The sequence below is a fragment of the Halalkalibacter kiskunsagensis genome, assembly GCF_037027555.1.
GTDB classification, from domain to species: domain Bacteria; phylum Bacillota; class Bacilli; order Bacillales; family Bacillaceae_D; genus Halalkalibacter; species Halalkalibacter kiskunsagensis.
The window spans coordinates 1-57,671 of record NZ_JAXBLX010000012.1 but is presented as its reverse complement, the minus strand read 5'-3'; the positions used below and the strand labels follow the sequence as shown (position 1 = coordinate 57,671).

General features: G+C 37.2%; 48 protein-coding genes, 1 other RNA gene and 1 pseudogene (1 of these 50 running past the window's edge). 17 read left to right on the top strand and 33 right to left on the bottom strand.

Features of this window, described 5'->3' with window-relative positions:
• A protein-coding gene (locus SLH51_RS08855; protein WP_335960772.1) for a DUF6449 domain-containing protein crosses the window boundary here: on the top strand, positions 1–698 show its final stretch. Its footprint begins 1,306 nt before the window's first position; 698 of the gene's 2,004 nt are visible here — the last part of the coding sequence; the start codon falls outside the window, past its left edge; the stop codon is at positions 696–698.
• 135 nt (positions 699–833) lie between these two features.
• On the opposite strand, the gene SLH51_RS08850 is transcribed toward SLH51_RS08855, so the two are convergent.
• Positions 834–1,358, bottom strand: coding sequence for a hypothetical protein (locus SLH51_RS08850; protein WP_335960770.1), 525 nt, complete (start codon positions 1,356–1,358; stop codon positions 834–836).
• Positions 1,359–1,596: 238 nt separating this feature from the next.
• Between SLH51_RS08850 and SLH51_RS08845 the strand changes: the two genes are divergently transcribed.
• Positions 1,597–1,809, top strand: coding sequence for a hypothetical protein (locus SLH51_RS08845; RefSeq protein WP_335960768.1), 213 nt, complete (start codon positions 1,597–1,599; stop codon positions 1,807–1,809).
• A 149-nt stretch (positions 1,810–1,958) separates the two neighbouring features.
• Positions 1,959–2,150, top strand: coding sequence for a hypothetical protein (locus SLH51_RS08840; RefSeq protein ID WP_335960766.1), 192 nt, complete (start codon positions 1,959–1,961; stop codon positions 2,148–2,150).
• A 178-nt stretch (positions 2,151–2,328) separates the two neighbouring features.
• Here the strand turns inward: SLH51_RS08840 and SLH51_RS08835 are convergent.
• From SLH51_RS08835 to SLH51_RS08815, 5 genes and pseudogenes are all read right to left on the bottom strand, one after another.
• A pseudogene (locus SLH51_RS08835) lies at positions 2,329–2,904 on the bottom strand (permease prefix domain 1-containing protein); the annotation flags it as partial.
• Positions 2,905–3,004: 100 nt separating this feature from the next.
• Positions 3,005–4,123 (bottom strand): sporulation integral membrane protein YtvI, encoded by a 1,119-nt coding sequence (ytvI, locus tag SLH51_RS08830; protein ID WP_335960764.1) that lies wholly within the window; start codon positions 4,121–4,123, stop codon positions 3,005–3,007.
• 119 nt (positions 4,124–4,242) lie between these two features.
• A complete protein-coding gene (locus SLH51_RS08825) occupies positions 4,243–4,374 on the bottom strand; it encodes a hypothetical protein (RefSeq protein ID WP_335960762.1) in 132 nt (43 codons plus the stop codon).
• Between the two features lie 19 nt (positions 4,375–4,393).
• Entirely contained in the window at positions 4,394–4,732 is a 339-nt protein-coding gene (locus tag SLH51_RS08820; RefSeq protein WP_335960760.1) for a hypothetical protein, read from the bottom strand.
• A gap of 70 nt (positions 4,733–4,802) precedes the next feature.
• Positions 4,803–6,086, bottom strand: coding sequence for a hemolysin family protein (locus SLH51_RS08815; RefSeq protein ID WP_335960759.1), 1,284 nt, complete (start codon positions 6,084–6,086; stop codon positions 4,803–4,805).
• A gap of 1,161 nt (positions 6,087–7,247) precedes the next feature.
• Here SLH51_RS08815 and SLH51_RS08810 point away from each other — a divergent pair.
• Together SLH51_RS08810 and SLH51_RS08805 are read left to right on the top strand one after the other, a co-directional pair.
• Complete coding sequence (locus SLH51_RS08810; protein ID WP_335960757.1) at positions 7,248–8,789, top strand: extracellular solute-binding protein; 1,542 nt, start codon at positions 7,248–7,250, stop codon at positions 8,787–8,789.
• 335 nt (positions 8,790–9,124) lie between these two features.
• The gene (locus tag SLH51_RS08805) at positions 9,125–10,789 is read left to right on the top strand and encodes a GMC family oxidoreductase (RefSeq protein ID WP_335960755.1); all 1,665 of its coding nucleotides are present in this window, start codon (positions 9,125–9,127) and stop codon (positions 10,787–10,789) included.
• Between the two features lie 176 nt (positions 10,790–10,965).
• Here SLH51_RS08805 and SLH51_RS08800 read toward each other — a convergent pair whose 3' ends face one another.
• From SLH51_RS08800 to SLH51_RS08780, 5 genes are all read right to left on the bottom strand, one after another.
• Entirely contained in the window at positions 10,966–11,916 is a 951-nt protein-coding gene (locus SLH51_RS08800) for a sugar ABC transporter substrate-binding protein (protein WP_335960753.1), read from the bottom strand.
• A 251-nt stretch (positions 11,917–12,167) separates the two neighbouring features.
• Entirely contained in the window at positions 12,168–13,613 is a 1,446-nt protein-coding gene (locus tag SLH51_RS08795) for a PTS transporter subunit EIIC (RefSeq protein WP_335960751.1), read from the bottom strand.
• Positions 13,606–15,309 carry a glycoside hydrolase family 13 protein gene (locus tag SLH51_RS08790; RefSeq protein ID WP_335960749.1) on the bottom strand — a complete coding sequence of 568 codons (1,704 nt, stop codon included), beginning with the start codon at positions 15,307–15,309 and terminating at the stop codon, positions 13,606–13,608. Before SLH51_RS08790 ends, SLH51_RS08795 begins: the two co-directional genes overlap by 8 nt.
• Positions 15,310–15,770: 461 nt before the next feature.
• Positions 15,771–16,763, bottom strand: a complete 993-nt coding sequence (locus SLH51_RS08785; RefSeq protein WP_335960747.1) for a LacI family DNA-binding transcriptional regulator — start codon at positions 16,761–16,763, stop codon at positions 15,771–15,773.
• A 194-nt stretch (positions 16,764–16,957) separates the two neighbouring features.
• Complete coding sequence (locus tag SLH51_RS08780; protein ID WP_335960745.1) at positions 16,958–18,664, bottom strand: DUF2207 domain-containing protein; 1,707 nt, start codon at positions 18,662–18,664, stop codon at positions 16,958–16,960.
• A 354-nt stretch (positions 18,665–19,018) separates the two neighbouring features.
• On the opposite strand from SLH51_RS08780, the gene SLH51_RS08775 reads away from it, so the two are divergent.
• From SLH51_RS08775 to SLH51_RS08750, 6 genes are all read left to right on the top strand, one after another.
• Positions 19,019–19,585 carry a biotin transporter BioY gene (locus tag SLH51_RS08775; RefSeq protein ID WP_335960743.1) on the top strand — a complete coding sequence of 189 codons (567 nt, stop codon included), beginning with the start codon at positions 19,019–19,021 and terminating at the stop codon, positions 19,583–19,585.
• 110 nt (positions 19,586–19,695) lie between these two features.
• Positions 19,696–21,165 carry an AMP-binding protein gene (locus SLH51_RS08770; RefSeq protein WP_335960742.1) on the top strand — a complete coding sequence of 490 codons (1,470 nt, stop codon included), beginning with the start codon at positions 19,696–19,698 and terminating at the stop codon, positions 21,163–21,165.
• A gap of 7 nt (positions 21,166–21,172) precedes the next feature.
• Positions 21,173–22,318, top strand: a complete 1,146-nt coding sequence (locus SLH51_RS08765; protein WP_335960741.1) for a thiolase family protein — start codon at positions 21,173–21,175, stop codon at positions 22,316–22,318.
• A gap of 11 nt (positions 22,319–22,329) precedes the next feature.
• Positions 22,330–22,758, top strand: a complete 429-nt coding sequence (locus SLH51_RS08760; RefSeq protein ID WP_335960740.1) for an FAS1-like dehydratase domain-containing protein — start codon at positions 22,330–22,332, stop codon at positions 22,756–22,758.
• Positions 22,759–22,764: 6 nt separating this feature from the next.
• Complete coding sequence (locus SLH51_RS08755; protein WP_335960738.1) at positions 22,765–23,160, top strand: MaoC family dehydratase; 396 nt, start codon at positions 22,765–22,767, stop codon at positions 23,158–23,160.
• Positions 23,161–23,732: 572 nt separating this feature from the next.
• Positions 23,733–24,227: a CBO0543 family protein gene (locus tag SLH51_RS08750; protein ID WP_335960736.1), complete on the top strand. Its 495-nt coding sequence runs from the start codon at positions 23,733–23,735 to the stop codon at positions 24,225–24,227.
• A 23-nt stretch (positions 24,228–24,250) separates the two neighbouring features.
• Here the strand turns inward: SLH51_RS08750 and SLH51_RS08745 are convergent, their stop codons facing one another.
• The 3 genes from SLH51_RS08745 to SLH51_RS08735 all read right to left on the bottom strand — a co-directional run bounded on the left by SLH51_RS08745 (position 24,251) and on the right by SLH51_RS08735 (position 28,241).
• Entirely contained in the window at positions 24,251–25,111 is an 861-nt protein-coding gene (locus tag SLH51_RS08745) for an HAD family hydrolase (protein ID WP_335960734.1), read from the bottom strand.
• 409 nt (positions 25,112–25,520) lie between these two features.
• Positions 25,521–26,777 carry a nickel pincer cofactor-dependent isomerase, group 22 gene (locus tag SLH51_RS08740; RefSeq protein WP_335960732.1) on the bottom strand — a complete coding sequence of 419 codons (1,257 nt, stop codon included), beginning with the start codon at positions 26,775–26,777 and terminating at the stop codon, positions 25,521–25,523.
• Positions 26,778–27,281: 504 nt separating this feature from the next.
• Positions 27,282–28,241 carry an aldolase catalytic domain-containing protein gene (locus tag SLH51_RS08735; protein ID WP_335960730.1) on the bottom strand — a complete coding sequence of 320 codons (960 nt, stop codon included), beginning with the start codon at positions 28,239–28,241 and terminating at the stop codon, positions 27,282–27,284.
• A gap of 458 nt (positions 28,242–28,699) precedes the next feature.
• On the opposite strand from SLH51_RS08735, the gene SLH51_RS08730 reads away from it, so the two are divergent.
• Genes SLH51_RS08730 through SLH51_RS08720 form a run of 3 tightly spaced genes read left to right on the top strand, consistent with a single transcriptional unit; the run spans position 28,700 to position 31,273 of the window.
• Positions 28,700–29,698 carry an ABC transporter ATP-binding protein gene (locus tag SLH51_RS08730; RefSeq protein WP_390183847.1) on the top strand — a complete coding sequence of 333 codons (999 nt, stop codon included), beginning with the start codon at positions 28,700–28,702 and terminating at the stop codon, positions 29,696–29,698.
• Positions 29,695–30,486: an ABC transporter permease gene (locus SLH51_RS08725; protein WP_335960727.1), complete on the top strand. Its 792-nt coding sequence runs from the start codon at positions 29,695–29,697 to the stop codon at positions 30,484–30,486. Before SLH51_RS08730 ends, SLH51_RS08725 begins: the two co-directional genes overlap by 4 nt.
• Before the next feature lies 1 nt (position 30,487).
• Positions 30,488–31,273 (top strand): ABC transporter permease, encoded by a 786-nt coding sequence (locus SLH51_RS08720; RefSeq protein WP_335960726.1) that lies wholly within the window; start codon positions 30,488–30,490, stop codon positions 31,271–31,273.
• A 77-nt stretch (positions 31,274–31,350) separates the two neighbouring features.
• On the opposite strand, the gene SLH51_RS08715 is transcribed toward SLH51_RS08720, so the two are convergent.
• The gene (locus tag SLH51_RS08715; RefSeq protein WP_335960724.1) at positions 31,351–31,509 is read right to left on the bottom strand and encodes a hypothetical protein; all 159 of its coding nucleotides are present in this window, start codon (positions 31,507–31,509) and stop codon (positions 31,351–31,353) included.
• A 163-nt stretch (positions 31,510–31,672) separates the two neighbouring features.
• On the opposite strand from SLH51_RS08715, the gene SLH51_RS08710 reads away from it, so the two are divergent.
• Positions 31,673–31,822 (top strand): hypothetical protein, encoded by a 150-nt coding sequence (locus SLH51_RS08710; RefSeq protein ID WP_335960723.1) that lies wholly within the window; start codon positions 31,673–31,675, stop codon positions 31,820–31,822.
• Between the two features lie 204 nt (positions 31,823–32,026).
• Here SLH51_RS08710 and sdaAA read toward each other — a convergent pair whose 3' ends face one another.
• From sdaAA to SLH51_RS08695, 3 genes are all read right to left on the bottom strand, one after another.
• Complete coding sequence (gene sdaAA, locus SLH51_RS08705) at positions 32,027–32,932, bottom strand: L-serine ammonia-lyase, iron-sulfur-dependent, subunit alpha (RefSeq protein ID WP_335960722.1); 906 nt, start codon at positions 32,930–32,932, stop codon at positions 32,027–32,029.
• 96 nt (positions 32,933–33,028) lie between these two features.
• Complete coding sequence (gene sdaAB / locus SLH51_RS08700; protein ID WP_335960721.1) at positions 33,029–33,688, bottom strand: L-serine ammonia-lyase, iron-sulfur-dependent subunit beta; 660 nt, start codon at positions 33,686–33,688, stop codon at positions 33,029–33,031.
• Between the two features lie 63 nt (positions 33,689–33,751).
• On the bottom strand, positions 33,752–34,792 hold the full coding sequence (locus SLH51_RS08695) for a PTS sugar transporter subunit IIC (RefSeq protein WP_335960719.1): 1,041 nt from the start codon (positions 34,790–34,792) through the stop codon (positions 33,752–33,754).
• A gap of 688 nt (positions 34,793–35,480) precedes the next feature.
• On the opposite strand from SLH51_RS08695, the gene SLH51_RS08690 reads away from it, so the two are divergent.
• Positions 35,481–36,008, top strand: coding sequence for a DinB family protein (locus SLH51_RS08690; RefSeq protein ID WP_335960718.1), 528 nt, complete (start codon positions 35,481–35,483; stop codon positions 36,006–36,008).
• 431 nt (positions 36,009–36,439) lie between these two features.
• On the opposite strand, the gene SLH51_RS08685 is transcribed toward SLH51_RS08690, so the two are convergent.
• The 11 genes from SLH51_RS08685 to SLH51_RS08635 all read right to left on the bottom strand — a co-directional run bounded on the left by SLH51_RS08685 (position 36,440) and on the right by SLH51_RS08635 (position 53,191).
• Positions 36,440–37,132, bottom strand: a complete 693-nt coding sequence (locus SLH51_RS08685; RefSeq protein WP_335960717.1) for an OmpA family protein — start codon at positions 37,130–37,132, stop codon at positions 36,440–36,442.
• Positions 37,125–38,951: a MotA/TolQ/ExbB proton channel family protein gene (locus SLH51_RS08680; RefSeq protein WP_335960715.1), complete on the bottom strand. Its 1,827-nt coding sequence runs from the start codon at positions 38,949–38,951 to the stop codon at positions 37,125–37,127. The genes SLH51_RS08685 and SLH51_RS08680 overlap by 8 nt, the downstream gene beginning before the upstream one ends.
• 789 nt (positions 38,952–39,740) lie before the next feature.
• Positions 39,741–41,186 (bottom strand): DEAD/DEAH box helicase, encoded by a 1,446-nt coding sequence (locus tag SLH51_RS08675; RefSeq protein ID WP_335960713.1) that lies wholly within the window; start codon positions 41,184–41,186, stop codon positions 39,741–39,743.
• Positions 41,187–41,351: 165 nt separating this feature from the next.
• Entirely contained in the window at positions 41,352–41,552 is a 201-nt protein-coding gene (locus SLH51_RS08670) for a cold-shock protein (RefSeq protein WP_335960711.1), read from the bottom strand.
• A 320-nt stretch (positions 41,553–41,872) separates the two neighbouring features.
• The gene (locus SLH51_RS08665) at positions 41,873–42,556 is read right to left on the bottom strand and encodes a MerR family transcriptional regulator (protein WP_335960710.1); all 684 of its coding nucleotides are present in this window, start codon (positions 42,554–42,556) and stop codon (positions 41,873–41,875) included.
• Between the two features lie 354 nt (positions 42,557–42,910).
• Positions 42,911–43,117 (bottom strand): methionine aminopeptidase, encoded by a 207-nt coding sequence (locus SLH51_RS08660; protein ID WP_335960709.1) that lies wholly within the window; start codon positions 43,115–43,117, stop codon positions 42,911–42,913.
• Positions 43,118–43,203: 86 nt separating this feature from the next.
• Entirely contained in the window at positions 43,204–46,731 is a 3,528-nt protein-coding gene (locus SLH51_RS08655; protein WP_335960707.1) for an AAA family ATPase, read from the bottom strand.
• Positions 46,728–48,005: a metallophosphoesterase family protein gene (locus SLH51_RS08650; protein ID WP_335960706.1), complete on the bottom strand. Its 1,278-nt coding sequence runs from the start codon at positions 48,003–48,005 to the stop codon at positions 46,728–46,730. Before SLH51_RS08650 ends, SLH51_RS08655 begins: the two co-directional genes overlap by 4 nt.
• Positions 48,006–48,130: 125 nt before the next feature.
• Positions 48,131–50,269, bottom strand: a complete 2,139-nt coding sequence (locus tag SLH51_RS08645; protein ID WP_335960705.1) for a DEAD/DEAH box helicase — start codon at positions 50,267–50,269, stop codon at positions 48,131–48,133.
• Positions 50,270–50,284: 15 nt separating this feature from the next.
• Positions 50,285–51,586 carry an ATP-binding protein gene (locus tag SLH51_RS08640; protein WP_335960704.1) on the bottom strand — a complete coding sequence of 434 codons (1,302 nt, stop codon included), beginning with the start codon at positions 51,584–51,586 and terminating at the stop codon, positions 50,285–50,287.
• 3 nt (positions 51,587–51,589) lie between these two features.
• On the bottom strand, positions 51,590–53,191 hold the full coding sequence (locus tag SLH51_RS08635; protein ID WP_335960703.1) for a TerB N-terminal domain-containing protein: 1,602 nt from the start codon (positions 53,189–53,191) through the stop codon (positions 51,590–51,592).
• Between the two features lie 688 nt (positions 53,192–53,879).
• On the opposite strand from SLH51_RS08635, the gene ffs reads away from it, so the two are divergent.
• An RNA gene (ffs, locus tag SLH51_RS08630) (signal recognition particle sRNA large type) lies at positions 53,880–54,144 on the top strand.
• Between the two features lie 104 nt (positions 54,145–54,248).
• Here the strand turns inward: ffs and SLH51_RS08625 are convergent.
• The 4 genes from SLH51_RS08625 to SLH51_RS08610 all read right to left on the bottom strand — a co-directional run.
• The gene (locus SLH51_RS08625) at positions 54,249–54,848 is read right to left on the bottom strand and encodes a response regulator transcription factor (RefSeq protein ID WP_335960702.1); all 600 of its coding nucleotides are present in this window, start codon (positions 54,846–54,848) and stop codon (positions 54,249–54,251) included.
• On the bottom strand, positions 54,845–55,981 hold the full coding sequence (locus SLH51_RS08620) for a sensor histidine kinase (protein ID WP_335960701.1): 1,137 nt from the start codon (positions 55,979–55,981) through the stop codon (positions 54,845–54,847). Before SLH51_RS08620 ends, SLH51_RS08625 begins: the two co-directional genes overlap by 4 nt.
• Positions 55,982–56,147: 166 nt before the next feature.
• Entirely contained in the window at positions 56,148–57,206 is a 1,059-nt protein-coding gene (gene desA, locus SLH51_RS08615) for a Delta(5) desaturase DesA (RefSeq protein ID WP_335960699.1), read from the bottom strand.
• Positions 57,207–57,530: 324 nt separating this feature from the next.
• Positions 57,531–57,671: Rieske (2Fe-2S) protein (locus tag SLH51_RS08610; protein WP_472779952.1), on the bottom strand; the 141-nt coding region annotated here is incomplete at its 5' end.

Sequence of the window (57,671 nt, the reverse complement as noted above, 5' to 3'; positions counted from 1 at the left end):
CCTTTCGTTATGATTTAAATAATGGCGATCAAATCGTTAGATACTATCAAATTCCGATTCGAGCGTACCAAAAGCACTATAGAGACATTGTTGAATCAACTGAATACAAACAAAATCAAAACCCGATCGTTCAGATTGAAGACCACACGACTATTGACCATATTACAATCAATTCATATATGGCAGGAAATCGAGTAAGATTGACAGATCCACAGGACGTAGAAGAGTTTCATCAATTGCTACAAGCTGATGTACTTGACCAAACGTTAGAGAACATCTTTGATCAACGGGGTGATTGGTCGCATATTGAATATCAATTTGAAGGTAAGAAATACCTTCATCTCCCGTGGAAAAAATCTTACACCCGTATTGAAAATTGGTTAGAAGAAAAAGGCCTGCTCTCCCAAGCACGAGTAACCGCAAACGATCTATCACATGCTTACATTATGAAGAATGATGAATCCAGAGAGTTGTATGAGTTCGTACATGAGAACAGATTAGATGCAACATTTGCCGATAGGGACGATGCGATTAAAATAGAGGACTCAGAACAATTAGAAGAAGTCCTCAAACAAGCAAGTGGAAATTATCAGGGTGAATACATTATCGGTTTTTACTATAAGCAAAGTTCCTATCCTGAATTTCAAACGATTCACCTTGAACATGCACCAGAATTCCTTATTAAGAAACTCCCATGACTCGTTTGTAGTCAGGGAGTTTTCCCGTTTTCACTAAACTCCATCTAAATTTGGTCGACTAAAGAATAAAGAACATAGTGGCACTACTTTGACTGCCTATTCTCAAGTACGACCATACAACTCACTATATAAAAATTAATTAACGACACGTATCGTCTTATTATCAGCTAATGTTTGTGCCTGACGTTTGATTTCCACTGCTCTTCTTTTATCAATTCCTTCGTTTACTGTTATTTCAATAACATTCCCACTTACACGTGCTTGTTCAACCCCATCTATTTCTTCAATACGATCAAGTGTCCGTTGAGAGGTTTGAGCCGCTGCCCGCTGTCCTTGTCTATCCCCATCTAGTCCAAAGAAACCACCAGCTCGCCCTTGACCGAAGTCTGTCCCAAAGCCACGAGGTCGCTCATTTCCTATCTCTACCTCTCCTATCGCTTGTCTTTGATCTCTAAAAAATCCACCGTCATGATCAACACGTCCACCCAAATCATTACGAGCACCTATTCCAGGTCCTGTATCTACACCTAACGCTCCTTGACGAGTACCCGTTTCATAATGATTCGTTCCTATGTCTGTTGCTTGATTATCCACTCCACATCCTGCAAGACCGCCTAAAAGCATTGTTGCTGCAGCGAGGGACAACGTAATTTTTTTCATATATAATTCCTCCTCTCTTTATAAAATGGCTCAGAGAAGGATTCTTTACACTGTTAGTTCTTGGATAGATGTTTTTAGATCTTTAGAATACCGGTTAAATAAAAACCTTATCTCATCAGGTTTTAACTAATGTCTTAAAGAACTATAGTTTTGACGTATTTAATATAGTAAAAAAGTACATCTATGTACTTTTTTCTTTCCTGAAGCTAATCACCTACCTCAAAAGGAGGCGCAGCTTTTGAATCATTTAGTCATGAAAATAGCACTTCTTGCCACCGCTTTTTCCTTGCTTATTCCGTTTCAAACAGGAAATGCACTAGCAACATTTTCAGATGTGGCAGAAGACTTTAGGGCAAAGTCAGAAATTGAGTTTCTGAATAATCAGGGTGTGATATTTGGATTTCAAGCAGTGCTTTTAAGCCAAATAATTCAATCACAAGAACACAGGTAGCAACAATGCTTGTTCGTGTATTAGACCTTTCTACAGACAACCGTCCTCATCCTAACTTCCATGATATTAGCAATCCATTTCATGCGTATAATGTTGTCGCTACAGTCGCTGACGAAGGTTAGCCTCCTCATTATTATGATCAAATTACATTGCATAGCGGAAAGGAAGCGTACTTTTTTCAAAACGAAGAATATGGATTCATTGGCTATCATATGATGTTAATTGATGACAATATAACGTATCACTTTAGTGCTGAAATACCACCATATTTTTACGAAGACAATAAACACATTCTAGATGAGATCATGATGAATTTTGAAGTGATGAATGAGACATCGTAATGACTTTTCTGTATAATAAATAAGAGAAGTGCGCCAACACTTCTCTTTTGCAACCCTACCGCCAAATAGTGGTTGTTAAATATGTTTCATTTTTTTAAAAGAGCCACCTTTTGCTTGTGTGAATACTGGGTGGTTTCTTTTTGATGATTTAGCGAAAAACATACACGTTTCCCTCCTCTTATTTTTTTCGATCGGTCCCAGTAAAAAGAAGACCTAATAACAATCCAACGCTTACTAAGAAGAAAACCATAAACGAACTAATCGCAATAAACATCTCCCCAGTAGCAAACCCAGAAGCACAAGCCACGAAAAAGCTAAATAGAAGGACTGCTGTTGCAACGGCATAAAGACTAGCACGGACCTTGTTCATCGCGTACTTTTGACTTGTCTCTCTTGTCAATAAACTATAAGTAAGGATCGCCCCACCGATGACAACAAAGAAAGCAGGTCCCGTAACGGCTTCTAATGGCAAACCCATAAAATACAACATTGTAGTCACTAAAACTCCAAATAATATCGTCAATATCCCAATAATTAAGCCAGCCGTTGAGATACGCATAGTCATGTTTGTGTAGACAGCTTGCTTCGCTTTGTCTTGACCAATCTGACGCATATCGTCAACCAATCCACTCAGGTCACCCAAAGAACTAACTGCCTCCTTGAATGCTTCTTGCTCTGTTATTCCTGTTTTTTTATAATCAGCTATTTTCTCTTTTAAATTGGTCGTTAACTCCTCTTTCAGATCGAACAGTTGTTGACTGTCTCCAACACCAGAAAATGCTTACGCCCGTCCTACCATGCCGAGTTCTTTTAACCTGGGGCTATTAAAGATATTATACAGCTTACCCGTTACGTTATTTGTCATTTCCTTTGATAAAACGCCATACCCCTTCGAATACTTTCGCTTCGTGAAAGGATAACAACAAAACTAACATAACAGGACCTAAAAATAGACCTATGAAACCAAATAACTGTAAGCCAACAAACAAAGAGACGAGCGTCGCTAATGGATTAATCCCTAAACTTGACGATAGCACTTTTGGTTCTGCTAATTGCCTTAACGTAATTGTTAACGCATATAGAATTAATAACCCAATACCTAGAAAGAAGTTTCCTGTTACTAAACTATAAATAGCCCATGGAATTAAAATTATTCCTGTTCCAAGATAGGGCAGGACATCGACAATACCGAGTATGAGTGCGATCGTTAATGGCTGTTCAACGTTCAAAACAAGGAGCCCAATAAAATTCAACACAGCTGTCATGCTTATTAGTATAAATTGAGCCGTAAGGAATCCAATAAGCTTTGATTTTAAATCTTGATACACATGACCCATTTGCTCAAACATCCGGTTTGGTAGTTTACTCCTCATGAGTAGTTGAAGTCGATTCCAATCTTTGCTTATAAAATATAACGAAAGGATAATAAACACAAAAACGGTTAATGTAATTGGCAATGCCCCCACGAAATGAGAAAGACTGTTAGCAATCGATTGGCCTGCATTCCCAAGTATCGAGGCAAACTGTCCTCCCAGCTGCTGGATACTATTTTCAATTGCATTTCTTTGAGCATCATCTAGATCATCAATTAACCCAATCCCTCTCACCCATAGGGGTAAGACTTGTTCATTTACATACGACTGAATATGAGTTGCAATCATTTCAATTTGCTTAGGAACTAATCGTGATAAATAATGAAACCCATCAATCAACTTAATAATGATTAAGGTTAGCACACCACCAATTAGCCCAAATAAAATCAAAATCCCGGTAAGTACAGCCAAAGATCTTGGAAATTTAGCTGTCTTCTCTAACAGATTGACGATGGGATTTAATAAAAAAGCGATCACTAAAGCAATTAAGAAAGGGAAAGTGAGCCATACAACATAATAAAATACGACCCAACCAAGGACTAGCAATAGTGCTACAATTAAAATTCGAACAATTACTTGAAGTACCTTATTATCAGTCACTTTTTACCACCTCCAGTTATACCCAGTTACTCATTTTATAGACGATCTCCATTCAAAATGGTTCTTAATAAAGAAGGACAAAGCCCATACGAAAACTCGTATTAACTTTGTCCTATTTATTACGAAAAGAAGGCTAATCCAAATACAAAGTGAGCAATCAAACATGCGACAATCAACATAATAACGCCAACAGCTAGTCCTATGAGTGGTTCACTCAATTCACGATTCATTGATCTCTTCTTAAGCATCATGCAAACGTCCTCTCTCTTGTTATTTAAAACTGCTTAAAATAACAGAAAAAAAGGTGCTTTGAAACTTAATCGTGAGAAGATTTATGTACGTTTTTAATAAAGGAATATACGAGTAAAGCAACTCATTCATATATTGTGAATAGCAATTGGTACCTTTTAGATCATGTCCCCATGGTGCAGCTTGTCCGAATAAAAGGAAAGTCGTTTGGCCTAGTCCCGCAAAACCCTCTAATGCATTTGCTTCAGTTGACAAGTGAACGTCCATGCCATCCAATGCACGCTCGTTCAGGTCATAAGGATAGGAATTTAAAACAAATGCCAACAACAAAAGTATGACAGCTACTAATTTATTGATCATAGTTTCACCTTATTATTTTTTATTAGTAACAAGTTCCCCTGTGTATTATACATCACAGGGGAACTTGTTATTAAATGGCTGTTTGTTGTTCGACTACCTCATGATTTTCATTTATTTTCAAATGAACTTGACGAACCCGCTTTTCTTCAGCCTTCTCAATCTTCAATACTAAATTCTGATAGAAAAACTCTTCCCCTACTTTAGGGATCCGTTGGAATTCTTCAATCAACCATCCACCCAACGTATGATTAGACGTTAGAGGAACATCCATGTTTACAAATTCGGCAAAATCATCAATCGGATAATCTGCATTAACAACATAACTAGATGGTCCAACTTGTCTTACTTGATTGACACGCACATCATGTTCATCCCAAATTTCACCGACAATTTCTTCTAATAAATCTTCTAATGTAATTAATCCAGACGTCCCACCAAATTCATCAATCACAATCGCCATATGAACTTTTTGTTTTTGAAGTTCTGGCAGTAACGATGAAATTTTCATCGATTCAACTACGAATAAAGGACTTCGAATGAGCGATTTCACGTCCAAATTCATTCCATCTTTAATATAGGCTGTTAAAAAATCACGCTCAGACAAGATACCAATGACATTATCAATATTGCCTTCATACACCGGTATTCTTGAAAAGTGTTCTTTCAAAAAAACATCTTTAATTTCAGAAACCGCTTGATTGACTTCTACCGCAATCATATCTGGACGCGGTTTTAAAATTTCATGAACAATAATGTCATCAAACTCCAACGAACGTTGCACCATTTCTTTTTCGTTTTTACCAATGACACCTTCATCTTCACTAATTTGTATAAGCATTTTAATTTCTTCTTCCGTGACAGATGGTGTGTTTTCCTTATTTCTCACAAATAGCGAAACAGTCTTCTTAACTTGTAAAAACACCCAAGTAACTGGATTGAGCACTTGAATCAACAAAAATAGGATTCCTGACGTTTTTATCGCGTAAATTTCCGCATACTCTTTCGCTAGCGATTTCGGGATAATTTCGCCAAAAATTAAGACCAAAATTGTGACTACAAATGTACTTATGAACACTCCGAGACTCGGGCCAAACAGTTGTATTGCAATTTGTGAAGATAGTGTTGCAGCAGCAATGTTCACAAGGTTATTACCAACCAAAAGGGTCGAAAGCGTCTTATCAAAATTCTCAGCTATGTCTACAGCCTTCTTAGCCCCGCGCCTTCCTTCCTCCTCATAATTTCTAAGGCGGATTTTGTTAACACTTGAAAATGCCGTTTCGGCTGAGGAGAAAAAAGCAGACAAACCTAATAACACGATAAATAACGCAATCAAACTCGAGGGAACATCGTCCATCTAAACATCACACTCCATATTAATATTACTTACATTTTATTACTTATTGTTTCATTTCACTACTGCTTTTTTTTCAATGCAATATAGAATAATAAATAGTACTACTCTCTCCTATAAAAAAGAGCAAGTACACATTATACTTGTTATAATTCAGCCACTGATACAAGTCTTCCTGCTCTTGTATTGAACACTTACTTTTGTTTTGGCTTGTTGTAGTTGAAAAAGTTGGAATACACATCTTGTATTAGAACTCATTTGAACTCGAGGAGGATTTTTACCCTTGTTGAGATATTCGAATTCACCTCTGTTTCAAAAACAACGATTACTAATAACACTCAAAAAATGTTGTTCAGCGTTGCATACAACGAAGATCATTTCTCCTTTAAAATAAAATGTTGTAAGAAAAAAACCTTTACCAAGAAAGCAGAGGTTCTTATATAACACAAAAAGACCTCTACCAATGGTAAAGGTCTGGCTAACAACATGTTAATGTTGCCAATAAAGCCGGAGATGTGATCCCGAATGACGACTTTATTGTACAGCTACTCCTCTTTAAGTAGGTAGTATTCGTTATTGATATGATCATAATTGATTTTTAGAGATATGACAACTAGTTTTCTCTGTTTACTATATTTCTCATAATCTCTACCTAATTTTCAATCATCCTCTTTATTATCTACATTACTTCATACCCAAATACCCTCAATTTTGCTTTGCTTGCATCTACAGTTTCATCGCCATACTTATTGCGAATTTCTTTCCCATATTCAATGACATATTCCCAATCTGCTACACGACAAGATTTAATACTCTACAAATCGAGTCCGATTTTGGATAAACATTGTACTGAAAAATACATAGAGTTATTGAATTCCTCTTGTTAATATTAATAACTAACATAGTAGCATATTAGTATTGCAGTTATATAGAGCATGCATAAATCGGACGTTCATATTGTTTCAATTTACAAACAGACGATTGTAAGCGTTGTCAAACGCACCCCTTTGTGAATGTCTCAGCAAAGGACGGTCAGTTCAAGTAAATCAATTGTTCATCCATTCAAGGAATGCTATTAATTTCAGTAAAAAGATAATCTCTTATCTATCTTTAGAAAAAAGATTATCCTTTTATAAATATCTATATTTTTTAGGGGGAAAAAGGATGAGAAAAAGAAAGAGGTCAAAATTATCACTATTTGTTTTGTTAGCTCTAATAACGGCTTTTATTGTTGCATGTTCTAGCAACAAAGAATCTTCTACAGATTCAAGTAACGAAGAAGCACCAGATAGTGGAGTTACAGAGGAACCATTAGACATTTCAATGTCGCTAAATTTTGACGGAACAGAAGTCCCTGCAAAAGGAAATGACGTTCAGGTAGCAATTGAAGAGTATACGAATACAACTTTAGATATTACACATATGGTAAGTGCTAACTTCTGTGAAAGATTACCTGTTCTAATCGCATCTGGTGATTTACCTGATGTTATCGCAAGTTGTGGTGCTCCTAATCAACCTTATTTAATTAGCGCGATGCAAGATGGTGTGTTCTGGGAAATCGGGCAATACCTAGACCAATTTCCAAACTTATCTTCTATGAATGATGTTGTTTATGACAATGTGAAGGTTAACGATGGATTGTACGGCATTCCACGTTATCGTCCATTAAACCGCTGGATTACGATGTACAGACAAGATTGGTTGGATAACCTTGGCTTGGAAGTACCAACAAATTTTGAAGAATACAAGGAAGTTTTGAAAGCGTTTACTAATGAGGATCCAAACCAATCTGGGGAAAAAGACACAAGAGGGACGACAAGTGTCGCTCTACCTGGTGGATTTGGTCTTGATTTTGGTGTTGCATTTGGTGCTCCACACAATTGGATGGTTGCGGATGACGGGACATTCATTAAAAATCATGAGACACCAGAATATTTCGAGGCGTTAAAATATGCAAGAGAAATGTTTGAAGAAGGAGTAGTAAATAGCGATCTAGTTGCTCCGGATCAGACTGCACGACGAGCTGATTTTGAAAACGGTGTTATTGGTTTCTGGGGCGAGTCCTCAAATACTGTCCAATCATTTGTAACTAGACTAAAAGAAAATGACCCAGATGCAGAAGTGGGTATTTACAATGCTTTAGTTGGACCAACTGGAGAGAAGCGTTTAGAAAGTCAAATGGGTTCAAATGGGATTTTGATGTTCCCGAAAGCAACCGTTAAAACAGAAGAACATTTATTACAATTATTAGCTTTCTTTGAAAAATTATCTGAACAGGAAATGGTAGACTTATTGGCTTGGGGGATCGAAGGCGTACACCATGAAATAGTTGATGGTGTTCCAAAACACATTGATTATGACAAATACATGGCTGCGGTTGGCTTTCCTTACCGTTACCCATTAGTCACTGCACCTCTTGAAGATAAGATGACTCCTGGTGAATTATCTGAGTTAGAAGTACGTGTTCAAGAACTCGAGATTGAGAACTCTGATTTAGTTGTTGCTGACCCGACAGTAAATTTAATCTCTGAAGTTCAAAATCAACTAGGTGCTGATTTAGAGCAACTGATTAATGATGCGAAATATAAATTTGTTACCGGTGCTATTGATGAAGATGGATGGCATGATGCAATACAAACATGGAAAGACCGCGGTGGAGATGACATCCGCGCTGATTATGAGCGTTTATATGAGGAGCTTAATTAATTGTATCGATACCAATTATAGAGCAAATAATCTTTAATAAATGCAAACCTGATTAATGAGTAAACTCATTAGTCAGGTCTTTTTTTGCTCAGTTTTCTTAAATGCTAAAAACGAGATAATAGTCAAACTCATCATTAATAACAAGAAAACTCTGTCAAAGTTCTCTCTTTTTTAGTTCAGCACAATAAAATATTACAAAAGAATTCCTAGCTCTTTTGAGAAATTAGTTAAGGAATACTTACATGAAAGTAAGTATCATGATTACGTAAGAAGAATATACATATGTAATGAATTGGAGTGTGTTTATAATAAGTTAAACAAAAGGATGTGTCCACATGAGAGTTTATGTCGCTAAAAGTGGTGATAGTCTTTTGAAAATATCCGAAACACACAAGATTGACCTTAACAAATTACTCATTGTTAATCCACACATTTCAAGCCCCATGATGAACATAACAGGTTCTAAAGTGTATTTTCCTTCCTCTCCTATTTCGGATACACTTCAGACACCTATTTCCGAATGTCCATTGCCTTCCCCTTCTGATCTTCTCTCTTCTTGGATTCCACTTACATCTTTGGAACAAATGGCTGATACAGATTATGACGTACTTATTGTCGGTTCTGGTGCAGGAGGAGGATCTGTCCTTCGGAGATTGGCCGAACAGTGGTTAAATAGTGGAAAAAAGGTTGGGATGATTGAAGCGGGAAGTCTCTTGCTTCCGACTCATGTACGGAATATACCAACGGTTAATGATACACGATTCAGTCAATATTTTCATACCGTATCCAAATGGACTGGTAAATATCTTCCTGATTTCCCAGGTGCTAGACAGCTATTTGCCTTAGGAGGAAGAACGTTATTTTGGGGAATGTCTGCTCCTAGAATGGATGATTCTGAATTTTTCGATTGGCCTATGCCCTTGAAAGAAATGAAGTATTACTATAACATCGCCGAAAAAATAATGAGAGTATCCACTGCATATATGGAGGGCTCTTCGATTCAAGAAATCCTATTAAAACGCCTTCATGAAAACGGTTTTCCCGAAGCAAGAGATGTTCCTACGCCAGCCGATCTTGAAGTTACAAAATATGGTCAAATTCATTCAGACGTATTTTGGAGTTCTATCTCTGCTCTTGCTTACGCTCTAAATCGCATGCCTTTTGATTTAGCTGTTAATGCCCGTGCGGTAGAAGTGATTGTTGAACAAAACGAAGTAGTCGGTATAAGGGTGATGTCTCCTAATAAAAGAGCTTATGTTCTTAAAGCAAAAACAATTGTATTATCAGGAAGTACATTTGAAACTCCTCGTCTTTTGCTTCACTCAGGAATTAAAGGAAGAGCAATCGGTCATTATTTAACGAATCATTCATTGCTCTTAGCTACGGCAAAAGTAAGCCGACAACAATTTCCAGAGGTTCTGGGTACACTTAGCATTTTTATACCACAAACAAAAAAACATCTCTACCAAATTCAAATGGGCGGTCCTGGAGGTGAAGATCAATGGTACCTTTGGTATTCACAGTATGAAGAAAAGGCCTTGTTAGATGAATTATTAATCGGGATCAGCGCATTCGGTAAAGTTGAATCGCGTTTTGAAAACTATATTACACTAGATCCAAATAAACAAGATAAGTATGGGGTACCTAAAATAAACGTCAATTTTTCATATAGTAAGCAAGATACAGAAATCATTCACCAAATGGCAGCTGCTTTAAATCAAGTTTCCTCTGCAATGCAAGCTCCCTTAATTGTACCAAATAACCGACAAGCTATTTGTCTAATGCCTCCTGGTGGTGATTATCATGAAGTAGGAACATGCAGAATGGGCGATGATCCACACACTTCTGTTACGAATCGGTATGGTCAAGTTCATGGTGTAGCAGGACTTTATGTTGCTGATAATAGTGTTTTTCCATCTATGGGGGCAGCTAACCCTACTCTAACAACGGTTGCATTATCTATTAGAACGGCTGATTATATTGTGAATCAACTTAAGTAAAAGTAAAGAGAATACTAAAAAGAGGCTACTGAAAAGGTCAGTTTTTACCTTTTTAGTAGTCTCTAACGATTCACTGTTTAACTAAGACATTATAGATCCTATTTAAAGTAATACTTCTAGCTCGCTAAAGTCATATTTTTCTGACGATAAAAAAGAAAATAATTTCATGTAAATCCTCACCTCAATAACTCTCTCTGGAAGCTTAGCCTTTGGTTTGCATTCCCTTTGATAATAATGTCTACACCACTATCAATATTTCTTTCGACTGTTTCTCCCTTGATCACTTTCATTGCGGATTCAACGCCTAAATATCCCATGTCATAAGGATTCTGTGCTACTGTTCCAGGTAACGCACCTTCTTCTATCAACTCAATCATTTCGTTAATTCCATCTGCCCCAATAACTGGTATATTAAGACCATGTTCCTCAATAACCTCATAAGCAGCTAGTGCCTTGATATCCGTCTCAGCAAATACACCTTTAATATCAGGTTGATCTTGCAAAACCGTTTCCATTACTTCTTTTATCGGTTCTATTTCGTTTGGTAAATCTAATTTTTCTGTTGCTATTTTGATTCCTGCAGCCTCTAAACTATGTTTAGCTCCCTTAATTCGATCACCTGAAATTGGATGGTTTATATCTCCTGCAATCAGGGCCACTTTATTTCCAGGCTGAAGTTGCGAAGCTAATAACATTCCACCTAATCTACCTAAATCGATATTATTCGTCCCAATATAAGAGGTTTTATTTTCCCAAGGGTCATCTGTATCTATTAGCAATACAGGTATATTCTTTTGGACAAACTCTTTTAAAATAGGAATAATAGTTGAGTCGTTCGGCGAGATAATTAATGCATCTGGATTTTCTTTAAGAACTTTTTTTAGCAGATACTCTTGTCCATCTTCTTCTGATTCATAACTGGGCGCCATTACTTTACCATCTATACCAAAATCACGAAACCCCTTCTCAGCTCCAGCTTTTACAATTTGCCAATATTGTGTATCTAAGTCTTTTAATACAACAATCGCTGTAGGCTTTTCAATTCCAAATGATTTATATATGAAACCTATTAAGATCGTAAAAAAAGCTAAAAGCATTATAAAAACTATTGATCTTTTTTTCAACATTCTATTGTCTCCTTTTCAATGCCTAAGTCCGTATAATTGTTGTTGCACTCTGCAAATTGCAAAACTGACAAATTGTTTAATCCTTTAGTAAGATCAAGGTAGATCTATGATTTTCTCTATACAAAAAGAACTTCCTCAGCCTATCACTTTACCACTTCCAACTTCTACTTCACATATCATTTCAAATACTAAAAACGAGTTGATATAAGCAACTCGTTTTTAGAGATAGATTCATTCGATTTCATTTCTTACTAACTCACATTCTTTACTTTCTGATCTTCATCTTCTACCATCACTTCTTTTGGTACTGCAAATAAGTAAGTGATAATAAATGCAACAACAAATATTATAACAGAAACGACTAGATAAGCAATCAGCTGATTCCAATCATAAATGTACATTAAAGGAGAAAGAATCACAGCTAAACCATAGGAATTAGCTTGGACATTTAATAACGAAAGAATTGCACCACCAACAGCTGAACAGGCAATCATAACATAAAGCGGTTTCACACTATACCTCATAACGACACCAAACAAGGCCGGTTCACTAACACCTAGTAGTTGCGTAAGAGTTGCACTTGTCCCTGTAACTTTCACCGTGCTTTTTTTCGCTTTCACCGTAATCGCTAAACACGTACCAGCATTCGCAAATCCGTACATCGCACATAGAGCAATTAGAGGGTTAAACCCTGTATTAGCAAGCATTGTTGTTTCAATCGCGATAAACAAATGATGCATACCTGTCATAACAGCTAATGGATAGATAAAGCCAATCATGAGTCCCCCGATACCAAGAGGGATATCAATAAGTTGAGTTACAACCGTTACCAATCCTGTTTCCACAAAATGCAGCAAAGGTCCTAAAATAAGTAAACCAGAAATCATCATAGCTAATAAAACAAAGAACGGCGTAAAAATTAAATCTAATGCATTTGGCATGACAGCCCGTAACTTCTTCTCAAGTTTTGCCCCAAGAATCCCAATAACAAGAGCTGTTAACACACTACCTTGATAACCAACAACCGGTATGAAACCGAAAGCAATAATTGGATCTACTCCACTATTGATGTCTGCAACCGCATACGCATTAGGCAGGGCAGGAGAAACAAGCATTAACCCAAGCACAAAACCAATAATAGGCATACCACCAAAATTCCTAAATGCAGACCAACAGATTAAGGCTGGTAAAAACGCAAAGGCTGTATCTGTCAGAACGGATATAAGTGTCTGCAAGTATTCTGGAATATCATCAATGCTCATACCAACTAATCCTAAGAACGCATCACTGAACAAAACACCCTTCAAACCAAGGAATAAACCTGTTGCCGCAATGATTGGGATAATAGGAATAAAGATATCAGCTAACGTTCGTACAGCCTTTCTGATTCCCTTTTCTTTGTTATTCGATGAGGATTCCTTTTTCGCTTCCTCATCCTCATGATCAGGTTTCCCCCCTCTTAAAGCAGAGTAAACTTTATTGACCGTACCAGTACCTAAAATGACTTGATATTGACCAGCATTATAAAATACACCTTTGACTTCATCAATCTTTTCAATCGCCTCATCGTCAATTTCCTCGCGATTCTTAACAGAGAATCGCAATCTTGTTGCACAATGAACGTATGATTCTATATTACCCTCACCAATGACATGAATAATTTCTTTTCCTATACGTTCGTATTTATTTTCACTCATGATTGCTCGCGCCTTTCTTTTGAAGTACAAGTGCTTGATATGGTTTTAACGAATATGTCTGCTCAAATATTGTCTCTTTTTCTTCTTTATAATTGTTTAATAATACATCAAAATTATTAAAATCAAAATCGACTTTTTGACACTCAGATGAAAAATTGAAATAACAAACAACTTCTTCATTATTCAATTTTCGTTTATACGCAACAATCGTTGGATGCTCTTCTAAGATAGGCTCAATTTCTCCGTAAATTAAACAATCACTTGCCTCACTCACTTGTCTAACTTGAATAATTTCTTTATAAAATTGTAAGATAGAATCTGGATCTTGCTCTTGTTGTTCTGCATTGATCATTTTGTAATTCTCGTTCATTCCTAACCAAGGCTTCGCTTCTGAGAAACCACCATATTTCTTATCATTCCAATGAAATGGCGTTCTTGAATTATCACGGCTTCGTAAGTTGATAAAGCGAAGTGCTTCTTCTGCACTAAAGCCTTCTTTCATAGAACGATAGTATTGATCGATACTTGAAATATCATCAAATTCTTCAATACTTTCACGTTCGAAGTTCGTCATTCCAATTTCTTGTCCTTGGTAGATAAAAGGTGTCCCTCGAAGATAAAAGAACATCGCTCCTAGCATTGTCGCAGAATAAAAATGTCTATTCTCTTCTTCTTTTATATACTTGCTGATTGACCGGTTCTGATCATGATTCTCTAAAAAGTTAGCTCCCCAGCCCGCTTTTTGGATTTCCTTTTGACTAGTAAAGATTAACTTCTTTAGACCTAGTACATCCCAATCGACTCTCTTAAACCACTCACTACCAGAAGCGACATCAAGGTCTGCATATCTAAAATCAAAAATCATCGAAAAATAGCCATTGTCCCCAATGTAATCACTGTATTGCTCATAAGGTACACCAGGAGCTTCCCCAATCGTCACACAATCATATTTAGAAAATGTTTCATCTTTTAATTCATGTAAGAAGTCTTCAATGCCCGGTTGATTCCGCGCTTTCTTTGTACATTTTACAAGGCCATCTACTCCATCAGCAGGTAGGTTATCATAACTTTGATCTTTCTTTATAAACGTAATGGCATCGACTCTAAAGCCGGCAATACCTTTCTCTAACCAATAATTGACCATTTCGTATAATTCTTCACGGACTTCTTTGTTTTCCCAATTTAAATCAGGCTGTTTAATATCAAACGAATGAAAGTAGTACTCATCTGTATTTTTCAAAGGCTCCCATACACTACCGCCGAAAACAGAGCGCCAGTTAGTAGGTGGTTGACCGTCTTTACCAGATTTCAAAATATAATAATCTCTATACTTACTAGTCTCTGGGTTCGCAAGTAAATCTTGGAACCAAGGGTGTTCATCCGATGTATGGTTAATGACAAGATCAAGGACAATCTTAATTCCTTTTTCTTGTGCCTTCTCAATTAACTCATCCAAATCCTTCATTTCACCGAATTCTGGATTTAATTGATAATAGTCAGAGATATCATACCCGTTATCAGCCATTGGAGATTGGTAAATTGGACAAATCCACACCATCGTAATCCCCAAAGACTGTAAGTAATCTAGTTTTTGTGTAATCCCTTTTATATCGCCTATTCCATCATTATTCGAGTCATAAAAACTTTTAGGATAAATTTGATAAATAACTTCCTTTTGCCACCATTTCTTCTCCATGTTGTTCCCTCCATCAGTGTGTATAATTAAGAGATTTTCTTAGATGATTACATCTGCTATTTGCATATGGTATCGGTTCCACATAATCCAAAAAATTTCCTCAGAAAGATTTAATGCTATATTCGATAAATATTCAATCATATTTCTGCAAAAAGCACAGCTATAAAACACCTGAAACTCATATGGTATCGGTTCCACATCAAGCAAAAAAATTAGAATTTATGGAATCGATTTCTGTTTCTTATTATATTTTCGTTTTTGTATTCTGTCAACGCTTTCTTATCATATTATCAAATTCCAAAATTATCAATTTGTTCATAACTTCATACATTTTTTGTCCCGTCTACCATTTAAGAAAGCCTATAGCTGTTGCATTTTGTTACAAAACCAACTCCCCCTTACCATTGGGCTACGCCCTTCACACGCTTTAAGAGGGAGTTTTCTCACCTGTTTTAGATAAATTATGTCGATTGTCGAACAATTAATTCTATCGGTAGCTCATAATTTTTTATGTCCAATGCAGGATTTTCCAGCATCTTAATCATCACTTCTATTGATTTGTTCCCCATCTGATCGACAGGTTGCCGAATTGTCGTTAGTTTAGGGTCTACTATTTCTGCAATTGGTTGATCATCGAATCCAATGATTGCAAAGTCATTTGGAATGGTTATACCTTGCTCCTTTGCTTCAATTATGATTCCGCCCGCAATTTCATCGCTTCCAGTAAAAATAGCAGTTGGTCGATCCTCCATCTCGAGAATCTGCTTGATAACCTGTTTTCCATCTTCAATCGTGTGCTGATCTATGAAAATCCACTTCGGATTGATCTTAATTCCCGCTTCCTTTAACGCTTTTTGGAAACCTTGATTACGATCTTTCCCTTTCCCCTGCTCATCAAACAAACCACCAGTACAGTAGGCAATTTTTTGATGCCCTCTATCAATTAAATGCTTAGCTCCTAAATATGCCCCTTTTGCTTGATCTAAACGGACCATTGGAACAACTGTTTGATTTACGTAATCATTGCATAACAAAATACAACCGTATTCGTTATATGACTCGATAACTTCCCAATCATTTTCAATTGACGTCATAATAACTCCATCTACTTGTTTTGTTTTTAATAAGTTTAAAAACGCTAGTTCTTTTTCTTTATCTTCATAACTTTGACAAATCAACACTTGATGTCCCTTTTTGTAAGCAGCCAGTTCAATCGAATTGACTAGAGACGCAAAGAAAGGATTTACAATTCTAGGTACAATGACACCTATCGTTGTCGTTAACTGTCCTCTTAGCCTTCTTGCGGAAGGGTTAGGTGTGTACCCAAGCTCTTTCATTGCCTTTAGTACTAATTCTCTCTTCTTGTCCGAAACATACGGATGATTATTTATAACACGAGAAACCGTCGTTTTTGATAAGCCTGATAATTTTGCAACATCTAATATTGTAGCCACTTGTCTATCACTCCACCGTCAAAATAAAACATGAAATCAGTTTCATAATTATTTTACGTTAGCGAACAAACAAATTGCAATGGATTATTTATTGTTTGAATGTTCAATAATACTATTACACCAAAAGAGCGTGGCTTGAGGATGAGGGACAGAAATCCCCCTCCTCTATCGGCTCTCGACAAGTACCTGGTACTTCAAAAAGCACCAGAACCGCCTCCGCCACCACCTGCACCGGAGCCACCTCCACCAAAGCTCCCTCCTGAACTACTACTAGTTGCGCCCGTTGTTTTCTCTGCACTCGTAAAGTTTGACGTGGCAGCTGCTGCAATGATGATCCATGTCAGGTCAAAGCCATATGTTGTACTCGATTGATGCCCGTTGATCGGCTTTTTAAACGCATTTACTAATGATTGATTTTTCTTTTTCAGGCGTTCATCATTCATTCCAAGGCCGTAAATAAAGGCACGCATTTTGTCATCTTCAGATAAATTATGCCAAGTTGATTGCAGTATATTCGGAAATTGTTGTTTAAACTTGCGCCACTCAAGGGTTAATTTTGCCCCTTTCCATGTTTTCGGATGGTAAAAAATAGCGAATAGAAACAACCCTAAAAATACTCCGATTGATGATAAGGACAAGCCAATTAAATCATTTACAGCAAATAAAATGGCAAACGGTACTAAGATGAAACTTACTAAGCCAATGGTTAAGCGATATTTGACTTTATTTTCATACAAATGCGCTTCTTTTAATTCAGCTTTCACTGCGTTTTGCCATTTCGATTTTTGGTGTTGATATTTTTCATGATTCTTCTTATTTTTAAGATACACAGATAAATCGTCAAAGCTAAATTCAGCTTTTGCCCCTATTTCATCGAATAACCATTCGACCAATATATGTTCGTGTTCAAACAAACCGTTCCGATTCACTACCCTAAAACGATCATTTTCAAGCTTAGTAACATGCCCTTTTCGCACTAAATCTAATAGTGCGGCCGCGATTGCTTCTGGTAGGAGCTGATGATAATTCATGTAAAGAATCGTTGTCGGTAATGAGATCGTTTGTTTAGGTATAACAACATCATTGGTTAATTCTCGCTTTAATGCAGCCCTTTTTGCTTTTGCCAAAATCCATGCCCGCACAAGCAAGAACAATAAGAGTAATCCTAATAGCGTGACTAAAGTGACGCCGATTGATGCGAGTGACTCTTTTCTTTTAGCACTCGCAATCTCCTCATCAAGTAACTGTTGTTTCGCCGCTTCTATTGCGGCTTGCATTGGTTTATTGGAAGTTACAGCTGCAGCGCCAAAAAGCTTGGCGTCATAAGCAACACGAATGTCACCGTTCCTGTTACTCGGAACTTCCCCTAGCTGAAATTGGACATGCCCCTCTTCTAAAATGTCCTCTTTTTGAAACGCCTCATCATACCCAAAGGCAATGACACCCGTTGCAGGTTCCGGTGGAAAAACATGAATCATCATATTTTCATACGTCGATTCATTGCTACGGTCAAAAAATGGCCAGTAAAATTCTGCGACATCTGCATAAACGTCGACTCCATTTTTGATTTCATAAAATAGATCAATCGTAACCGTTTCATCTTTTCCTGCTCGGTGAATCCGATGCTCTGTTTCGTTTGACTCAATTGTTAAAGGTTGATCTTTTTCATATGCTTCCAGTTGAACAATCTCGGTTCCTTCTTTCGGGATTAACTCCCGTATAATGCCGCCGAACTCATCACTAAACTGATAAGTATGTTTTTCTTGAACGGAAACATCTCCATCATCTTGTAAATATGCATTAATTTCGACATCTGTAATCTGGTAATCAACAGCAAATACCTGTGTTGGAATAAAAAAGAATACCGTTATGATCATGGCACTAATGATTTTATTATACACGGATCTAGTCCCTCCTCCATCCTACCACTTTTATATACGGTATAACGGACGAAAGGTTTCAAGTCAAGAATCCCCTGTACTTGAGAGCTACCTGTATAATAAGTTAATATAGTAAATAAAGATCAACCTGCAAACTCACAATCGATTGCTGCAATTCAAAGAAACCCCACTAGATTACAGCTCTTGTGAATCACCTCATCATTGTCACGGAATAAGTAATAATCAACTATTCAACAATCATGTCACATTGTTATTGTTAACCTAAATAAATTTCATATTGACATACTTTAATCCCTCCTTTTATACTACGAGGATAGATTGTCTTCGAAATATTATAAGAATGAGGGATTTACTATGAAACTACGTAACATGATATACGCTTCACTGTTTGCTGCTATCGTCGGCGCGTTAGGAATTTTGCCACCATTCACTCTTCCTATCTCTCCTGTTCCTATTACAGCTCAAACATTAGGGGTCATGCTAGCAGGTGCAATTTTAGGGGCACGTAGAGGCGGACTTAGTCTCGGGATCTTCGTAGCTCTCGTTGCAGTTGGAATTCCGCTTCTAGCTGGTGGACGAGGTGGCTTTGGCGTATTACTTGGCCCAAGTGGAGGTTATATTCTAAGTTGGCCAATTGCTGCATTTGTGATTGGGTATTTAGTTGAAAAGTATTGGCATAAGATGAACGTTGCTCGTTTTATTCTATTTAATTTCCTTGGAGGAATACTCCTTGTGTATGCATGTGGAATCAGCTATCTTTCCTTCGTTACAGGAATCCCTTGGACAACGGCTGCATTTCAAGCACTTATCTATGTTCCAGGTGACGTAACGAAAGCTGTAATAGCTGGGATTACTGCAATGCAAATCAAAAAAGCTTATCCTCTCATTAAGAAACCAACTGAATTACAAAAAACGGCTTAACAAACAAGGAAAGAAAAACCGAGAACTGTTTTTTTCTTTCCTTCCTTTATAAGAACTGCCTATTCAACAGTTTTAGGCTTACTAGAATCAAAAGAAATGGAGTTAAGAACATGATCATAGGCGAAACGATCAAGCAACTAACAACTAAACACCCAGACAAAATTGCCATTTCCTGTGACAGAAAACAAGTAACTTACAAAGAATTACATACATCTATCCATTTCATGAAACAACAAATTGTCACGGTTCTTCGTTCCCCAATGAAAAAAAAGGTTGCCTTTTTACTAGAAAACGATCACCAATTTTTATCTCTCTTTTTAGCTATCAGCCAACTAGGTGCTATTGCCATTCCTCTAGATCCCAAATGGAGTAAAGACGACCTCCGCTATATCCTTACCGATTGCTCACCTGATCTATTCATTGGTGAGCCAATCATTCCTAACATAGTAAGCCTGTCTCTTCAAGAATTTACAGAGCAAAAAGCGAAAAGTTTGCCTGTCCAAGATTTTTCAGCCGATCATCTTTTTTATATTGGCTATACGTCAGGTACAACAGGAAAACCAAAAGGGTATTTACGCACCCATTCTTCATGGATTCATAGCTTCTCAGTAAGTGATCAGGTTTTTAACATAGAAAACGAAGATATCGTCTTCGCACCTGGTCCTCTTGTGCATTCACACTTTTTATATGCAGCTCTTCACGCTCTTCATATTGGTGCTACCGTCTACATCACGAAGAAATTTCATGCAAATGCTGTACATCAAACGTTAACAACCTATCCAATAACGATTTTATACCTTGTTCCTACGATGTTTTCAGCACTTAATGACGTCTATTCGAAAACAGGATCACACATTAGTCATCTAATAAAGGTCATCTCTGCCGGTGCTAAATGGCAAACTAGTTTAAAACAGAAAGCCAAAGTACTCACTCCTCATGCAGAAGTATTTGAATTTTATGGAGCATCCGAATTAAGTTTAGTCAGCGTTTTAGATGAAAAAGGATACCTCAAAAACCCTGAATCGGTCGGGCGGGCAGTCCCGGGAGTAGAAGTGTCGATTCGAAGACTAGATGGTATGAGAGCGAATATCGGAGAAATAGGAAAACTATTTGTTAAAAGCAAACTCGTATTCAGCGGCTACCACAATGATCAGAAAGCAACAAACGAAATGTTTCACGGAAGCTTTGCAACAGTCGGCGATCTAGCTTTTCTTGATGATCAAGGCTACATCACTCTTGTCGGCCGGGAGAAAAATATGATTATTAGTGGCGGATTAAATATCTATCCAGAGGAAGTTGAAAAGGTATTATCCACCCTATCTCAAATTGATGAAGTAACCGTCATTGGGCTAGAGGATACATACTGGGGTGAAAAACTTGTTGCCGTTATTAAATGGCAAGAAGGAAACCGTCTGACTAACCAGCAACTAATACAATTTTGCAAGCAAAAACTAGCTTCGTACAAATGTCCACAACAATTCATTGAGCTTGAAAGCTTTCCCTACACAACAAGCCATAAAATAGCTAGAAAAGAAGTCATAAAGCTAGTAGAAAGAAAAATTGAGCAAGCAAGGATGTGAATAAACTATGAAAGAAGCCGTTATCATAACAGCCAAACGAACGGCAGTAGGTAAGTCTGGTGGAATGTTTAAAAGCGTCCCCCCTGAATACTTAGCTGCTCCTATTATTCAACAGATTGTGGAAGAATATCAGCTAGATCCAGAATCGATTGATGAAGTTATCCTCGGAAATGCCGTCGGGCCTGGAGGAAATATCGCACGGCTTTGTGCTCTCTCAGCGGGTTTACCTCTAGCTGTTCCGGGAGTTACGGTTGACCGTCAGTGTGCCTCAGGTCTAGAGGCTATAAACGTAGCATCCAGGCTTGTTCAGGCTGGAGCTGGTGACATTTATTTAGCCGGAGGGGTTGAAAGCACAAGCTTGGCCCCGTGGAAGTTTGCGAAACCTTCTTCAATTCATGACTCACAAGGACCGCAATTATTTATGAGGGCTCGTTTTTCCCCAAACGAGATCGGTGACCCTGATATGGGGGTAGCAGCTGAAAATGTAGCTGAAGCTTACAATATCTCGCGAGAAGCTCAAGATGAGTTTGCTTATCAAAGTCAATTAAAAGCTATTACCGCCATCGAATCTGGTTCTTTTAACGAAGAAATTGTCCCAGTCAAAGGACAAACAACCGATCAATGTCCACGCAAAAACTTAACGATCGAAAGACTGAGCGCCCTTCCTCCTGTTTTTAAGGAAGATGGAACGGTGACAGCCGGTAATGCTTGTCCACTTAATGACGGGGCATCTATTGTTTTAATTATGTCATTGGATAAATGTAAGGAATTAGGCTTACAACCTATTTTGCGTTTTGTTGATGCAGTAAGTTCTGGAGTTGATCCTAATTTTCTCGGTATTGGGCCTGTACCTGCTGTTAGGAAGTTATTAAAACGCCAACAACTATCCGTTCAAGACCTTGATATTGTTGAATTTAATGAAGCGTTCGCCGCGCAAGTCATAGCGAGTTTAAATGAGCTACAAATTCCACTTGAGAAAGTAAATCGGAATGGTGGAGCTTTAGCCATCGGCCATCCATACGGAGCATCAGGAGCTATTTTAATAACGAGGCTATACACGGAAATGAAACGTCATCATCTCAAACGCGGCCTCGCTACACTAGGAATTGGTGGCGGATTAGGCTTAGCCACGCTAGTAGAATTAATAGAATAGAGGAAATGGACATGATTGATGAAAAATGGACAGGAGCCACATCAGAAGTTGTAAAAATTACAGTCACAAGAGAAATGATTGCCTCCTACGCAAAAGCGATCCATCACGATAATTCCATATATGTCGACATCGATTCGGCCAAGAGAGCTGGGTACCAAGACATCCCTGCTCCACCAACTATGCCGATCATCTTTTGGTCGTTTATTAAAGTTCCTTGGTTAGAAGATGTTGGACCTGTCATACACGGAAAACAATGCTTTTCATACGAGCATCCCGTAGTAGCCAATCGCACGTATGATTGTGTCATTCATCTAAAAGACGTAAGGAAAAGACAAAATAATTGCGAGATCATGCAACGATCTAATCATGAATTACTTATTTCATTTAACGATTGTATTCATGCATCAATACGTACTACATTACTAATATTTAAAAAGTAAGGTGAAATGATGGATCTATCTAGATTACCAACTATTTATATTCCTGAAATTAAAGACGAGCATATTGCAACTTATGGTGACGTTTCAAATGATTTCAACCCTCTCCATTTTGATCAAAAAGCAGCTAAACAAGCGGGATTTTCTGACCGAATAGCTCATGGGATGATGACAATGGGCATTAGTACAAAGCTGATTTCCCCATGGCTATCAAGTAATTGTTTCATTAAAGAATATGAAAGTTCATTCCATCACCCCCTTTTCATTGGGGATTCCCTTCAAATTAATGGGGAAATTGTTGAACTTTCATGTTCATTTGCTCGTATTTCATTTAAAGGAATCAATCAACGCAGACAGATCGTTATTTCGGGTAAGATTTTAGTGTTGAGGACGTTTAAAAGATAGCCCTTCATTCATCTGTTAAAGACGCATTTAAAATATATGTTTTATGTCATATTTCCTAACAAAGTTACTTACAGCCTTGAAAATGATTGGTATCATAAAGTTACCCGAAAAACTATGGAATGAAAGACTTTTCATGATAAATAATCCTCTTTAGGAATGTTTACATGATTGGCTCATTCAATATCCATCTTTTAATCAAAAAAGCTAAAGGTGCTCTATTGCTGCCTTTAGCTTTTTTGATCTACTTTTTGGTTTGATGTTACTTTAAGTATAAGAAAAAAGTCGCCTAAGCGGCCCTACCTTGTTAGCTTTGATTATTTTATAAGTACCATTACTCACTTTTCTAATCTTCAATTACGAACACTCTCGACATCTACTACTAAATTTTTAAGAACTTTAATAAAAAAAAACATCTTCAAACATACTAATAAAAATACTCATTTACGACGAGAGATATTGTGAAAAACAAAAGGATAACCGGTCTTTTGTAATACATGTTAACAGTTAAAGAAAAACTGCTATAAAAAAACGCAAATTCAATAGCCTTTATTCAAGTTGAAGGGGGTAAATCTATGCTTGAACGTTCTATTATTAAATTGGGTATAGTTTTCGGTATTTTTTCAATAATAACATTATTCGAAAAACCATCAGTGAAGATTTGGTTTCCACTTTATGTAATTAACTGTCTAGTAAATTACATATTTGACAAAGTTTTAGTCGAAACAAAGCAAGTTAAATATCCAATAAGGTTGTTACCTAAGATTTTTAAGATTAACGTTGTATATGATTACTTAGTTTGTCCCTATTTATCCATTTGGTATTGTCAATCAACATACCACTCCAAGCTATCTGGAATCGTAGGTAAATTAATGCTTTTTGCTACACCTCAAGCCATTTATGAAATTATACTTGAAAAGAAAACCAACTCACTTGAGTTTACAGGAAATTGGAGATGGCTATACTCATTTTTCCTTGTTTTTGTTGTAAAGGTAATTTCGAGAGGGGTACTTGAATTATTTAAATTAAAAACTACTAAAAAAGATCAACCAGTAAAAAAATCTGGTTAACCTTATCATACGAACGAGATCCATTATATACACAAAATAAATTTAGATTTAAGGTAATGATATACTCCGTCTTCATCACAAGTGAATTCCGTTACATCATCAACAATTTCTTTAATGTGGTCTGGTGCATTTTTCATAGCAACGGCATAATTAACTAACCGCAACATAGGCAAATCATTGTCACTATCACCAATTGCCATAATTTCATCCTCCAACAAATCAAATCGCTTTAACATCTCTTTGATTCCTGTTGCTTTGTTCACATGCGCAACCATCACTTCAACATTGTGAAGAGAGGATATAGAAGTCGTAAAGTCAATTTCTAGCTTTAATTGATCAAGCTCATGTTTCCATTCATTTATGTGATCTTTCGTTCTTGCAAAGAAATAAAACTTTGAAAACTTATTTCCTTCTATCTGATCCTTCCATGCAATTTCTTCTTTGATCGCTTGTTTACGTGAACGCCACTCATTTATTCCAACACTGTCTGGCTTCGGATCTCTAATTTCCTCTTCCACATATTGTTTATCTTGTTTTAATGTAATTCGAGATGTTCCATATGGGAAAAGCTCATAATACACCTTGTTTTTTCTTGCCTTTTCAATAATGGTTTCCACCAACTCACACGTTAGTGAATGTTCAAATACTACTTCTTTCCCTACATAGCCTGCCATTCCGTTCGAAGTGACTAACCCATCCACTTGAAATCCTTCCGGTACGACTCCCTCTATTTCATCAACAGCTCTACCTGTAGCGATAAAAACAAAGATTCCTTTGCTGCGTAACTCATCTATGATTTCTTTTATATGAATACTCACCTTATTTTGATGATTTAATATTGTACCATCCATATCTAAGAAAATAGCCTTAGGTTTGAATTTCACTACAATTCCCCCAATCTACTAAAAAAATTTCACTTGGTAAGTATACACTTTTTTGCGTCCTTTTAGGTGTTACAAAATAATATAAAAAAGAATGATTCAGTACGCTCATCGCTCATGGAGATGTATTTCTCTATTTATATATGACCCATAAAGAGTTATACTACTCGTTTTCTAAATGGAGCTAAATACGAGGAGCTATATTGCAAATGATTTCGAACAAACACTTAAAGGAAGAATCAAAAGACCCTTCCCCTTTTATAGACATTATCTAAATAATTCCTACAACTTTTTCCTTTACAAAAAAAAACTTCAACCGAAACGCTTTAACGCTCTTAGGACTGAAGTTCAATTTATAATCTATTCAACGGTTTGACTTCATTTTTTTTCAAAATAAAATCATATCTATCACCTAAAAATGATTAAAATATCCAGTTTCGTCGAACTTCATAGGTGCTAATTCACCGACAATCTCCAAATTGTCACTTTTCTCAATTTCTGGTACTAATGACTCTGATACGTATAGTTCTTCTAGATGCAAAGTATTTGGAATCCGCATAAAGCGAATCATTTCTGGGCTTTTTCCCCAACTCGCTCGTAAAGCTGTTTCAATCGCAGCTTGGTCACTTTCTAGAACAATCGGGATACTTGCTCTTTGCAAAAATGTACTTGTAATCACATTTTCATTCATCTTTTTATAATCTACTTTTTTAAATAATTTCTCTGTTGTTACATCCGCTAAGCCAATCCCAAGAGCATTTCCATGAGATTCTTCACTTAAGTCACCAGCAATAATGTAGTCAATTTCTGGTTTAGTAAACTCTTTCGTACCTAAAATCCTGATCCGGCCAATTACATTTGTATCCATTCCTGTTCCGCTATAATTCTTCCCAATCTTATCTACAAACAGAATATCAACTTTGTCGATAGGAAGCTTTGGAAGAAGGGTTTTTGAATAGCTTAATAATTTTGATTCACGCTCCTGAATTGATTCAACCGGAATTGCCTCGATTTCTGCTGTATCTTCAAACGCATTTTCAATGATTCCAATACCCATAAGGACTTTTCCCGTTTGAAAAACAACCTCAGCTACTTTCGGCATATGATCACGAATGCCATGAACACCATAAGTGTGAATGGCTTGTGCTTGTTTATGATTCCCAAGACCAATAGAGGATATCTTCATTAAACCGCTTTCGATTTTTGAGGAAAAATCAGTATGGGCTTTAATCCGGTTTACAAGAATAACACCATCAGACTCATACCCAATTTTATCAATATAAACTGGCATTCCTGCTTCTGTTTTTCCTACTTCAACCACTTCCATTGACGAACGAATTTCAGCTCCGCAATATTCTTCCGTTATTCCAAAGCTTTCTAATACTTCAATTTGACCTTCAGCTGTCGCACCGCCATGACTCCCCATCGCTGGAATAATAAATGGGTTGGCACCTCGTTTTTTGATTTCGTTAGCTGTCGCTTGAATAATTTTAGCTATATTAGCAATTCCACGACTGCCTGCTGTAATGGCAATATTCATGCCTTCACGAACTTTTGCTTCAATTTCAGTCTTCATAAACTCCTCAGCAATCTTCTGATCGATATTTGAGATAGTTGGACCTTGAAAATGTTGTTTCACTTTTACAACTCTTGGTAAAGTTAATTGCATCTTGTCAGCTCCGTTTCGATAGTTAGTGGCTGTTCCCCGGCCCACTATTTTAGTCCGAGGCCACTGAAAAAGTCCGTTTTTGAGGGCATTGAAAAAGGTAGTTATTCCTTTTTCAGCGCCCTCGAAGCAATGAGCATCCGTTGCCATTGGTGTGAGAAGTGTCTCACACCTTAAAGCCCGCTATGAGTGGGTTTCGCAATCCGTAGGCGCGCAACGTGCGCGGAGCCATTGCCGCTTCTCGATGGACTTTTTCAGTAGTTTCTCGTTTTCATCTTTATCAGTGGCTTCTAAGCAATCAGCTTAGCCGTTTCCTTGTTTTAAAAGCCTGCTATGAGTGACTTCCTTTAGTCCACTGGATGTCAGACACCTGCATTTCATATTATTCGTTAGTACATTAGCAAATCCTTTCTCCCTATCAATTATTCCATAACTTGTCGCACTTAATTAGAGAAACTCTCCCGGGGCACAAAAAAAGCACCTCGATTCATCGAGGTACCTAATAAACTAATTTTGATCTGGAGCCAACGAGGCTTCAGGTGATGTGACCTTGTCATAGAACTCTTCAAATTTGTCACGGTCTTCGCTTGCGCGATAAGCCATTGCTACACGAGGATGTTCGTTAATTGTCCCAGAGATCATGTAAGGAATGATATAGCCCCATTCCCATTTTTGACGCATCTCTAGCATGTGCTTTTCAATGACACCTAGAACCGGCTTCAGCTCATAGCTAGGTTTTTGGATGTGGCTAACGAGTAGCTCTGTATTACAGTTACCAGCCGCACGCCCCATTCCATAAACTGACGAATCAAGGAACGTAACCCCATTTCGCATCGCTGTTAGTGTGTTCGCAAATGCTAACTGCATATTGTTATGAGTGTGAATTCCAAGCTGAATGTTTGGGATCATCTCTTTGAACTTTTTCACTTGATGTTCGATATCTGCAGGATCTAAGCTCCCAAATGAGTCAACGATATAGACAACGTCTACTGGACTTTCTTTCACCATGTTAAACGCTTCAATCAGTTGATTTTCAGGTACACTTGATAGAGCCATAATGTTCAGGGATGTTTCATAACCCAAGTCATGGAACATTTTTACAAGCTCTAACCCTTTATCTACTTCGCGAATATAGCATGCGACACGAATCATATCTAATGCACTTTGTTCACGTGGCAGAATGTCATCGGGATCTACTCGTCCAATATCGACTAAAGCAGAAAGCTTCGTGAACTTTTTCTCAGGGATAATTTCTTTCAAGAAGTTATCATCAAGAAATCTCCATGGATTAGGTTCAGTGGCATTAAGCAGCTTAGGAGAATTTTTATAGCCAATCTCCATATATTCCACACCAGCACTACTTAGGCCATTGTATAGGTCTTGAACAAATTCAACACTAAAATCCCAATTGTTAATCAAACCTCCATCACGAATCGTACAGTCTATAATTTTGCTACTATGTTCCATGTTAATTCCTTCCCCCTATAATTCTGTTTTTTTTAGTATGCTCTTATGTCAGTTTAAAAACGTATTAATTGTTAAAAAATCACTTTAATGCTTTTATGCTTTTATGTACTAAAATACCTTATACCGTTTTTATCATGATTGGATGATAGCTGTCAATCTTTTTTCTGAAAAACGGGATGAATTAACTAGACTTAATTTTGGCTTTCTACAACTGTAAAGGAATCTCCCAAGAAAATCTAGAGTATTCTCAAAAATAAAACCACAAGATAAGTTACTCTTTTAATTATACACGTGTTTCATCGTTAGATTAAGAAGTGCTTCAATGCAATTCATTTCCTCGTTTTTACATCGCGAAATTACACAAGCTCCACCGCTTATGTAATAATAAGGACGAGGTAAATATAATTTGTTTTTAATAAAGAGGAAACTTTTGATTTTTTAGTCTAGGGGGAATGAAAATGAACGTTATTGACGTTCAAGATTTACGTAAGGAATTTAAATCATATTCAAGTCGCTCCGGTTTATCAGGAGCGTTTCGTGACTTATTTACGAGAAACTATAAAGTGCTTGCTGCTGTCGATGATATCTCTTTAACAGTCAAGCAAGGGGAAATGGTCGGATACATTGGAGAAAATGGGGCTGGGAAATCGACGACGATCAAAATGCTAACAGGAATCTTAACGCCGACATCAGGATCGATTGTCGTAAATGGGATGAACCCACATAAAGAACGAGAACAATTTGTTCGTTCCATCGGAGTTGTCTTCGGACAACGATCTCAATTATGGTGGGATATTGCGGTTCAAGAGTCCTTTAGATTATTAAAAAAGGTGTATCGTGTTTCAGATGAAGATTATAACAATCATATGGGACAAGTAATTGACACGTTAGAAATTGGACCTTTACTAGATAAGCCGGTCAGAAAACTTTCATTAGGACAACGGATGCGCTGTGAGTTAGCAGCAGCCCTCATTCATAATCCTCCCCTCCTCTTTTTGGATGAGCCAACGATTGGCTTAGATGTATTAGTGAAATTAAAAATTCGAAAGTTCTTAAAAGAAATTAATGAGCAATATAAAACGTCCATTCTATTGACCACACATGATTTAACCGACATTGAGGCCCTTTGCGAGCGGGTTGTTTTATTAGATGAAGGAAAAATTGTGTATGATGGCAGACTTGATCAACTTCAGGCAAATGCGGTTGAAGGGAAACAAGTTGAATTTGAATTCTTAATAGAGGTTCAAGATCGCGATTTACCTTCTATACCAAAGGTTCATTGGGAGCAAAAAGATGCAACGACATGGCTTGCGAATGTCAATGGCGATGAGCAGTTAGTATCCGAATTAATTAGCATTGTCGTTCAAAAGAACCCAATCAAAAATGTTCGGATTAATGAAATTTCAACAGAAGAGATTATTCGAAAGATTTATGAAGAAGGAATGGCGATCTCATGAGTCAATATATTGAAATGATCAGGGTTCGTTTTTTAATGATGCTTGCCTACCGGACAAATTATTATAGTGGGATTTTGATTTATAGCATTAACATTGGTGCTTATTATTTTTTATGGACAGCGATTTATGGTGGGAAAGAAGAGATTCAAGGGTTGACAGTTCTGCAAATGACCACGTATGTGGCAGTTGCTTGGATGGCTAGAGCGTTTTACTTTAATAATATTGACCGTGAAATCGCAAATGAAATCAAAGATGGCAAAGTGGCGATTGAAATGATCCGCCCGTATAACTATTTAGGGATGAAAACGATGCAAGGTCTTGGTGAAGGGGTATTTCGGTTATTGTTTTTTTCCGTTCCTGGCATGGTCATTGTGGGGCTACTGTTTCCTATTAACTTTTCTGCTAGTTTTACGACATGGGTGTTATTCTTTGTCTCTCTCGTATTTAGTTTTATTGTGAATACGCAAATCAACTTATTGACGGGCATTATGACGTTCTTCTTATTTAATAATTCTGGATTGATTCGAGCGAAACGTGTTGTGATTGATCTATTCTCAGGTCTTTTACTTCCGATCTCCTTTTATCCGCTTTGGGCGCAATCATTGATGACATATTTGCCGTTTCAGGCGATCAGCTATATTCCTAGTATGATTTTCACTGAGGGATTTGTAGGAAGTGAAATTTATACTGCCGTCATGTTACAAGCGTTCTGGGCAGCTATTTTACTAATTCCGATCCAGCTTTTATGGTCTTTAGCAAAAAAACAGTTGATTGTACAAGGAGGCTAACATGTTTTACGTTTCTATTTTCTTTCAATATGCCTCTCAATATTTAAAAACTAGATTAACGTATCGTGTTGATACGATTGTTGAAATTCTTTCTGACTTATTGTTTCAAGCAGTAAATTTAATTTTCATTTTAGTTGTATTTGGCCACACGACCTTGTTAAGTGGGTGGAGCCGTGAAGAAATCATTTTTATTTATGGTTTTTTCCTCGTTCCTTATGCTTTGTTTACATCATTCTTTAACATTTGGGATTTTAATGAGCGCTACATTGTTAAAGGAGAGATGGATCGTGTCTTGACGCGTCCAATTCATAGTTTATTTCAAATTATTATGGAACGAATGGAGTTAGAATCATTATTTGGCGTCATTACGGGTTTAGCGATTATGTATTATGCCGGAATGAACTTAGGGTTAACCTTCGCTTGGTATGATAGCTTGATTTTTATTGCCATGGTAATTGGCGGGACTTTTATTTATGCAGGAATTTTCATTTCGATTGCGAGTATTGGCTTTTGGTCAGATAGTCGAACAGATATTATGCCGATGATGTATAACATCGGGAACTACGGACGGTATCCAGTCGATATTTACCATAGTGTAATTCGTTTTGTTTTAACGTGGATTTTGCCGTTTGCCTTTGTTGGTGTGTATCCCGCTGCTTATTTCTTACAACGAGAAGAATGGTATGTATATGCATTCTTAACACCTGTGATGGGCGTCGCCTTTTTATTCATTGCTGTTCTATTATGGAATACTGGTGTGAAGAAATATCGTGGGGCTGGGAACTAACTATTTGTATACGTTTATGTGAAAACATTGCCTGTCCCCAAGCGCTTTAAAGCGATCGGGGGCAGGTATCATAAATTTTACTGTTGCTCGTCATCTATTCGATTTCTAAAAGCCTCTTTTGTAACCAAATATCCCTCTTCTGATACATTGTTTTTCGGTTTCTTCATTTCGCTTCCTTTTGGAAATGCACCAGGGTGACTTTTTCTTTTATGGTTAAAGCTTTTTCCAGTTGCCAATCGATTACCCCCTTTAAGTTGTTCCTCACTAGTTTTTTCATAATTGTATTACTTATGCATATTGTCGTACTGAGTTGCTTCAATCCAAAAACTCCCTATTATTTTTTCATTGAAGAAACACACTCTATTGATAGCAACTTAAATTTTGTATGAGGTGAAATGAATGACAGATCGTACCCCAGGTGATATTAATCAAATCGAACGAAAAGCAAAAGCCGAAGATCGTCAATTTAAAAAAGCAGAAAAAGTTGTAAATGATGCAATTAGAGACTTAGATCAACATCAACAAGACATATCTCGAAACCAAAACTAAACGAAAGGAACATCCAAGGTTAGCTTTTGGACACCTACTTTTGTTTTACCAAGAAAGATTTCTTAGCTATTTGACGTGAGGTTTCCTCACATATAAAAACCCTTAGCCAAAGCTTGAGGAGATTTGTTGTTTTACAAGTCTAGCTTTTAGTGCACCCCATTAGAAAAAGCACCTTTAATCGGTGCTTGCTCTAAGGCTCCATAATTAATTTGACACAAGATAGTCCTTTAACTTATCTTTTGGTTGACCAAAAATTTCTGCCTCTAGTCTCCGTCCTGTCGGTGTATCTGCAAGACCACCCTCGGCTGTTTCCCTTAATGCAGAAGGCATTGTCTGGCCAATGGCATACATGGCGCCAATCACTTCATCACATGGAATCCTGCTTGTGATGCCTGCAAGAGCCATGTCGGACGCCGTTAACGCATTGGAAGCACCCATCGCATTTCGTTTGACGCATGGGACTTCTACAAGACCAGCTACAGGGTCACACACTAGTCCAAGCATATTTTTCAAGGTGATTGCCATTGCTTCAGCAGATTGCTTTGGCGTACCACCGGCCATTTCAACAATGGCTGCAGCTGCCATTCCAGAAGCCGATCCGACTTCCGCCTGGCATCCGCCGGCTGCTCCAGAGATGGAGGCGTTATTGGCAACAACAAATCCAAATGCTGCTGCTGTAAATAAGAATTCAATCATTTCCTGCCGAGTTGGATTCAGCTGATTTTTCACAGCAAATAATGTTCCTGGAACGACTCCTGCCGAACCAGCAGTTGGGGTTGCGCAAATGATTCCCATCGCAGCATTCACTTCATTCGTTGCCACTGCCTTGCTTACTGCATCTAACAATATTGGTCCCGTAAGTGTCTTCCCACGTTTAATATAATTTTGTAGCAAGACCGCGTCTCCACCAGTTAGGCCTGTTTGCGACTTTACCCCATTTAATCCCCGTTCGACCGCGCGTTCCATTACCGTTAAATTCGTATCCATTTGCGCGATAATTTCTTCACGTGATCGTTTTGATACTTCTATTTCCTGCCGAATCATAATTTCGGCTATTTTCACGTTATGTTTTTCTGCTAGTGCAACAAGTTCCTCTACATTACGAAACATGATCGTCCTCCTGATGACTTGAAATTTTTGAATCGAGGTTTAGTCACTTCTCACGAAAAAGAAAAGCTGACCAAGGTATTTCCGTTTTTGTTGTTTTTACTCGACCATCCGAATGACTCTATTTACGTTATCAAGCCTCTTCAACTCATCGAAAACCACATCTTCTATTTTTTGGTCAACCTCGATCACCATAATCGCTGTTTTCCCTTTGTTTTTTCTAGCAACCTCCATATGACCGATATTAATCTCATACTTTGATAGAACCGATGTTACCGATGAGATAATCCCGAATCGATCCTGATGAATGACTAGAATCGCCGGATCACCAGATAGCTTTAACTTAAACGAATCGATTTCCGTTATTTCAATGGTTCCACCGCCGATAGAGATTCCAATTACCTCCATATCGTTTTGATCATCATACATATTTATTTTAACGGTATTTGGATACTCTGTTACCGCTACTTCTGTTTGAAAAATAACTTCCATCCCAGTCTTTTCAGCAATTTCCAACGAATTTGGTATTCGCTCATCAAATGTATCAAAATCCAACAGTCCGGCAACAAGCGCTAAGTCCGTTCCATGGCCTTTATACGTTTTAGCAAACGAACCATACAAAGTGATAACTACCTTCTTTGGCTGTTTTTCAAACAATGTACGAGCAACCCGGCCAATCCGTGCTGCACCAGCTGTATGAGAGCTTGAAGGTCCAATCATCACCGGACCAATAATATCAAAAGCCGATCGGTATTTCATTACAAACGCTCCTTTAAGCAACGCAAAATCATTCTCTTACTATAATGGTCTTAAATCGAAGTTTTACGCTGCTATCTCTTCTTTTTTATCTTTATCTTGTAGTTGATCAACTGTTTTAATTTTATAGTTTTTAAATACAATCGAACCTAAGAATCCGCTTATTAGCCCAACAGTAGCACATGATAAAGCAACAAGTGTCACCTTTAACGGATCATTAAATCCGTACATTACTGCTAGTCCAGCAATTGGAGTCGCTGTTCCCGTTGCATTATTGATCAATCCAGACAAGGCAATAATAACACCTGCACTTGCTCCACCGACAAAGTTCGTTACATAGACCGGTATCGGATTCGCAGAAATAATATGCGCCTGAGTTAACGGCTCAATCGCAACAGAAATTGTTGTTTTCCTGTCACCAAACTTCATCCGGTCAAATAGAACATAGTTCAAGAATGAAGATCCAAAGACAGCTAATGCTCCGATAGCCATTGGTATTCCCGTTAATCCAAGCATAGCTGTTAACGCCATTGAACTAAGAGGAGCCGTTGCAACCACAGTAATAACTCCACCTAAAATAATGCCCATCAACACGGGATTGCTATTTGCCGTCTCAGTAATAATTCCACCAATATTTAAAAGAGTTGCATTTACCACCGGAGTCATTAACTCACCTATGAGTCGAACAAGTGGTGCACATACAATAATAATGACGATGAGATCCAAACCACCTGGAACTTTCTTCTCAATTGCTTTTACTAGAAAAGCAACCAAATAAGCCGCAATAAACCCTGGTAATAATCCGAGACCAGCACAACTTACCGCTAGTAATATTGCATATACAGGGGAAACCCCAACTGCAAGAGCAACAAGAGCTGCAGCAGCAACTCCGCCCATGCTTCCAGCTGCTGTTCCAACTTCACCAAGAAATTCTATTCCTAATAAATCCCCACCTACAAACAGTTGAAATGCTTCTACAAGAAATGCGGCACAGGCAGCACCAGCTAGTGCCTTCATCGCCTTCATTCCTTTAGGTGCCTTATAACTGAATAACGAAAACAATCCTAAAACTAATAATAATAATAGCGTTCCTTTTACGATTTCCATGCTGTTCTCTCCCTTGGATACTAAATTAGTAAACTCGCCAACTTTAAAAGAACATTAGTCACATATACAGCGACTGCTTGAATGGCTAATATTCGATTCATGGGGACTACCTTTTCTATCTACCACCCTCAAGTAAACGATTACAAAAACGAAATGATAAATAATCAGAAAATTATATCAAAATAATTACAATATCCCCTTAGAGATAATAACACGAATTTCAGAAGAATAATATGTGTTTTTAAAGTTTACCAATATAATTTTTCAACCGATAGTGCTCACTAACTTTGCGCGACCGTGAATATCGTTTCATACATCAAAAAAACTCCTATTATAGAAGACTTGTTTTGATCGCTTACCTTAAAACAAGTAAATCTTCTATTTAGGAGTTTTCAATTGATGACAGTATTAAAGGCATATCAATTACTGAAAAACATAACAAAATTTATGTGAAGGATAAAGTCGGCTATTATGTTTAATCACAGGGAACAATTATACCAGAATATAGCAATCATCCAATTGTTTCTACTTATGGACAGGGGGTAAAGAGATTAATTCATGTGGCAAATAGTTGTCCGCCTCTTTGACAAATTTAAAGAATGATAATAGTAAACATAAGCAGATACTTGTTCTTTACGGAGATTTTTTGGAAGTGTATCTTAGATTCATTACAGAAAGGAGCAGTTATATGAATTTCACTATGAAAGAAGCTATTGACGTTCTAGAGCGTACACCACAAACATTGGAGTATTTTTTATCAGGTTTGTCTGATGGCTGGTTGCAATGCAATGAAGGCGAAGGAACTTGGAATGTCTCTGAAGTGATTGATCATCTTATTGAGGGAGAGAGAAATAATTGGATCCCGAGGTTAGAAATGATTCTTCAGGAAGGTGAAAGCAAACCATTTCCCCCATTCGATCGTTATTCGCACTTAAATGAAAACTCTAAACGATCGATTGAACAAAAGTTACTTGAATTTAAAACAATTAGATCAGAGAATATAACCAAACTTCAGACTATGATTATCCCTGAATTGCATCTTGAATTGATGGGTACCCACCCTGCCTTTGGTGTAGTGAAGGTAAGGGAATTGCTCTCTACGTGGATTGTTCATGACTTAACACATATTGCTCAAATCGTACGCGTAATGGCCGAGAGATACAGGATGGACGTTGGGCCTTGGGAGGAGTATTTAGGGATATTGAAAAAAGAATAATGACATAAGAAAAAAGGTCAGATTCCTTACTTCCTATTCGCACCTTTATTTCTCGTGTTTACCTGCTTCCAACTTCTTCATTGTCTGTGAAAAACTAGAGTAGAAGTTAACATAAGTTAACCTTCTCTTTCAACATGAATAGTGGTATACTAATCTAGCGATGAGCTTAGTTGCATAAGACGAGATTGACACGCCTTTTAGGCAATGCACAATGTGGAGTTTGCAGTCTCTCGCCGCAATACGCACAAAAAAGACGTCCTTTTGGGCGTCTTTTTTCTATAATACAATCACTTTTTACCATAATAAGCGTATAAATTACCAGGCTTTCGAGGGTAGTTGCAAATGAACAAAGATGTACTATCTATTAGAAAAATGCTCGTCATTTTGGAAGATGAGAACTATGGATTGAAACGGTAACATTTCGTGCTTGTTCACTTCCCGAGCAACTCGCGTGTTTTCTCTAAAATCTCTTCATCTTTTAAACGAAATTTAAATTCAACTCGACGAGAAGCTTGATTGCTATAGTTTCCTTGTTCATCGGTGCGCCCTTCGGTAAAAGACTTTCCGTTTACCGTTAATTTAGCTTGTAAATGTTCTTGGATGCTTTTGTAAGGAAAATCTTCGCTAAGGATGTACTCTGCAACACTAAAAGCTCTTTGCTGTGATAGCTCTAGATTGTACAAATAGCTACCATGTTGATCAGCATGACCTTCGATGATGATTTCTGAAATATAATCTTCATACCCATTTTCAAGTAACACATCTAAATAAGCGGGGACAAACTCATCTAAAAACACAAACGCCTCTGGCTTTAACACAGCTGCATCAAACTCAAATAAAATATCCGTGTTAAAGATTAACGCTCCCGTTTTCTCATCAATTTCAACACTTAGAGCTGAATCGCTAAATTCTTCATTTAGATCTTGGATAATATTGACTCTTACCCCCATAATTTGATCAATGGTTCGTTTCATCTCTTCTATTTGAAATGATTTAATAACCATCATGATAATAAAAATAAGGATAAAACAAAGCAAGAGCGATGTTAATAAATCCGTGAATGACGGCCAAAAATGACTTTCCTCTTCTTCTCGATGAAATAATCTTTTGTATTTATTAATCATCGGATCCAACCCTTAAAGGGTAGCTTTGCTTCATTACATCTTGTGAGTAGAACTGAAGATGACGATTTAACTGTTGAAATTCTTGACTCAATTCATTCAGAGTTTGCTGCATGTAACGAGCACTTCTTTGTTGGTTATCTTCCGTTATTTCCCCTATTTGCTTAAATTCTTTCTTCATTGCGTCATTTATATCGACTACATAATCACCAATGTTCCTACTTACCTTTTCCAATTTTCCGCCCAGGGTTCCTTCTAAATTAGCGACATATCTAGCGAGCGTATCTTTTAGAACCGCTACGCTTGACTCCATCTGATTTTCTCTATGAGTAAACGAATCTGACATTTGCGTCATCGTACGATTGATCTCACTTAGTAATTGCTGATTATTCGTACCTAGCTGGTCATAGTAACTAGATGCATCGTTCAAGTATTTTTCATAAGCCCCTGTATTGACTGAATGCGTTTTTAAATGATTGTGAAACTCATGGTTAAGTTGCTTCAATTCGTCAAAACGATTCGACAGAAGATTTTTGTATTCCCCTTGTGCTCGGTTAATCATTTCTAACTCATCAGGAAGACGTTCGAGAGTGTTGCCAAGTTTATAAAAATCACTTCTTAGTTCGCTTAAATACGTAGTAATTCCTGATAGCTTTGAGCTCACATCATTTCCAAATATACGTTCAAATTGTTGATTGTTGTCCTTCATCGTTTTAACTAACTGATCACTCTGTACATTCATTCTCTCAAATGCCGCATGGATCGATTCCTGTTTCCCTGCAATGGAGGAGAAATAGTCTTTCAAATCCACAACTGAATGTTGGAAATGATTCATCGTTTCCGTCTGAGAGTTTGTAAGTTCTGCTATCTTTTGATACGTTTCAGTAAAAGCACTCGTCATCCGTTCATTTCTCTGATCCATTTTGTAAAAATAAGAAAACAATTGATCAAAATTCTTATTTAGTTTCGTTACCCCTTTATCGAAGCCATTGGTTACTTCTTTCACACTTTCAAAAATGACCGTGAAATCCTTTAGATTTTCTGTTAGCCCCTCATTAAACTTCGCTAGATCCTTCGCAGATTGCTGCAAACCAACGGTATATTCTTGAAAACCCTTAAAGGACTGTACAATGCTTTGTAATGATTCTTGATTCGTTTCCCGAAGCTGATTAATGGAGGAGTTAATCGTTTCAGATACACCAATAAGACGGGACAATCCATTTTGTTCATTTTCTTCTAAATAGGACTCAGTTTTCAACATTAGATCTGTTAACATATATTCCGTATTCGCTACACGAGTAACGATAGTCATCATTAGCGATAATCCCATACCAACAATACTTGTAAAGAACGCCACATCAATACCAGTAAGTACCAATGCCACATTCTCAACTAACTGATCCCCTGCTGCATCGATACTTCCGAGTGACATAGCAAGGCCAATGAATGTTCCTAATACACCCACTAATATAAAAAGAGATATGGTCATTTGAATCATTTTAATGAGACTTACTACCGGCACGTTAAACACTCGCCAACTTGAGAACTGATGCTGAACAAATGTCTCAACCCTCACCGCTTCCTGTTGATTCTTATGTTTAAATTCTTCTTGAAACCGATTCAACGGAGCAATATCTAATGAATTAGTATCACTAATAAAGTTACGAATTCTTCTTAACTTACTATACAAGCTAAAATGAATGAAAATTGTTACGACAAATGTTAAAAACAGCACCAAAAAAATAGCTTCAATCACTGGATTGGATAATATAGATTGAACTTGCTGTTCACTTATGAAAAATTTCATGATAGCTTCCACCATTTAAATCCCCCCTATTTGTAAATACAGCTTATCGGCAAGTCCTAAAATGCGAAAGCCTAGTTGCACTTATACTCAACCTTATATTTTCACTACGTAAAGTCAGATTACTAATATAAATTTCTTTAACGCATATAGAAAATATATCAAACGATTAAGGCCGTATATTCAATAACATAGTCACTATTATCTTTGTTTATTGCTATTCAGAAGATGGACAAATCATGCATGGAAGAATCTTTTCTAACCGAAGTTATCTCTACTTTACGTTTATTTCAATTTCCGTAGAGCTCTCCTTCTGTAAAAGTGCTCTATTAGATAATATTTAGTCCATATTTGGTAATCATATCAAAAAATAGGAAAGGAGTTATATGATGAAGACACCTGATCGTGAATCTAGTTCTATCAAAAGCAGATAAGCAGCTTTAATGATTTAGAGTTGTTTTTCAGAAGAACAAAACAACAACATCGAAGAATTACTGACAGTCGTACTTGGAACCTCTATATCATTAGACACGGAGAAAATATTGTTTTTACTGCAAATATCCAAGGCTTCGAACATGGACTAAATCAAATAAAAAAAATTACCTATGACGGCTATCAAAGAGAAGCAAAAGCATGGGAAAAGCGTATCTACTCACATACGAAACAAAGAAGATGTTAGAAGGCGCCAAATGAATATTTAAACAATATTGAAAACAAATGGTTACGGCACAACTAACTCTTTGTGTTAGTTGTGCCGTCTAAGAAAAAAAACGATTATGACTGGCATAATCGTTTTTTCTTAATTATTTACTTAATCGCCTTACTAACTTTGAGTTTCTTTCCTTTAATTGTAGTGTTCTCCATCGCTTGTAAGACTAATGAACCTTTGCCGTTTAGAATATCTACATAGGATAGCGTATCCTGAATTGTTATAATTCCAATATCATCTGCTGTCACTCCAGGAATTTTCGCAATGGTTCCAACGAAATCTACAGCTCGAAGCTTCTTCTTTTTCCCGCCGGTGAAGTGGAGTTTCATTATACCTTGGTTGATTCGAGCCGTTTTATTATTTTTAACGATCCGACGACCACTCATTTTTTCTTCAAAAATAACTTTTCCACTTATCACTTCATGTTGATTTGGAATTTCCATTGTAGGGATCTGAAAGCCAATGTATTTTTCAATTGCCTTCATATATTTTCCTTCATTTGGTGTTGCAAACGTAATTGCTTTGCCTTGATTACCAGCACGTCCCGTTCTTCCTGTTCGATGAACATAGCTTTCTTTTTCCATTGGAACGTCATAATTAATAACTAGCGTTACATTATCAATATCAATTCCTCTAGCAGCTACATCGGTTGCTATAAGATAACGGAAATCCCCTGCTTTGAAGCCATTCATGACAGCAAATCGATCTTCCTGTTCTAATCCTCCGTGGAGCTTTTCGCAAGAATAATTGGATTGATCCAATTCGGTAAACACTGTATCAACGTGTTCCTTCGTATTACAGAAAACGATACAACTATCAGGGTTTTCAACAACCGTTACATCTTTTAGTAACGCAAGTTTTCCTGCTTCTCTTACATCAATGACTCGATGTTCAATCGTGCTTGTTGTGACCCCAGTAGCTGCAATCTCAATATTAACAGGGTCTTTCATATATTTATGGCAAAGATTTTCAACATCTTTCGGCAACGTGGCTGAAAAAACCATCGTGACTCTGTTTGGAGGTAATTGTTCGATAATCTTTTCTACCTCGTCGACAAACCCCATATTAAGCATTTCATCCGCTTCATCTATAATTAGATACTTGATCTTCTCTAGTCCTAAGGTCTCTCTTTCGATATGATCCATGACTCTGCCAGGTGTACCTACCACAACATGCGTTTTTTGCTTCAACTCTTCTTTTTGTTTCGAGAAAGGCTCTTTGCCATATACCGCCATAGCTTTCAATCGTTTAAACCTTCCAATGTTCGTAACATCCTCTCGCACTTGAACAGCAAGCTCGCGTGTCGGAGTAAGAATTAATACTTGCGACTTTTTTTCTTCCCATTCAATCATCTCGCAAACAGGTACTCCGTAGGCAGCTGTCTTACCACTACCTGTTTGTGACTTGACGACAAGATCCTGATTTCCCAATGCTCTGGGTATAACTTCAGCTTGAACCTCTGTCGGCGTTTCGTACTTCAACACACCAAGCGCTCTTGTTATTTCCTCACTTAAATGATAATCACTAAAATTTCGTTCACTCATGTATTAACCTCATTTTTTATAATTTGATATATATAGGATTCTCATTAGAGGAGTCATCATATTCAAATCCCGTTTAATAATTTTTATAAAAACAGGCACGCCTCTTTTCTGTTTTAAAGCATAACAAAAAAGGACTCTAATCCAGAGTCCTTCATTAAAATACAATTACGCTTTATTTACGTTTGTCGCTTGAGGTCCACGTTGACCTTGCTCTGTATCAAACGTAACTTTTTGGCCTTCATCTAAAGATTTAAAGCCTTCGCCTTGGATAGCTGAGAAATGTACGAATACATCGTCTCCACCTTCAACTTCAATGAAACCGAAACCTTTTTCTGCGTTAAACCATTTTACTGTACCTTGTTGCATGTGTATGATCTCCTCGTGTGGATCTTTGTCCACCATTTATTACTATAGATGCTCAAGTAGATATCAAAGACGAAAGTTTAAATACTTATTCTTCACTTATATAGACCGAACAAAAATAACTTCTTTAGATTAACAGATAATCAATCAAGAAGCAACCATTTAATTATTAACAATTGACTCTATTAAAGGCCATCAAGGAAGCAGCAATGGCTCTGCACGTTGCTGAGAGGGCACTAAAAAGGCAAAAATCGACCTTTTTCAGCACCCTCAGGTATTCACCTTTTTTTGTAGCCTCTTAAAACAATGGCAGCAACTCATATTTAAGATAAATCAATCGAACCTTCTTTTTTCGCTTTAAAAATATTTAACCAATTAGGAAACCTTTGCTTTTCTTTTGCAGCAGCAGCCTCTCTATAAGATTGAACAAACTCTTGAAACTGCTGTTCTCTTTCTTCAAGCTTTTGTTGGATAAATAGTTTCTCTTCTTCTTCTTTATGAATGTCTTGTCTTAAACGTGTTAATTCTTCATGTGTGTTTTCTGCCGTGTCTGCGATTGTATGGGAATAGGATTGGAGTAGAGATTTCGCTTTACTATGCCCTACGTTCATTTCACTTTTTATTTCCTCTTTGACCTCTTGAATGAATTCTTCTTTTATTGTAGCAATTGACTCTGTTAGCTTTTGAATAGATTCGATCGTTTCATTTTGTAAGGATAAAAGCGTAAAGTATTCTTGAGTTGATTCGCCTTGTTCATCACGTTCAACCTCATTGTTCGTATCTAGAATAAAGTTTACATGCTCCTCGTTGATATTATTGTCTTTTAATATTTTGATTTTTTTTAATAGTTCTATATCATACCCAGTGTACAACCTTGCTCCTGTTTTTGTTCTTTGCACATAAAGAGCATTCGAATATAACTCTTCCCATTCTTTAAGTTTCCCTACCGGTATTTTTAAACTTTTAGATACCTCCTTAATTGCATACTTCTTTTGTTCGTTTTCCATATGCTCACCTCATCTTTTTATTTACTTGAAAAAATATATGGTGTCTTACATATTAGATACGACTATGACCACTTTCCTCCTACATGACAAAACTTCTAATAAAAAGCGGCGATTCAGCAATAAGTTAATATACCGGGGAAATTTATCGGTTACTATCAAAATTTATCTACTAATTCTATATTTTATCGACTAACTAGAATTACTCTATAAGACTTTTACCTACTCACTGGTACTTTGTTTTCATTAAAATTAGAACTTGCGTATGTCTGTCCAAATCTATTATAGTCCCTTGGTAGGACATCGTTCCAAAATAAAAAAATGCGGGTAAAACTCCCGCATTTTGATCGTAAACCATTAATTTGTCTCTAACCAATCAGCAAATGAACCACTGCCATTGCAACCAGGACAATCATAATAAGAATTCGTTATATATACTTCAGTTCCTACCATGTTAAACCCTTTACCTTGACATTCAGGACAGATTCCCTGTGATTTGGAAAGGGCAATTCTTTTCTCATTTTTCTTTTCCAACCATTGGTCAATAGCATTAATAAATCCCATCTTTTCCTTCACCTCACCAATCAGTTTTTCTAAAAGGTGAGGACATTATTCATTTATAGGAAAACGATTCGACAAGTGCCAGAAACCTAATGTACCTCTTGCGTAGCAGACTGAATATCCTTTAACTGATACATAGGCTCCAATGTTACTTCTTTCATGAGCTCTATTAGCCGGTAGTGATGGGTAAAGAAAATAATTTGCGTTTTCTTAGATAGCTCCACAAGGACTTTTAATGTTTCTTTCGATCTTTCGTCATCAAAGTGTACGAGAATATCATCAACGATAAATGGGATCGGTTCGTTCTCATTTACGTATTTTTCAATACTCGCGATACGTAGAGCTAAATAGAGTTGGTCAGTTGTTCCGTCACTCATGCCTGATACAGGAATTCTTTCATCCGTATTTCGAATGCCCATTATGACTGGTTGATCTTTTTCATCAAATTCGACAGTAATGCCATCAAACGACTGCAGCGTTAATCGTTGAAAGATTTCACTTGCGCGATTCATTATTGGACTTTGATTTTTTTCACGATAGAACTCAATCCCTTTCTTTAACAACAACGACGCTAATTTATGGTTCATGTATTCATCGGTATAGTGGGTGATTTTCGCTAGAACGCTCTGTTTTTCCTCAGCTGCTTGAACAGATGAAAAGTTCGTTCCTTCGATCTTTTCATTGTATTCCTTTTTCACAACACCGTGGGCTTGCTCCATTTCAGAGCGCTTTTGATCTAATTCAGTTCGCTTTCGCCTGAGTTCTGCTAATTCAAAATCAATCACATCCTTGTCAGCATGCTCTGCTTCATCAATCAGTTCAGCAATCGTTCGGCCGTTTCCTATTTCAATTAGCTGTTCGTTAAGTTGCTCAATTTTATCTGCATACTCGACTTTTTGTTTACATGCAGCTTCTACCTTTTCAAGTTCTTCAAACGTTTGACAGTTTGCTTTTGCTATCAGCTCTGCTAGCTTAGCGTTGGCCTCAACTAGTTCATTAGCTGCTTCTTTTTTATCATCTTGTCCTTGTTTTAGTTGCATTTGCAAAGTCTCCATTGTCACCTGGTCTTGAGATGCTTTTTGAAGGGATTGATAGATTTTGTTAACTGCGACATCCATTTCGTTTTCAACTAATTCGCTAACAAGTGATTGATTTAATCCTCTGACCTTTTCTTCAAAATTACTAATTCTAACTTTAATTGCTTTTATGTCTTCTTCTATCTGCATTAAGTCATCAAAGCTGCATACGCACGCGTCATACGTCTCAAGCAATTCTTTTACAACAGTGGGAGTTGTCTCTTTTGACAGAGCCAGTCCATCTAATGCTTTTTCCCAAGCTATTTTCCATTCATTGATTTGCTGTGACGTTTCTTCTTGTTTGTCCTGAGATTTCTCTAGTTTCTCATGTAGGTCGTTCAATTTAGCAATTAAATGGTTCCGCTCATTTATCAGTACAGTTCGTTGTTTTCTTGTTTTATCGGCTTCAAGCATAAGCTCCTCGAGGGATGATTCCTTAAAAATGACCTCCATCGTTAATAGTACTTCTTCTAATGATGTTTTTAAATCCGCTCGCTTTACCTCAAGTATCTGTACTTCGGTTGCAGTTCTTTGGTGATCATGAATGAAAGCGATGATAAGTTCATATCGCTCAAGCCATTCAATCATTTCATCTGGTGTTAACGGTTTGATCTTTGCTGCCTTCCATTCATTTGTCCAGTCTTCTTCCCATTGTTTTCGTTCATCGTTAAGTTTCTTACGTTCATCTGTTAGCGTCCTAAGCTTTTTCTTACTTGTTTCGATGTCTGCACGAAACTTATTTTTTTCTCCTAGTTTTTCAGCTTCTCTTCGCATTTTATCGGCAATACCGTCTGTTTCATGGACGCTTTTTTCAAATGCCATGTCGACTGGAAGTCCGTTTGTAAACTCTTTTAGTTTTTCATCATCAAAGTCTCCAGTGTTCAATTTATTTCGAATGATTAACCAGCCTGAATCACGACGATTTCTTGATTCATTCAATACTTCCTCCGTCGGGATATCAGCAAGAGATTCAAGCTCACGAATTCTCTTTTCATTTTCTTCTATTAACTCGTTTTCCGACTCTATTTTATCAGTTATTTGTTTGAGCTCATAAGTTACATCTTGAATTTGTTTCTGATACTTCTTCACCGTTTCAGTTAAATTCGGTATTTTTAGATGGAGAAGTTCTTCACTTGTACCCTCCCATAATGGAAGCAATCGAATGGATTCGTTAATGTCTACTTCGAGTTGTTCTACTCGTGCACGTGTTTCTTTAAGTATTTCTTCCACTTTTCCTTCACTTTTAATCTTATCCATCACATGTTCAAGGGTATCGATATCGGGCAATTCACCAATTTTCTCCAATTTACTTGTTAGTTTCTTTAGCTCTTTTTGGATGGAAACAAACTCGCTTGTTTCTGTTTTTAAATGGTGATCTAAAAGTGGTTTCTGCTCACTTAACTCTCGAACCATTTTCTTTTTCTCAGCAGATACTCGGTACTGATCTACATTCGCTAAGTCTTGATTTGATACATCTATCTCTTTTAATGATGATCGAATACTTTGTTCTAGCTGCTTCTGTTTCCCATCTAAAATAGGTAATTGCTTCACATCTTTCCGGTAACCTTCTGCTTCTCTGTACAAGGCTTCAATAACAGCCGTCTGATCGAGCAGCCCTTCAGGCACTGAAATACCGTCTATTTTATCCTTTATTTCTTTCAATTGATCTTCTGCTTTTTTCTGAGCTTTTCGTGCAGCTTCTACCTTTTGGAGATTCTCTTTTCGTATCTCCTCCGCTTGTTCTGGCAAATCTGGAATATTGCTAAGTTCATCCAGCTTTTTAATGAAGTCATTACGTAGTGCCATTTTAGGTAGCGTTTGTTGTAAGCGTAGATATTTGCTTTCTACACTTCCTATCGTTTTCATTTCCTTTAATAATGTTTCTATTTCCTCTTTCCCGTCAATATATGTGCGTTCCAACTCTCTCCATGTTTGAATCTTCAGCTGATTTTCTGCTAACGTTGTCGATATTTCTCTTTCTTCCTTTAATGCTTGATTAATTTCAGGCTTTGACCCCCCTTTTAAATAAAGACTCCGAGACTTCTTGTCTAACTCTTCCAACACGTTTTTAAGAACACTTATCCCTGAAGCTGCTGAAAATAAGCTTTCACCGACATTCCCATCGCTTTGTAAGAGGCTTTCTCCACCTTCGCGCAATCGTACATGGTCGAGTGCAAACATATTGAGGAAGTGCTGCTCTGACATTCCGTTTAAAAATCCATGTACTTTTTTTTCATCCATTGCATTATTGTTCATATCTAACACAGTATTCTTTGTACCTTTACGACGAATGAACTGTAACGTTTCACCCTTTGTATCTTTTAACTGACCCTCAATTCGTAAATTCTTATTGCTGTGGAGAAAGGAGTCCGTCGTTTGTCGTGGAAAGCCGTACAAGAAATTTGAAACGGACCTGAGAATGGTACTTTTCCCTGCCTCATTTGGTCCATAGATCAAATGAAAATTCTTATTTTCTTCGAACAGTAATTGATAATTGGTAAAATGACCAAATGCCAGTAACTGTAAATAGTCAAATCTCAAGACGTTTCCCCCCCTACCTTCGTTGTTAAATAATGCAAAATTAAATCTTCCACTTCATCTAACCTTGATTTCATTAACGTGGTGTCAGTAAAGTCAAATCCATCCTCAGCGTTTTTTAATTCATACGGCAAAGCGTTCTGTAAATCCTTAAACTCCTCTAGTAGCAATTCCAATGTCTCTTCCTCACCTGTGACTGCATCAAGATATTCTAATATGCTAGCTACAGGTGTATGCTGCTCTTTTAGTTCATCCAAATCAATTTGACGACTCGTCTCTATTTTGACTTTTTCAATCCAAACATCCCCATACCCAACTTCGATTGCCATGGACCGTAAATTATTGATGACATGGTCCTTTTCAACTACTAATTCTTGATGTACGTTACTTGAGCCCATTATCCGAATACGAACAGCTAAGAACCGCCCTTCAGCTTGCTGGTACGACTGTACTAATTGCTCTCGCGTGGCCTCAATCAAATCATCAACGGTGTCTATTGTTGACGCATCAACTTCACAAACTTCCCACCTTAGGACATCGAGTGAATAATGTTCGTATGAATCCACTTGCCCGTCCTTTACTTGTACGACCGTACAGCCTTTTTGTCCAGGTTCTCGGATATGTCTGCCTTGAATATTACCTGAAAAGAGAATAACAGGATTGTTATCATGTAGCACCTCTCGTAAGTGAATATGTCCTAATGCCCAATAGTCATAACCCTTTTCACGTAAATCATCTATCGAACACGGTGCATAGCTTTCATGTCCTTCTCGGCCAGTTGCACTTGTATGCAGCAGGCCAATGTTAAAATATCCATCTACCTTTTGTGGATATGCTTTTGCAAGATTATCTGTTACCGACCTTGACCTGAACCCTTGTCCATGGAAGGCCACTTTTAATTCATCATTTATTTTGGTTGTTGGTTGATCAACAGAGAATTCAATCACATTATCAGGTAACTTTAATTCCTTTGTGATTAAACTTTGTGCATCATGATTTCCTCGAATCAAATAAACATTGATCTTCTCTTTTTGCAAACGACTCATTTGGCTAACAAAAAATAACCCAGTATAATAGTCCTTCCAATCACCATCATAAAGATCACCTGCAATGACAAGGAAGGAAACCTTTTTATCAATCGCTACATCTACCAAGTTTTTAAATGCATCCCTTGTTGCATTGCGAATTCTTTCAACCGGTGCCCCTTCATACTTTTCCAATCCTCTTAATGGACTGTCAAGATGGATATCAGCTGCGTGAATAAACGTGAAACTCAAGAATCATCTCCCCCTCACATAATACAAAATTAGAACCTACCTAACTTGTACCATCATCCCATCTTTTACCACTTTCATCAATGAATTCACCTAGTACACTGAAAAAACAATCACATACATACCCATCAGAAATTAGTCGTAACCACCTTCCATTCATACTCCTTCAAATACTCAATCGTCCCTTTTATATCTAGTTCATGCTCACCATGCATTTCATCCTTTAATTGTTCAGGTAAATAACCTGAAAATTTCGTGACAAACTCTTCTTTTTCTTTTTTCGCTTGCAAGATGACACTTTCTGACCAAGTAAAATGAAGTAGGTTTCGTAGCAATTCAGTAGGAGTACCCTCATATTCAAATTTGATTCTCCCTAATGGATCTCTACTCCATACATTCACGCCTAGTATTTTCATCATCCAATAGAGGGTCGTCGTAATTTCTGTCGAGGTAAACGACTCGAATGTATACTCTTTCTTCTCTTTCCAAAGGACACGTTCATGCCTATTGATTTCGTTAAAATGGTATGGTTTTCTAATGTCGTATAACATATCGTCTGCCTGTTCATCTAAATACTCATAACCATCATCCGAGCAGAGAATCTCGAACATTTTTTCGCCTATTTTTTTATGGAGCTTCCCACTTGCACTTCTGAATTTAGGTGGTTTAGCATTGACCGCTTTTTTGACATAGGCTTTGTTTTTCTTTTTATCTAACGAATGAATCGTCCATAGCTTCCCAGATAAAATAATGTTATCTCCTTCATAAACGAAAGGAGTCTTATCAATTGATCCAATTTTGCGAATACCTTCCATGACTTCATATTCCTCATTTGTCATAAAGACTGAGTAAAAGTCTTTGCTCCGTAGCAAGTGCTCACCTTTAAAACCAACAATACATTCCCCGCGCCCTTTCAACCGCTCTAGTAACTCATGTTCGATCATGTATTCAATTAACAAGTCAATCTTCCGTACATCCAATGAATAAAAGATGTGGTTTTCTTTAATAAGCAACACTAATTGCGGCTTGGTCACTCCATTTTTTTCTGAACAAATCGAAAGCAGTTGATGGAAAGCGATGTCATAAGGAACAGGGTACCCAGTCGCTGGTTCAATCCACTTGTCTAACAACAATTCCATCACAGCGACTGACTTTAGCAAACTATCTCGTTCGGTTGCATACAATTGCAAAATTGGATTGGCTTCCTTCTTCCGACCTGAACGCCCTAATCGTTGTTTTAGGGAAGATACACTAAATGTACTATCTAATTGAATGACCAAATCAACATTTCCAATATCAATTCCTAATTCAAGTGAACTTGTAGCAACAATGCTTTTGTCGACGTTTGTCTCATGCATTACCTTCTCTACATGTTCTCTTTCTTTTTTATCGATAGAAGAATGATGAGGGTAATAGGATTCACCCGCTCGCTCCCGTTCAGCTAAACGATTTAATGAAACTGTTGCTTCCTCCACTTCTCCTCGACTGTTGCAAAAAATAATCGCCTTCTGTTCCCTCGTTAACTGACGCATGTCTTTATATAACGCAAGTGGTTTCTTAAAACTGCCATCCGTTCCAAAATACATGAGATGATGATATGGAGTTTTATTTGAACCTTTATCCTCTAACACAGCAACGTTCTCAGGTGCTTGAAAATCCACCCACCTTTTCACTAAATCAAATTGATCAATCGTTGCTGATAAGCCAACCATTCGAGCTCTCTTCTCTGTATGTTCACCAATCCTTGACAACAATGACCTAAGCTGTACACCTCTTTCTCGATCAATAAAGGAGTGAATTTCATCAATGACGATAAACTGTAAATCTTGAAACAACGTTCTCAAGCTCCCAGGACGATTAATAAACAAACTCTCGATTGATTCAGGGGTAATTTGTAAAATACCTGACGGGCTCTTTAGAAACGTTTGTTTTTTACTCTGTGACACATCGCCATGCCAACGATGGATCTTAACATCCATGTATTCACATAACTTGTCAATTCTTTCAAACTGATTATTGATTAAGGCCTTTAGCGGCGAAACGTATAATACCTTCAGCGATTGACTAGCAGTCGCTTCGATTTTTGTTAAAATCGGCAAAAAAGCAGCTTCTGTTTTTCCAGAAGCAGTCCCCGCAGAGAGCACAACATCCTTTTCAGTATTCATAATAATTGGGATAGCCTTATCTTGAATTTTGTTAAAAGACTCCCATTTCATGTCCCATATTTTCTTTTGTAGATGAGTGGATAAGAGCTGAAAAGAGCTCACAATCAGACCCCCTTTTTAACGAGAAAACCGTGAAAAAATTATGTCTTTTTCTACTCTTTCTGATGGCGCTTCGAAAATTTTCGTTCGATCGTAATTAGGATTTTGGTGGAGAATACTTAAGACATGAAGAAAGCCTCTTATAATGTCTCCAACGGTTAAATGATCAGCTGCACCAGGGCGATTGTATTCTTTTTGAATGTACCCTTTTATGTCATCATCTGAAATAGATGAGACATATTCATAGTAAGTGGCATGAATCTCCTTTAATCTCTGTAATAACAGGAACGTCTCTTCACTTTTTAACGGTGTTAATTTGATGACTGGTTGAGATAAATCACGGTATTCAGTTGTCTCAAAACGATTCGTTTCTAAGCGCCGTTTCAACGCTCCATAACTAAACAACCCACGTCTTTCATCTTCTAAAAATTCAACTGTTCCACCAAAAGTAATATAAAGACCTTCTAATGTTCCTTGAAGGGTATCATTGTATATTTTTAATATGATCTCATAGTTTTTTTCTCTTGCTTGTGGATGTGTAATTTTAAACAAGTTAATCGCTTCATCAAAGTTAACGATTAAACCTGAATACCCAATTTGCTTGACGAACTGTGAAACAATTTTAATGTAGTTATACCAGTTGTTATCATTAATAATATCTCTCACACCTAGGTCTGCCTTCGCTTCTGTCTTTGTCCCGTATTCACCACGTAACCAACGAAGACAGCGCCTTTGCAAGTCCTGATTGTCATTCACAAACCCTTGAAAATACAAAACCAAAATACGCGCAAAATCGAACCCACCTGTTAAATCATCCATTTTCGCGACAACATTCGTAATTTCTTCTTCAACATCTCGAGCAAAATCACGGTTATCAAATTCGATTGTCGCATAGCCTTTTTCTTGCATGACTGCTGTTTGAATTGTGTTGATCCACTTATCTAACATACTAGGCAGTGCGTTTCCTTCAGGTTGAGTGGATGTCGCTAAGTTTTTCATTAACTCACCGTAAAGCGCTATAGCTTTTCCTTCTGCCCCATATAACCGCCGTTCTGGCGTGAAATCAGCAGCAGTTACAACAAACTTTTCATTAAAAGCTAATTGTTTGATAAACCCTTGAATAAAGCTTTTCCCGCTGCCAAATGGTCCGATAAAAAATTTCACAACGGAAGAGCCTTTTTTGATGTTATCCAAATCCATCATGATTTGTCTTGATTCATCGGCTCGTCCAACCATAATATGTTGAATGCCGCGATTGGGAACAACCCCACCGAATAAGGAATTTAAGATGGCTGATGAATCTCTTTTTTTGATTTTCATCTCTTATCTCTCCTTTGCGAATGAAATAACTGCTTCAAACTCTTCAAAAATACGCAAGTTCTCTCCTGCCTCTTCAATCAGATTGTCTTCTAAATGCTCTTGTGCCTTTTCGTTAATTTCTCCTAAGAAAACACCGATCATCATGCCTTTTGTTTTGAGAAATTGGGTTGCTTCTTGTTTGGCCCATTCAAGTGTATGGAACTGGGTTAAAAAGTCACGTTCAATTTCAGTCAATGAATCAATAAACTCCCCAATTTCGTTTTCGTCGACCTCTTGCAATCCTCCTGAAAAGAAGTCGTCTAATTTGTTGATTGCTGCCTCTTCAACATGTTGCTCTTGCTGTTGAACGGGCTTGTGTTCGAACTTGTCCTCTTCCATTTCAATTGTTCTTTCTTCCACTTCTAGCACCAACTCATCACTTTGCTTACTTAATTTTTGAATCCGTTCTTCATTAAATTCAATCTTTACCTCCGGCCGCTCCTCTGGCTTAGGTGGGATCGTACTCCCTGTTTGCACCTTATTTTTCTTCCTCGCAGATTTAAAACGCCCTTTTGTTGTTGATTGCGACATGTACTTGATCATTTTTTCTTTTAAGCCATCAGGAAAAACATCTTCGTCTAGTTTCAACTGTCTTTTTTCACCATGCAACAAACGAGTCACATTTTCTGCTAGTCGGAAAAAAGCAGGAATCTCCTCAAGTAAACGCCTTGTCGGATAAACCATTTCTACCTCAAATGCAGCAATCGCTTGATGATTTCGAAACGAAATCATTCCTTGGAACAAATGATGGTGATAGGTTTCTTTTTTCACTTCAAAATATGTATCTACGAGTTTTCTCGCGTCTACGTTGACGTACTGTTCTTCGAGTAGATAGATGCATTCTCTAAATGTTTTATAGACTTTCGTTTTATGAGTGGTGAGAAATTTGCTGGCACAGTGAAAGTGAAGGTAACTTTTCCATGGTGTCATAGGAATTCTCGATAAATCATGTGCTTTCTCTTTTAGTTGTTTATATAAACCTGGTTGCTTAGGCGTGTATGTATACCATTTCTTTGCTTCTTCTTTCTCATCTAATTCATACAACATGTCAAAAATTAATACTTTTAAATTCCCTACGTTAGGCTGATCGTTGTATGCATCATAAAGACGAATGAGCATACTGACATTAAATGCAGCGTTTGAATTAAAGGTATAATTAATTAACTCGTACACAAAAACATATAGATAACTTACATCTGTTTGTAAATAATGACCGTTTACCACTCTTTCTCTCCAATAAAAGTACCACTGCTTTTGTTGTGTATTCATCAGATCAAAATTCGCATAATAGTGTTGAAATGGTGGCATTAGACATTCTGGAAATGTTTTATTGGCATATTGTAAGGATTGCTTCACAAATCGATGAGGAGAAGGACCATAATAATAAAAATCATGATTGGAAGAACTTTGACTCACTTGATACATTTTTTCGAGTAGTTGAGGAGGGGTCTTTATATGATTAAACGCATCGAAAATGATCTTATTTTCATCGTAAAAATCATCTGACGTCACGAATTCAACTGCATGCGCTTTCTTCTTTTTTGCTCCAATTAAATTTCGAAACATGGACTCCCCCCAATTAATGATTAATGAATTGTTTCTTCATACGAGTTCTTGTGTGTGATTTAAGAAAAAAACAGCTATCTCATCTAAATTATAGTCCTTCTAATGTATATCCATTCTAGGTATTCGTTGATCTGATTTTCCTAGAGGCAAACGCATGTAGCCCGTTTAACTATAGATTCTTACTTGATAGACCGCTTCTCCTAGTACCTTTAAAGTGAAAAGTTTAATTAGTGTTTATTATCGGCATAGACATTAAACTTATTCCTAATTTTAACAATCGGTAGGCAGAATAGATTAGTCATTTTCACAAAAAGCTTTGTATAACAAAGTGATAGTAAAATGAATAGATTAGAATGTGAGTTCCTTATAGTTATATGGGGTTCTTTGGTAGCTTGAAGGGAAGGTGGTGTTGAAATGCTCTTTTAAGAATTATGATTTAATTAAAAGTCATTTCATCCTCATTAAATCATAATTCAATAAAACTATTGACCGTTTAGTTAGATTATTTAGCACAGTATTTTATGTAATTCGAAGCATAGTTTGAGTACATAGAAAGATAATATCAATGACCATATCTATTTGTTCGAGGAAATCATTTCCCTAATTTCTAATTTATTAGCATTGTAGTTAAGTTAAATTCCTTTATAATAAAGGATGTATTACAAATTAATACGCAAATAATTTAATACCGTGCTAAGCGGGGAGTTAGCGGTGCCCTGTACTCGCAATCCGCTGTAGCGAGGCTAAATTCCCTCTCAAGGTTTTGTTCTCACTTGGTCTGACCTAAATAAGTGGTGTTGAAGCTTGGGTTCTACGCAACGGAATCCCATGAATCCTGTCAGGTCCGGAAGGAAGCAGCAGTAAGTGGTCCCTTCCGTGTGCCGTGGAGTCACCTAAGCTGAGCTAACTATTTAGGTAGCGCTTGTGTTGCATCATCAACAGAGGGTGTACGGTAGTAAATTGTTATAGAAAAAGCAATCACGTTTGCGTGATTGCTTTTTTGTATGGAGTGCACTCATCCTACATAGACGAGAAATTTCGAGACGTGTCAGATACCTCATTTAAACCAGCCTTTTTCATTAAACCTTGAGATAGCTTCAATTCGGTTACCAACATCTAACTTATCAAGTATAACTGAGATATAATTACGGACCGTACCATTTGTAAGAGAAAGCTCCTTGGCAATCTCATTTGTACTTTTCCCTTCCGCAATCAATTCCATTACCTCCTTTTCGCGTTTCGTAAGTGGATTTTTGTTGTCGTATGCTAAATCAACTAATTCTGGAGCATAAATACGTCGTCCATCCATAATGATTCGAATCGAGTTTGCTAATTCCTCACTTGGGCTATCTTTTAGCAAATAACCACTCACCTCTGCATTTCGCGCACGTTCAAAATATCCTGCGCGGGCAAAAGTCGTTAAGATAATGACTTTACATGGTTGATCGATCAATTCCTCTGCTGCATCAAGGCCACTTTTTATCGGCATTTCAATATCCATAATACAAATATCAGGCTGGCACTGTTTTACCAATGCCAATGCTTCTTCCCCGTTCCTCGCTTTTCCAACAACCTCCATATCCTCTTCCAAATCAAGTAAAGAACCAAGAGCTCCTAGCAACATTCGTTGATCTTCGGCAATGACAATTCGAATCACGTCAATCCCTCCTGTTTTGTTTGCGAAATGGCATTCGGTACTCGAATATCAAGAACCGTTCCATCTGACTTAACAAAGTCTAAACTTCCATTTACAAATTCCAACCGTTCTCTTATACCCTTAAGTCCACTACCGCTTGAAGATTCGCTTTTCTCTGAGATACCAATTCCATCATCTTGTACAATGATTTGTAATTCATCGGAAGACTCACAAATCATAACTTTACAAGAAGAGGCCTGACTATGTTTAACAACATTAGTTACAGCCTCTTTCAAACACATACTCACGACATTTTCGACTAATAGTGGTGTGCTTTTTAGATTGGGATCCCCTTCCATTGTGAACTCTATTTGTGCAGCTTTTAAAATTTGCTGAATATGGATGACTTCATCTTCTAACTTAGCTCCACGCATATCTGAAACCATCTCACGTACTTCCTTTAATGCCGTTCTTGCAGTTTGGTTTATATCACTCATTTCAACTTTCGCAGAATCTGGATTTATCTCGATTAACTTCCGTGCCAAATCACTTTTCAATCCAATAAGCGACAGTTTTTGACCAAGCGTGTCATGTAAATCACGCGCAATACGTTGACGCTCTTCCATAACAATTAATTGGGAGATTCTTTTATTTGCGTCCTCTAATTGACCCTCTAATTTTTCACGTTTGTTTCGATTATACGTATTAAACGGCATGAGAATAACACCGATCACAGACAGAATAATGAAAGGGAACTGAGCAAAAAATAATTCAGTTTGTGTAAAAAAACCCCAGCTCACTGCACTAATTGTCGTTAAAAGGTGAACAATATACAGTGTTAAGAAACCAGCTTTATTTTGAATATTCCCAATAAAAAATGCTAAGAAAAGAGCAAAATAAACATATCCGTAAAACAACGTCATACCAATGCTGATTGCCATTTCAACTGCAACCCATAAATAGACAAGTCCACCTTTGGAAATAAAAGATAGACGATATGAAATAAAAAATAACAAAATCATAATAATACCGAAAATAATTTCCAATGCAGAAGACGACTTAAAAATAAAATAAAACGGTAACAGACAAAAAATAATCCATACGTAGACGCTAAGCCCCGTATTTTTCGGGAAGATGTTATACCAACTTTGCATAATCGTCCCCCTCTCTTTTAATTTGTTATGTATCTAGACTTATAAGAGCAATAGTCTACATACTTATCATACAATAATGAACATCGTTTATGGCAGGTTATACTTTATTCTGAGCAAAGAAAAACCCTTCAATGCTAAGTTGAACGGTTTTTCGCTTGCCTATTTATTATTTCACTTGGAGGCTTGCCTCTGTATTCTTAATTTGTACGCTCGGTCTTGCTTTGGGCGTAAGGGACTTAACCTGCTTAAAGCTTACAAATGTCTTACTATTCTCGTCGTATAAACGAAAACGAATCGATTGTAAACTTGATCCAACTGTAATCGTTGTTGCTTTTTGTAATGGAGGTGTTGTTGCATGTACCTTTTCCAAGTTATAGTTCGGAACTCTTGGACTTAAGTGGTGAACATGATGATAACCAATATTTCCTGTTACCCATTGTAATATTTTGGGTAGTTTATAATACGAACTTCCATCAATTGCAGCTTTCACATAATCCCACTCTTTTTCATCTTCAAAGTAAGCATCTTCAAATTGATGTTGTACATAAAATAACCAGATACCAAGCGCTCCTGATACAAGGAGGATCGGCGCTTGAATGATTAGAAATGCCTGCCAGCCAATGAGCCAGATCATGAATGAATAAAGAGCAACGATTGAAACATTAATCATATGTGTGTTGACGCGTTCGTTTTTTCTTGCATCTTTACGATTGAACCGATTCGTAATGAAAAACAAGTAAATTGGACCAAGCCCAAACATAACGAGTGGATTTCGATAAAGTCGGTACGCCAATTTTTCTTTAAATGACGCTGCCACGTATTCATCAACCGTCATAATCCAGACGTCACCGATACCGCGCTTATTTAAATTTCCACTTGTTGCATGATGAATCGAATGCTCACGTTTCCATTTTTCATAAGGAAACATCGTAATAATACCTGTAATGGTGCCAAGTAGATGATTGATCTTTTTATTTTTAAAGAATGACCCATGACAACAATCATGGAAAATAATAAAAATTCGAACGACAAACCCTGCAGCAATAACAGCAAAAGCAAAGGTTAGCCAGATAGAGACTGACAAGCTCTGGTACGCCAGAAACCATAATAAGAAAAATGGTGGAACTGTATTCATTATTTGTCTAATACTTGATTTAGCATCCGATTTTTCAAACGGTGCAATGCTTTTTCTAAGCTGTGCTAGTTTTTGTTTTGGATTACTCATATTTTCCCCCTTGAAAGAACCTATTTAATCATTTATTTGGAGAACTAATTAACTCAATCATAAAAGAAAATGATTCATTCAAGAAGTCATGAACGTCAACTAACCGATATGACACTTGTCATATCTATTAATTTTTACATAGTCATACAAACTTCTAATTTATATCTTTTTTTATTATTTATCTGCTAATTCACAACAAAAAAAGCAATCATAACGATAGCGTGATTGCTTTTTTTTTGTTCTTATTAATCGACAAATTTCGCGGCGTGCCAGGCACTAAAGAAAGAGCATGTGCACAATTTTCATTACGCACATGCTCATAAACTATTGGTCTAAATGAATATAGATCGATTCATTTTCTATTTCTACTTGATATTTCTTCACACAACCGACATCTGGTGCTTGCACTTTTCCATCCTTCATATTAATTTTCCAATCATGAAGGGGGCAAAAGACATGCTCGCC

Excerpts from the sequence above, each read along its gene's own strand:
- SLH51_RS08815 (WP_335960759.1), bottom strand. The coding sequence starts at position 6,086 with ATGGACGATGTTCCCTCGAGTTTGATTGCGTTATTTATCGTGTTATTA.
- SLH51_RS08825 (WP_335960762.1), bottom strand. The coding sequence starts at position 4,374 with ATGATGCTTAAGAAGAGATCAATGAATCGTGAATTGAGTGAACCACTC.
- SLH51_RS08665 (WP_335960710.1), bottom strand. The coding sequence starts at position 42,556 with ATGGAAAACGAACAAAAGAAGTATGCAATTAAGGAGGTATCTAAAAGT.
- SLH51_RS08740 (WP_335960732.1), bottom strand. The coding sequence starts at position 26,777 with ATGCAATTAACTTTACCAAGAGTTGTAAAAGTGAAACAACATTTTCAA.
- SLH51_RS08695 (WP_335960719.1), bottom strand. The coding sequence starts at position 34,792 with ATGGAAATCGTAAAAGGAACGCTATTATTATTATTAGTTTTAGGATTG.
- sdaAA (WP_335960722.1), bottom strand. The coding sequence starts at position 32,932 with ATGTTTCGTAATGTAGAGGAACTTGTTGCACTAGCAGAAAAACATAAC.
- SLH51_RS08800 (WP_335960753.1), bottom strand. The coding sequence starts at position 11,916 with ATGTTGAAAAAAAGATCAATAGTTTTTATAATGCTTTTAGCTTTTTTT.
- SLH51_RS08810 (WP_335960757.1), top strand. The coding sequence starts at position 7,248 with ATGAGAAAAAGAAAGAGGTCAAAATTATCACTATTTGTTTTGTTAGCT.
- SLH51_RS08775 (WP_335960743.1), top strand. The coding sequence starts at position 19,019 with ATGAAACTACGTAACATGATATACGCTTCACTGTTTGCTGCTATCGTC.
- SLH51_RS08690 (WP_335960718.1), top strand. The coding sequence starts at position 35,481 with ATGAATTTCACTATGAAAGAAGCTATTGACGTTCTAGAGCGTACACCA.
- SLH51_RS08635 (WP_335960703.1), bottom strand. The coding sequence starts at position 53,191 with ATGTTTCGAAATTTAATTGGAGCAAAAAAGAAGAAAGCGCATGCAGTT.
- SLH51_RS08750 (WP_335960736.1), top strand. The coding sequence starts at position 23,733 with ATGCTTGAACGTTCTATTATTAAATTGGGTATAGTTTTCGGTATTTTT.
- sdaAB (WP_335960721.1), bottom strand. The coding sequence starts at position 33,688 with ATGAAATACCGATCGGCTTTTGATATTATTGGTCCGGTGATGATTGGA.
- SLH51_RS08675 (WP_335960713.1), bottom strand. The coding sequence starts at position 41,186 with ATGAGTGAACGAAATTTTAGTGATTATCATTTAAGTGAGGAAATAACA.
- SLH51_RS08795 (WP_335960751.1), bottom strand. The coding sequence starts at position 13,613 with ATGAGTGAAAATAAATACGAACGTATAGGAAAAGAAATTATTCATGTC.
- SLH51_RS08820 (WP_335960760.1), bottom strand. The coding sequence starts at position 4,732 with ATGATCAATAAATTAGTAGCTGTCATACTTTTGTTGTTGGCATTTGTT.
- SLH51_RS08770 (WP_335960742.1), top strand. The coding sequence starts at position 19,696 with ATGATCATAGGCGAAACGATCAAGCAACTAACAACTAAACACCCAGAC.
- SLH51_RS08735 (WP_335960730.1), bottom strand. The coding sequence starts at position 28,241 with ATGGAACATAGTAGCAAAATTATAGACTGTACGATTCGTGATGGAGGT.
- SLH51_RS08620 (WP_335960701.1), bottom strand. The coding sequence starts at position 55,981 with ATGCAAAGTTGGTATAACATCTTCCCGAAAAATACGGGGCTTAGCGTC.
- SLH51_RS08730 (WP_390183847.1), top strand. The coding sequence starts at position 28,700 with ATGAACGTTATTGACGTTCAAGATTTACGTAAGGAATTTAAATCATAT.
- SLH51_RS08680 (WP_335960715.1), bottom strand. The coding sequence starts at position 38,951 with ATGGTGGAAGCTATCATGAAATTTTTCATAAGTGAACAGCAAGTTCAA.
- SLH51_RS08790 (WP_335960749.1), bottom strand. The coding sequence starts at position 15,309 with ATGGAGAAGAAATGGTGGCAAAAGGAAGTTATTTATCAAATTTATCCT.
- SLH51_RS08755 (WP_335960738.1), top strand. The coding sequence starts at position 22,765 with ATGATGGATCTATCTAGATTACCAACTATTTATATTCCTGAAATTAAA.
- SLH51_RS08640 (WP_335960704.1), bottom strand. The coding sequence starts at position 51,586 with ATGAAAATCAAAAAAAGAGATTCATCAGCCATCTTAAATTCCTTATTC.
- desA (WP_335960699.1), bottom strand. The coding sequence starts at position 57,206 with ATGAGTAATCCAAAACAAAAACTAGCACAGCTTAGAAAAAGCATTGCA.
- SLH51_RS08765 (WP_335960741.1), top strand. The coding sequence starts at position 21,173 with ATGAAAGAAGCCGTTATCATAACAGCCAAACGAACGGCAGTAGGTAAG.
- SLH51_RS08660 (WP_335960709.1), bottom strand. The coding sequence starts at position 43,117 with ATGGGATTTATTAATGCTATTGACCAATGGTTGGAAAAGAAAAATGAG.
- SLH51_RS08720 (WP_335960726.1), top strand. The coding sequence starts at position 30,488 with ATGTTTTACGTTTCTATTTTCTTTCAATATGCCTCTCAATATTTAAAA.
- SLH51_RS08685 (WP_335960717.1), bottom strand. The coding sequence starts at position 37,132 with ATGATTAATAAATACAAAAGATTATTTCATCGAGAAGAAGAGGAAAGT.
- SLH51_RS08670 (WP_335960711.1), bottom strand. The coding sequence starts at position 41,552 with ATGCAACAAGGTACAGTAAAATGGTTTAACGCAGAAAAAGGTTTCGGT.
- SLH51_RS08850 (WP_335960770.1), bottom strand. The coding sequence starts at position 1,358 with ATGAAAAAAATTACGTTGTCCCTCGCTGCAGCAACAATGCTTTTAGGC.
- SLH51_RS08805 (WP_335960755.1), top strand. The coding sequence starts at position 9,125 with ATGAGAGTTTATGTCGCTAAAAGTGGTGATAGTCTTTTGAAAATATCC.
- SLH51_RS08760 (WP_335960740.1), top strand. The coding sequence starts at position 22,330 with ATGATTGATGAAAAATGGACAGGAGCCACATCAGAAGTTGTAAAAATT.
- SLH51_RS08725 (WP_335960727.1), top strand. The coding sequence starts at position 29,695 with ATGAGTCAATATATTGAAATGATCAGGGTTCGTTTTTTAATGATGCTT.
- SLH51_RS08710 (WP_335960723.1), top strand. The coding sequence starts at position 31,673 with ATGACAGATCGTACCCCAGGTGATATTAATCAAATCGAACGAAAAGCA.